Annotated in this window: 50 protein-coding genes and 3 pseudogenes; 24 read left to right on the forward strand and 29 right to left on the reverse strand. The window is 71.6% G+C overall.

Going from position 1 to position 52,178, the window contains the following annotated elements; all coding sequences use genetic code 11:
• Nucleotides 1-73 precede the first annotated feature (73 nt).
• The gene (locus CUT44_RS13035; RefSeq protein ID WP_100202136.1) at nucleotides 74-616 is read left to right on the forward strand and encodes a class I SAM-dependent DNA methyltransferase; all 543 of its coding nucleotides are present in this window, start codon (nucleotides 74-76) and stop codon (nucleotides 614-616) included.
• A 551-nt stretch (nucleotides 617-1,167) separates the two neighbouring features.
• Here the strand turns inward: CUT44_RS13035 and CUT44_RS13040 are convergent.
• The 3 genes from CUT44_RS13040 to CUT44_RS13050 all read right to left on the reverse strand — a co-directional run bounded on the left by CUT44_RS13040 (nucleotide 1,168) and on the right by CUT44_RS13050 (nucleotide 3,395).
• Nucleotides 1,168-2,205, reverse strand: coding sequence for a MerR family transcriptional regulator (locus tag CUT44_RS13040; protein WP_100202137.1), 1,038 nt, complete (start codon nucleotides 2,203-2,205; stop codon nucleotides 1,168-1,170).
• Nucleotides 2,199-2,915, reverse strand: coding sequence for a HEAT repeat domain-containing protein (locus tag CUT44_RS13045; RefSeq protein ID WP_233221383.1), 717 nt, complete (start codon nucleotides 2,913-2,915; stop codon nucleotides 2,199-2,201). The genes CUT44_RS13040 and CUT44_RS13045 overlap by 7 nt, the downstream gene beginning before the upstream one ends.
• A gap of 159 nt (nucleotides 2,916-3,074) precedes the next feature.
• The gene (locus CUT44_RS13050) at nucleotides 3,075-3,395 is read right to left on the reverse strand and encodes a hypothetical protein (protein WP_100202139.1); all 321 of its coding nucleotides are present in this window, start codon (nucleotides 3,393-3,395) and stop codon (nucleotides 3,075-3,077) included.
• Nucleotides 3,396-3,641: 246 nt separating this feature from the next.
• On the opposite strand from CUT44_RS13050, the gene CUT44_RS13055 reads away from it, so the two are divergent.
• Nucleotides 3,642-4,733 (forward strand): hypothetical protein, encoded by a 1,092-nt coding sequence (locus CUT44_RS13055; RefSeq protein WP_146252214.1) that lies wholly within the window; start codon nucleotides 3,642-3,644, stop codon nucleotides 4,731-4,733.
• A 184-nt stretch (nucleotides 4,734-4,917) separates the two neighbouring features.
• On the forward strand, nucleotides 4,918-5,502 hold the full coding sequence (locus CUT44_RS13060) for a CAAX protease (protein ID WP_100202141.1): 585 nt from the start codon (nucleotides 4,918-4,920) through the stop codon (nucleotides 5,500-5,502).
• A gap of 189 nt (nucleotides 5,503-5,691) precedes the next feature.
• Here the strand turns inward: CUT44_RS13060 and CUT44_RS13065 are convergent, their stop codons facing one another.
• Together CUT44_RS13065 and CUT44_RS33980 are read right to left on the reverse strand one after the other, a co-directional pair.
• Nucleotides 5,692-6,126, reverse strand: coding sequence for a hypothetical protein (locus tag CUT44_RS13065; protein WP_146252215.1), 435 nt, complete (start codon nucleotides 6,124-6,126; stop codon nucleotides 5,692-5,694).
• 97 nt (nucleotides 6,127-6,223) lie between these two features.
• On the reverse strand, nucleotides 6,224-6,559 hold the full coding sequence (locus CUT44_RS33980; RefSeq protein WP_100202143.1) for a hypothetical protein: 336 nt from the start codon (nucleotides 6,557-6,559) through the stop codon (nucleotides 6,224-6,226).
• An 81-nt stretch (nucleotides 6,560-6,640) separates the two neighbouring features.
• Between CUT44_RS33980 and CUT44_RS34700 the strand changes: the two genes are divergently transcribed.
• The 3 genes from CUT44_RS34700 to CUT44_RS13080 all read left to right on the forward strand — a co-directional run bounded on the left by CUT44_RS34700 (nucleotide 6,641) and on the right by CUT44_RS13080 (nucleotide 8,918).
• The gene (locus tag CUT44_RS34700) at nucleotides 6,641-6,790 is read left to right on the forward strand and encodes a hypothetical protein (protein ID WP_332888261.1); all 150 of its coding nucleotides are present in this window, start codon (nucleotides 6,641-6,643) and stop codon (nucleotides 6,788-6,790) included.
• 377 nt (nucleotides 6,791-7,167) lie between these two features.
• Complete coding sequence (locus CUT44_RS13075) at nucleotides 7,168-8,550, forward strand: PP2C family protein-serine/threonine phosphatase (protein ID WP_100202144.1); 1,383 nt, start codon at nucleotides 7,168-7,170, stop codon at nucleotides 8,548-8,550.
• Entirely contained in the window at nucleotides 8,547-8,918 is a 372-nt protein-coding gene (locus CUT44_RS13080; RefSeq protein ID WP_100202145.1) for an STAS domain-containing protein, read from the forward strand. The genes CUT44_RS13075 and CUT44_RS13080 overlap by 4 nt, the downstream gene beginning before the upstream one ends.
• A 55-nt stretch (nucleotides 8,919-8,973) precedes the next feature.
• Here CUT44_RS13080 and CUT44_RS13085 read toward each other — a convergent pair whose 3' ends face one another.
• The gene (locus tag CUT44_RS13085) at nucleotides 8,974-9,243 is read right to left on the reverse strand and encodes an STAS domain-containing protein (RefSeq protein ID WP_158239606.1); all 270 of its coding nucleotides are present in this window, start codon (nucleotides 9,241-9,243) and stop codon (nucleotides 8,974-8,976) included.
• Between the two features lie 216 nt (nucleotides 9,244-9,459).
• Here CUT44_RS13085 and CUT44_RS33100 point away from each other — a divergent pair, with 216 nt between their 5' ends.
• Together CUT44_RS33100 and CUT44_RS13090 are read left to right on the forward strand one after the other, a co-directional pair.
• Nucleotides 9,460-9,603: a hypothetical protein gene (locus CUT44_RS33100; RefSeq protein WP_158239607.1), complete on the forward strand. Its 144-nt coding sequence runs from the start codon at nucleotides 9,460-9,462 to the stop codon at nucleotides 9,601-9,603.
• 302 nt (nucleotides 9,604-9,905) lie between these two features.
• Nucleotides 9,906-10,652, forward strand: a complete 747-nt coding sequence (locus CUT44_RS13090) for a phosphotransferase family protein (RefSeq protein ID WP_100202147.1) — start codon at nucleotides 9,906-9,908, stop codon at nucleotides 10,650-10,652.
• Between the two features lie 81 nt (nucleotides 10,653-10,733).
• Here CUT44_RS13090 and CUT44_RS13095 read toward each other — a convergent pair whose 3' ends face one another.
• A complete protein-coding gene (locus CUT44_RS13095; RefSeq protein ID WP_100202172.1) occupies nucleotides 10,734-11,528 on the reverse strand; it encodes an IS5 family transposase in 795 nt (264 codons plus the stop codon).
• Between the two features lie 343 nt (nucleotides 11,529-11,871).
• A complete protein-coding gene (locus CUT44_RS13100) occupies nucleotides 11,872-13,014 on the reverse strand; it encodes an FAD-dependent monooxygenase (RefSeq protein WP_100202148.1) in 1,143 nt (380 codons plus the stop codon).
• Between the two features lie 170 nt (nucleotides 13,015-13,184).
• Here CUT44_RS13100 and CUT44_RS13105 point away from each other — a divergent pair, with 170 nt between their 5' ends.
• Nucleotides 13,185-13,520: an ArsR/SmtB family transcription factor gene (locus CUT44_RS13105; RefSeq protein ID WP_100202149.1), complete on the forward strand. Its 336-nt coding sequence runs from the start codon at nucleotides 13,185-13,187 to the stop codon at nucleotides 13,518-13,520.
• Between the two features lie 575 nt (nucleotides 13,521-14,095).
• On the opposite strand, the pseudogene CUT44_RS13110 reads toward CUT44_RS13105, so the two are convergent.
• Nucleotides 14,096-14,938 (reverse strand): annotated as a pseudogene (locus tag CUT44_RS13110) (IS5 family transposase); the annotation flags it as partial.
• 84 nt (nucleotides 14,939-15,022) lie between these two features.
• On the opposite strand from CUT44_RS13110, the gene CUT44_RS13115 reads away from it, so the two are divergent.
• The 4 genes from CUT44_RS13115 to CUT44_RS13125 all read left to right on the forward strand — a co-directional run bounded on the left by CUT44_RS13115 (nucleotide 15,023) and on the right by CUT44_RS13125 (nucleotide 17,043).
• The gene (locus tag CUT44_RS13115; RefSeq protein WP_233221384.1) at nucleotides 15,023-15,586 is read left to right on the forward strand and encodes an RNA polymerase sigma factor; all 564 of its coding nucleotides are present in this window, start codon (nucleotides 15,023-15,025) and stop codon (nucleotides 15,584-15,586) included.
• Complete coding sequence (locus CUT44_RS13120) at nucleotides 15,583-16,068, forward strand: transmembrane transport protein (protein WP_100202150.1); 486 nt, start codon at nucleotides 15,583-15,585, stop codon at nucleotides 16,066-16,068. Before CUT44_RS13115 ends, CUT44_RS13120 begins: the two co-directional genes overlap by 4 nt.
• A 63-nt stretch (nucleotides 16,069-16,131) precedes the next feature.
• Complete coding sequence (locus CUT44_RS33105) at nucleotides 16,132-16,269, forward strand: hypothetical protein (protein WP_158239608.1); 138 nt, start codon at nucleotides 16,132-16,134, stop codon at nucleotides 16,267-16,269.
• A gap of 204 nt (nucleotides 16,270-16,473) precedes the next feature.
• Nucleotides 16,474-17,043, forward strand: coding sequence for a suppressor of fused domain protein (locus tag CUT44_RS13125; RefSeq protein WP_100202174.1), 570 nt, complete (start codon nucleotides 16,474-16,476; stop codon nucleotides 17,041-17,043).
• 954 nt (nucleotides 17,044-17,997) lie between these two features.
• On the opposite strand, the gene CUT44_RS13135 is transcribed toward CUT44_RS13125, so the two are convergent.
• Nucleotides 17,998-19,188, reverse strand: a complete 1,191-nt coding sequence (locus CUT44_RS13135) for a fumarylacetoacetate hydrolase family protein (protein WP_100202151.1) — start codon at nucleotides 19,186-19,188, stop codon at nucleotides 17,998-18,000.
• A 49-nt stretch (nucleotides 19,189-19,237) separates the two neighbouring features.
• Entirely contained in the window at nucleotides 19,238-20,974 is a 1,737-nt protein-coding gene (locus tag CUT44_RS13140) for an IlvD/Edd family dehydratase (protein ID WP_100202152.1), read from the reverse strand.
• 147 nt (nucleotides 20,975-21,121) lie between these two features.
• Here CUT44_RS13140 and CUT44_RS13145 point away from each other — a divergent pair, with 147 nt between their 5' ends.
• Entirely contained in the window at nucleotides 21,122-21,820 is a 699-nt protein-coding gene (locus CUT44_RS13145; protein WP_100202175.1) for a FadR/GntR family transcriptional regulator, read from the forward strand.
• 391 nt (nucleotides 21,821-22,211) lie between these two features.
• Here the strand turns inward: CUT44_RS13145 and CUT44_RS13155 are convergent, their stop codons facing one another.
• Nucleotides 22,212-23,174, reverse strand: a complete 963-nt coding sequence (locus CUT44_RS13155; RefSeq protein ID WP_100202176.1) for a helix-turn-helix transcriptional regulator — start codon at nucleotides 23,172-23,174, stop codon at nucleotides 22,212-22,214.
• 63 nt (nucleotides 23,175-23,237) lie between these two features.
• Between CUT44_RS13155 and CUT44_RS13160 the strand changes: the two genes are divergently transcribed.
• On the forward strand, nucleotides 23,238-24,380 hold the full coding sequence (locus CUT44_RS13160; protein WP_100202177.1) for an epoxide hydrolase family protein: 1,143 nt from the start codon (nucleotides 23,238-23,240) through the stop codon (nucleotides 24,378-24,380).
• Nucleotides 24,381-24,415: 35 nt separating this feature from the next.
• Here CUT44_RS13160 and CUT44_RS13165 read toward each other — a convergent pair whose 3' ends face one another.
• The 5 genes from CUT44_RS13165 to CUT44_RS13185 form a co-directional block, all read right to left on the reverse strand.
• Nucleotides 24,416-24,694 carry a hypothetical protein gene (locus tag CUT44_RS13165; protein ID WP_199185699.1) on the reverse strand — a complete coding sequence of 93 codons (279 nt, stop codon included), beginning with the start codon at nucleotides 24,692-24,694 and terminating at the stop codon, nucleotides 24,416-24,418.
• A 59-nt stretch (nucleotides 24,695-24,753) separates the two neighbouring features.
• Complete coding sequence (locus CUT44_RS13170; protein WP_100202153.1) at nucleotides 24,754-27,126, reverse strand: beta-xylosidase/alpha-l-arabinosidase; 2,373 nt, start codon at nucleotides 27,124-27,126, stop codon at nucleotides 24,754-24,756.
• Between the two features lie 114 nt (nucleotides 27,127-27,240).
• Nucleotides 27,241-28,137, reverse strand: a complete 897-nt coding sequence (locus CUT44_RS13175) for a carbohydrate ABC transporter permease (RefSeq protein WP_100202154.1) — start codon at nucleotides 28,135-28,137, stop codon at nucleotides 27,241-27,243.
• A 1-nt stretch (nucleotide 28,138) separates the two neighbouring features.
• The gene (locus CUT44_RS13180) at nucleotides 28,139-29,041 is read right to left on the reverse strand and encodes a carbohydrate ABC transporter permease (RefSeq protein ID WP_100202155.1); all 903 of its coding nucleotides are present in this window, start codon (nucleotides 29,039-29,041) and stop codon (nucleotides 28,139-28,141) included.
• Complete coding sequence (locus tag CUT44_RS13185; RefSeq protein WP_100202156.1) at nucleotides 29,038-30,354, reverse strand: extracellular solute-binding protein; 1,317 nt, start codon at nucleotides 30,352-30,354, stop codon at nucleotides 29,038-29,040. Before CUT44_RS13185 ends, CUT44_RS13180 begins: the two co-directional genes overlap by 4 nt.
• Before the next feature lie 369 nt (nucleotides 30,355-30,723).
• Between CUT44_RS13185 and CUT44_RS13190 the strand changes: the two genes are divergently transcribed.
• From CUT44_RS13190 to CUT44_RS13200, 3 genes are all read left to right on the forward strand, one after another.
• The gene (locus tag CUT44_RS13190) at nucleotides 30,724-31,734 is read left to right on the forward strand and encodes a LacI family DNA-binding transcriptional regulator (protein WP_100202157.1); all 1,011 of its coding nucleotides are present in this window, start codon (nucleotides 30,724-30,726) and stop codon (nucleotides 31,732-31,734) included.
• Between the two features lie 128 nt (nucleotides 31,735-31,862).
• Complete coding sequence (locus CUT44_RS13195) at nucleotides 31,863-32,138, forward strand: hypothetical protein (RefSeq protein ID WP_100202158.1); 276 nt, start codon at nucleotides 31,863-31,865, stop codon at nucleotides 32,136-32,138.
• Nucleotides 32,138-32,536: a PIN domain-containing protein gene (locus tag CUT44_RS13200; protein ID WP_100202159.1), complete on the forward strand. Its 399-nt coding sequence runs from the start codon at nucleotides 32,138-32,140 to the stop codon at nucleotides 32,534-32,536. Before CUT44_RS13195 ends, CUT44_RS13200 begins: the two co-directional genes overlap by 1 nt.
• A gap of 229 nt (nucleotides 32,537-32,765) precedes the next feature.
• On the opposite strand, the gene CUT44_RS32535 is transcribed toward CUT44_RS13200, so the two are convergent.
• Complete coding sequence (locus CUT44_RS32535; protein WP_146252216.1) at nucleotides 32,766-33,086, reverse strand: hypothetical protein; 321 nt, start codon at nucleotides 33,084-33,086, stop codon at nucleotides 32,766-32,768.
• A 491-nt stretch (nucleotides 33,087-33,577) separates the two neighbouring features.
• Here CUT44_RS32535 and CUT44_RS13215 point away from each other — a divergent pair, with 491 nt between their 5' ends.
• From CUT44_RS13215 to CUT44_RS13225, 3 genes are all read left to right on the forward strand, one after another.
• Complete coding sequence (locus tag CUT44_RS13215; protein ID WP_100202160.1) at nucleotides 33,578-34,195, forward strand: dihydrofolate reductase family protein; 618 nt, start codon at nucleotides 33,578-33,580, stop codon at nucleotides 34,193-34,195.
• A 4-nt stretch (nucleotides 34,196-34,199) separates the two neighbouring features.
• The gene (locus CUT44_RS13220; RefSeq protein WP_100202161.1) at nucleotides 34,200-35,042 is read left to right on the forward strand and encodes an alpha/beta fold hydrolase; all 843 of its coding nucleotides are present in this window, start codon (nucleotides 34,200-34,202) and stop codon (nucleotides 35,040-35,042) included.
• A 605-nt stretch (nucleotides 35,043-35,647) separates the two neighbouring features.
• The gene (locus tag CUT44_RS13225) at nucleotides 35,648-37,306 is read left to right on the forward strand and encodes a DNA translocase FtsK (RefSeq protein WP_100202162.1); all 1,659 of its coding nucleotides are present in this window, start codon (nucleotides 35,648-35,650) and stop codon (nucleotides 37,304-37,306) included.
• A 115-nt stretch (nucleotides 37,307-37,421) separates the two neighbouring features.
• On the opposite strand, the pseudogene CUT44_RS33995 reads toward CUT44_RS13225, so the two are convergent.
• The 8 genes and pseudogenes from CUT44_RS33995 to CUT44_RS33535 all read right to left on the reverse strand — a co-directional run.
• Nucleotides 37,422-37,538 (reverse strand): annotated as a pseudogene (locus CUT44_RS33995) (thioesterase family protein); the annotation flags it as partial.
• A 256-nt stretch (nucleotides 37,539-37,794) separates the two neighbouring features.
• Nucleotides 37,795-38,796: a sugar phosphate isomerase/epimerase family protein gene (locus tag CUT44_RS13235; protein ID WP_100202163.1), complete on the reverse strand. Its 1,002-nt coding sequence runs from the start codon at nucleotides 38,794-38,796 to the stop codon at nucleotides 37,795-37,797.
• 20 nt (nucleotides 38,797-38,816) lie between these two features.
• Nucleotides 38,817-40,013 (reverse strand): Gfo/Idh/MocA family protein, encoded by a 1,197-nt coding sequence (locus tag CUT44_RS13240; protein ID WP_100202164.1) that lies wholly within the window; start codon nucleotides 40,011-40,013, stop codon nucleotides 38,817-38,819.
• A 77-nt stretch (nucleotides 40,014-40,090) separates the two neighbouring features.
• Nucleotides 40,091-41,140 carry a substrate-binding domain-containing protein gene (locus CUT44_RS13245; protein WP_100202165.1) on the reverse strand — a complete coding sequence of 350 codons (1,050 nt, stop codon included), beginning with the start codon at nucleotides 41,138-41,140 and terminating at the stop codon, nucleotides 40,091-40,093.
• A gap of 79 nt (nucleotides 41,141-41,219) precedes the next feature.
• Complete coding sequence (locus CUT44_RS13250) at nucleotides 41,220-42,242, reverse strand: ABC transporter permease (RefSeq protein ID WP_100202166.1); 1,023 nt, start codon at nucleotides 42,240-42,242, stop codon at nucleotides 41,220-41,222.
• Nucleotides 42,239-43,777, reverse strand: coding sequence for a sugar ABC transporter ATP-binding protein (locus CUT44_RS13255; protein WP_100202178.1), 1,539 nt, complete (start codon nucleotides 43,775-43,777; stop codon nucleotides 42,239-42,241). The genes CUT44_RS13250 and CUT44_RS13255 overlap by 4 nt, the downstream gene beginning before the upstream one ends.
• A 177-nt stretch (nucleotides 43,778-43,954) precedes the next feature.
• On the reverse strand, nucleotides 43,955-45,142 hold the full coding sequence (locus tag CUT44_RS13260; RefSeq protein ID WP_100202167.1) for an ROK family transcriptional regulator: 1,188 nt from the start codon (nucleotides 45,140-45,142) through the stop codon (nucleotides 43,955-43,957).
• Nucleotides 45,143-45,297: 155 nt separating this feature from the next.
• Nucleotides 45,298-45,699 carry a hypothetical protein gene (locus CUT44_RS33535; protein WP_199185700.1) on the reverse strand — a complete coding sequence of 134 codons (402 nt, stop codon included), beginning with the start codon at nucleotides 45,697-45,699 and terminating at the stop codon, nucleotides 45,298-45,300.
• Nucleotides 45,700-46,068: 369 nt separating this feature from the next.
• On the opposite strand from CUT44_RS33535, the gene CUT44_RS13270 reads away from it, so the two are divergent.
• On the forward strand, nucleotides 46,069-46,641 hold the full coding sequence (locus tag CUT44_RS13270; RefSeq protein WP_100202168.1) for a GNAT family N-acetyltransferase: 573 nt from the start codon (nucleotides 46,069-46,071) through the stop codon (nucleotides 46,639-46,641).
• Nucleotides 46,642-46,912: 271 nt separating this feature from the next.
• On the opposite strand, the gene CUT44_RS13275 is transcribed toward CUT44_RS13270, so the two are convergent.
• Nucleotides 46,913-47,533, reverse strand: coding sequence for a hypothetical protein (locus CUT44_RS13275; protein ID WP_100202169.1), 621 nt, complete (start codon nucleotides 47,531-47,533; stop codon nucleotides 46,913-46,915).
• Between the two features lie 228 nt (nucleotides 47,534-47,761).
• On the opposite strand from CUT44_RS13275, the gene CUT44_RS13280 reads away from it, so the two are divergent.
• Nucleotides 47,762-48,115 carry a hypothetical protein gene (locus CUT44_RS13280; protein ID WP_100202170.1) on the forward strand — a complete coding sequence of 118 codons (354 nt, stop codon included), beginning with the start codon at nucleotides 47,762-47,764 and terminating at the stop codon, nucleotides 48,113-48,115.
• A gap of 316 nt (nucleotides 48,116-48,431) precedes the next feature.
• Here the strand turns inward: CUT44_RS13280 and CUT44_RS34000 are convergent.
• Together CUT44_RS34000 and CUT44_RS13290 are read right to left on the reverse strand one after the other, a co-directional pair.
• Nucleotides 48,432-48,717, reverse strand: a pseudogene (locus tag CUT44_RS34000) (DNA-binding response regulator); the annotation flags it as partial.
• Nucleotides 48,718-48,928: 211 nt separating this feature from the next.
• Nucleotides 48,929-50,329 carry an endo-1,4-beta-xylanase gene (locus CUT44_RS13290; RefSeq protein ID WP_100202171.1) on the reverse strand — a complete coding sequence of 467 codons (1,401 nt, stop codon included), beginning with the start codon at nucleotides 50,327-50,329 and terminating at the stop codon, nucleotides 48,929-48,931.
• Between the two features lie 722 nt (nucleotides 50,330-51,051).
• On the opposite strand from CUT44_RS13290, the gene CUT44_RS13295 reads away from it, so the two are divergent.
• Nucleotides 51,052-52,178: MMPL family transporter (locus tag CUT44_RS13295; protein ID WP_158239609.1), on the forward strand; the 1,127-nt coding region annotated here is incomplete at its 3' end.

The raw sequence follows: 52,178 nt of genomic DNA on the forward strand, positions 1-52,178 counted from the left end.
CGCAGTGGCTGACGGAGGCACCGGGAAACGGTCTTCGGCAGGACCGGCGTGGCGGGTGTGTCATGGTGCTCGCATGACGTGGAACGGTGAGGAGTACCAGGCTCGGTTCGACCGCATCGCCGCCCAGGGGAAGGATGTCCACGGTGAGGCCGCGCTGGTCCGTTCCTTCGCGCCGGCCACGGTCCTCGACGCGGGCTGCGGCACCGGACGGGTGGCCGCCGAACTGGCCCGCCACGGAATCACCGTGGTGGGCGTGGATGTCGACGAGTCGATGCTCGCCACCGCCCGGCGCCGGGCGCCGGAGATCCGCTGGCACCGGCGCGACCTGGTGGGACTCGATCTCGGGCAGTCGTTCGACGTCGTGGTGATGGCAGGCAACGTCCCCCTGTTCACTCCGCCGGGCACGGAACCGGACCTGGTGGCCGGGGCCGCGGGCCACGTCCGGCCGACCGGGCGTCTCGTTGCCGGGTTCTGCCTGGACCGTAACTACACACTGGACGACTACGACGCCCACTGCCGGGCGGCAGGACTCGCCCTCGAAGCCAGATACGCGACCTGGTCCCAGGCCCCCTACACCGGCGGGCAGTACGCCGTCTCCGTGCACCGCAGGCCCTGACCACCCGCCGCCGGCACCGCGTCCGCGGCAGCGCGTGCCTGAGCACTCCGGCCGACTCCAGCCACATTCCGGCCGGTGCGGGCTGTTCAACCCACACTGCGGTGGTGACACCGACAGCACACGACAGCGGTGAGCGTCCGGGGTGAGAGTGGGCAGCTGCGGTGCAGAAGGTACGGCTGGTTGGATCCCGCCGGCGACGGGTTGCGTCACGGGGACCCCGGGCTGCCGGAGGACGGCGCCGGCGCGTAGCCCCGCAGGTCCGGAACGCGGCGGTGGAGGGTGCCCGGTCACACACCGGACCACTGCGGCTTCCTCATCGAGCCGGACGGCTCCTTGTTCGCCGCGGACACCGACCTGACGTCGTTCGGCCCCTGTTACGGCGATGCCGGCAGCGGCCTCGTGGGCTTCCGGTTGTCGACGCACCGATACCCGGCACGGCCGCAGGCGCACTCGTACGGCACCTCCCACCGGAAGGGCGTGATCGAAGGCGCGGCGGGGTTCCGGCGCCGGCTCGACGCCTTCGCCGGGGTGATTCGGTGGGGTGCCGCCGTTCAGGGATCCTCGTCGGCCCGGTCTTCAGAGGACCGCCTGTCGAGGACTCGGCCGAGGGCCGAGGCGACGAGGGCGACGGCGCGGTCGTCGTCGTGGGCCAGCCGGCGCAGGACCTCCCTCGCGGTGGGGCCCGTGAGTTCGACCAGTGCCTGGGCGATGCGGATCCGGGTGGCGGAGTCCGCGGTGGGTGCGGCGAGTTCACCGGCCAGGGCGGCCGTGATCCGGTGTGCGCGCACCGGATCCTGGGACAGCCTTCCCAGCGCCTCGGCCGCGTCCGCGTCGTTGGCGCCCCCGACCACCATATCGACGAGGACGGGCACGGCTGCGGCCACGCCGTGCCTGCCCAGAGCCAGCGCGGCATGTCCGCGCACTGTCACATCCGGGTCCCCGAGGGCGTCCGCGAGCACTGCGACAGCCCCCGGAGCCTCGGGCATCCGGGCGATCGCCAGCACCGCGCGCCGCCGGACGTCGACATCCCCCGCGTACGCACCCGCAGTCAGCGCCACCACACCGTCGCCGCCCGACCGGGCGAGCGCCCAGCGCAGGGCGCCCGCGACGTGCGGATCGGACTCGGCCAGGACCGCCCCGGCCAGCAGCCCGACGGCAGCCGGCGCGCCCTCCGGTCGGGCCAGGACGGCCTGCTGCCTGCGCGCGGCACTGGGCGAGTCGAGTTCCCTCATGAGTTCGACGATGCGCAGGACGTCCTGCCAGCCGGTGGGCGCCGACGCGTCGATCGCGCGGAGCCGCTCCAGCAGTTCCCGCTCCCGCTCCAGACGCTCCTCCGTCCACCGGACGAGGTCGCCGACCAGGGCGGCAGGGGTGAAGGACGGGTCCTGCAGCGCGCGGCCGATCTGCTTGAGCGAGAGCCCGAGCGACCGCAGGCTCTCCACGTGGAAGATCCTGCGGACGTCCTGGGCGGAGTACTCGCGGTAGCCGCCGGCGGTGCGGCCCGTCGGCCGCACCAGTCCCAGGGCGTCATAGTGCCGGAGCATCCGGGTGCTCACCCCGGAGCGGCGGGCCACCTCGCCGATCAGCAATCCGCGGCCTCCCCGTCCCCCGCGGTCTCCGCAGCCTCGGCGGTTCCCGGGGCCTCGGCACCCGCCGCCGCGGCAGCCGCGGCGGCTGCCCGCTCCGGGCCCAGCGCGACCGCGCGCTTGGCCTCCTCGATGGCCGCGTCGAAACCGGTCTCCGGATTGCGCCGGAGCAGTTCGGTGGCGCGGGCGTGCGCGGCCACCGCCGGGTCGAGGCTCTCAGCGGCCTTCTCCAGGACGGGCCCGATCACGGCACCGAGGTCGACCAGGGCCCGGCTCAGGCTCAGCTGCACGCCGCGGTCGCCGCGACCCAGTTGCAGGACCAGTTCGCCGGCCAGCTCCTTCTCCTCGCCCTCGGGCACCAGGGCGGCCGCGACGCGCCACGCGGTCCGCGCGACCTCGTCGTCCGGGTCGCGCAGCATGTCACGGGTGATCCAGGCCCATGTGCCCTTGTCGCCGATCTTGGAGAGCGTGTGCAGCGCCTGGCTGCGGGCCTGGTTGTGCTCGGAGTCCAGCTCCCGGCGGATCCGGGGCAGGGTGATCTGCGGCGGCAGACGGGTCAGCGCCCAGGACAGCATGTCCCGGACGAAGAAGTCCGGCTCGACGGCGCACCGTTCGACGAGCGTCTCCAGGAACGCGGGGTCGGCGCTCGAGCCGGCCGCCAGGGCCGCCTGGAGCCGGACCGACGAGTCCTCGGCGCTCAGGGCATTGGTCACACGGGTGTCCTGCGGGGTCGTGTTGATTGGGACCACCTCCCGGCCCCCCAGTGAAAACCTTGTCACCGTGTCAGGGTCAAGCCCATGACCAGCGAACCGGGAAACCCTCATCAGGTCAGGGGCGTCCGCCTGGGCGTACCGAAGTGGTGACCGTACCGGTCAGGAGGTCCGGCGTGCGAGCACCGGTAGGTGTTGGACAGGCCGCGACCGCCGCCGACAACGGCGCCTCCCCTGCGGGGTGGTCAGGCGCTGGGCTGACAGCTCGCCGTACTGGTCGATGTGGTCGATCACCAGCTGGTGGTCGGCGGCGGCGCGGTTGCGCCAGTCCAGGATCTTCTCCCGGGTGAGCTCCTCGAGGACCAGGTCTCCCGGTCGTCGTCGACGTCGGCGAGTTCCTGCTGCGGAGCGGGAACGGAGACGGCCGGGCGCGGCGCGGGCCTTGGCAGCGGCGGCCCGCTGCTGCCCTGTCTTCCTCGCCACGCCTCCTCCGGGCCCTGGCGTACGGCTGCGGAGTGGAGAACAGCGGCGCTGGACGCCACGGAGAGGGTGCTGTCGCCGGTGCAGGCCTCGCCGGTTCGACCGATGCCGATCGGCCCGCGTCGGGACGGATCAAGCCAAGTTCAGGAAGCCGCATACGTGCGGCTACCGCCCGGCAATACTACGCAGTGCAGTTATCTGGCTACACGTTTCAGGTGGAGGGCTTTCTTGCCGCGCAGGGACGACATCGTGACGATCGTGATCGACACGAAGAACGAGATGAAGAGGTCGATCGACGGCCTGGGCACCAGGGTCAACGACCTGGAGCGGGACCTTCGGGCCGCGTTCACCACCGAGGTCGCAGGGCTGCGCGAGACCGCCCTCGCCGACGTGAAATCGTCGCAGCACGAGACGCGGACCAGCGCCTACAACGCGGGCAAGCGGGCCAGCGAAGCCGTTGCTGCGGTGGCCGATCTGCGCCGGGACGTTGACCGGCTGCACCACGGGCTCGAAGGCTTGCGTGAGGACGTCGGCAAGATCCTCAAGGCTCTGCAGATCGCGGCACCGGCACGGGTGCCGGCGAGTGTCGGTTCGGCGGAAGACCCGTTCCCGGACCAGGCCGGGGCCAGCACCGGGTCCGGGCCGGATCCTGTCGTCGTGCCCGAGCAGAGGCAGGCACCGGACCAGGAGTCGGCACCGCAGGCGGAACCCGCTGCCCCGAAGCTCTCCGCGGACGACTCGCCCGAAGAAGACGAGCCGGGAGCCTCCACCGACCCCGATGCCCCCACGGCCGACGAGGACGAAGCCGATCAGTCGCCACCTGAAGCTGGGCAGTCCGCGCCGGAAGCCGATGGCCACGAAGAAGGGGACCACGATGTTGCCCGCGCGGCACTGGAGGCCAGCGAGCAAGGCCCCGGCGATCCGGTGAAGGAGCCGTCTCCACTCACCCGGGCGGGCAGGGTTTGGGCGATCATGAGGGCTGCGAGGGTCGCGTCGGCCACCCTGGTCTGCCACCGGGACACCTGGGAATTCGTGGCAGCGCAGGTGGGCAGCCATCCGCACTTTCGGACCCCGTCCCTCGAAGAACGCGAGGACGGCCGTGTGGCCGCGGTCCTTTCCGGCCGGTCGCTGGTCGCCATGCTCCTGGCCCTCTACCGCACGGCGGAAGCCTCCGTGCGCAAGCCGGACGGCGAGGAAGCCGAGGAGCTGATCACCTACGCCGACTGGTCCATGGCCTCCCAGGTCTACTACGCGACCGCCCAGGTCCTCAGCAACGCCTACTCCAAAGAAGGGGACCCCGTCGTGGTGACGATCGACAACCGGGTGCCCGCCCGGGCATGACGGTGCCGGGCAAGCGCTCCTGAACGGATGAGACGGAAGCCTCGCGGCTGACACACCGCGGGCGTACGGCAAAGAGCTGAGGGCCCTCACCATGGGTGAGGGCCCTCGAAAGTCTGACCCCGGTCGCGTGACGTAAGGCCAGAGGCTGAACCGGGGAATCTGTCGCCCACGGTACATCAGGGGGGTGCAGATACAACCGACGGCGGAGCAGCTCGCCGCCGCGTACGGGACGACCTGGTACGCGCGCGCCGAGCTGTTCGGCGACCGGGCCATGAGCGGCTTCAAGACCACGTGGCGCAACATCACCATGCCCGCCGACCCGGCGACCGGGAAGCCGGCGCAGAAGACCCTCCAGGCGGTCCCGGCCGGGAAGATCGTGGCGGAGTCCACCTTCGGCTGCTGGGTGAACCTGCTCGACAAGAGCGGCACCCGCGGCGACGGCCCGTACCGCAAGAACGTCGACTACGACTCCACCCTGTGGCGCAAGGCCCTCCACAAGGCGTTCCCGCACAGCGGCGGCAAGCGGACCACCGTGTTCACCACCGCCAGCCACGTCCGATCCCTGCGCAACCGCGCCGCCCACCACGAACCACTGATCGACGGCGTTCCCCTCCCGGGCCAGACCGACCGCCGCGGCAACACCCGCCGGCTCACCCTGCCCGACGCCCACACCGAGGTCCTGCGCCTGGTCGAGTACATCGACAAGGACGTCGCCATCTGGCTCGGACAGACCAGCGGCGTCCCCGAGCTGCTGCACACCCGGCCTTGACCAACCGGCGATGACCAGCGCCGGGGGCCTGCGGTCGACGAGCGGAGTGAGGGCCGCCCGGCAATCCGGCGGCCCTCACCTGAGTTCTGGAACCCCGGAGTACGGCCTGCCCGCCAAAACGGAGGGGTACCAGGGACGATACCGGGGTCTTCGCTACCCAGCGAACCTACGAGTGCCTCACCGTGCCCATCACTCGGGCCGCCACTCAATGACACCGTCACGGGTGACGCTGATGCTGTTGTCGCGGTGCCAGTCATGGAGCATCCCGATCACAGCCTGCTCACCAGGCAGGAGGTCGTACTCCTTCCCGGTGAGTTCCGCATCCGCTGCCATGTCCCTGTTCCAGTCGTCCATGTACTCGCCCAACGTCCACGCGTGCCCGTCCGGGTGGTCGGAGTCGGCCACCCGGAACCGTTCTTCACGCAGCAGCAGTTCGAGCTGCACATCGGCCTTCCTCAGCTCTCCCCCGTACTGAGCAAGGAGCTCGCTGACCCGCTCCGCGCCCAGAACATGCTCGGCCTCGCTGGGCGGACAGAACACGTAGCCCGGATAGAGAACATGCTCGCGGCGGACGAGAATCTGCTGACGCCGCTTGCTGGACTTCGTGGTCTTCTTCCTCGCCACGCGCGGGTCTCCCATCCTCATACGGGCGGCCTGCCCTGCTCGCACAGTCTCCCGTGTCCGGGACGCCCCGGCGGCGACTTCACGACAGCCGCTCCGATCACGCCGTAGTCCGCAGCTCTGCGGGCTGCGGCACGACGGACGCCGCCCCGGCCTGATGGGCAGCGCGTTCCGCGCGGGCCCGGCGCAATGCCAAGACGCGGGTGGCTTCGGACTCGCGACGGCGCTGAACGCGGGCCGCCTCGATCGGAGCCGGCTGGTCGTCCGAGACCACCTCCGCCTCCGGGAAAGCCCGCCGGCTCAGCTCGCGCATCGCCCTGGTCTGCCGCTCCACGGCCTCCGCGAGGCGCGGGGCTACCCACCGCTCGCCGACGACAGCCAAGTGCGCGGCCAGCACCTGCTGGAAACCGGGCGAGGCAGTGGCGCGGGTCTTCACCGGCGGCTGAGGTGCGGCCGCGATCTGGGGCTGGGCTCCGCCGCACGGGGCTCGGATGCGGCGCCGGCGGCCAGGACCCGGATGGTGCGGACGTTCGCACCCGGCGCCCGCTCGTTGGCCGCCGCGATCAGTGTCGGCGCGCTCCAGCGCAGCTTCGTGCCGTACGCGGGCGCGTCGGGGGCGGCGTCCAGGCGGCCGGTGTCCGCGTCGAAGCCCGCGGCCTGGACGTGACCGGCGAGCTCGGGCGCGGCCGCGGCGAGGATGCACCGAACTGGGCGAGGGTGCTGCCGCCGGCGGCCGGGGCGGTCATGCCGCGCTCGGTCATCATCATGCCGATCGGCCGACCGCCGTCTCTGGCTTGCGCGTCAGAGGGCTGGCATTCTGCGTGACGAGGGCGACCTGGATCTCCAGTCCTGGGGTACAGGGCCTCCTGCCGGCGTGATGCGCGGGTGATTGCCGTAGGGTCGGCTATCAAGACCGGCCGCATGGCGGGTCCGTCACGGAAAGACCAGGGGCGAGCAATGCCGATACGCATGCCCGCGGCTTTGCCTGATGACGGTGAGCCGCGTCTGAGACGCGTGCCGCCGGCCGTGGAAGAGGCGGCGAGGATGGCGGCGGTGCGCCGCTACGACATCCTCGATACCCCGCCTGATGGCGCGTTCGACCGGGTCGCGGCGATCGCCGCGCGGCTCTTCGACGTCCCCGTGGCGAGCGTGACGATCGTCGATGCCGACCGGATCTGGTTCAAGGCCGCCCACGGCCTGGATGGAGTGAGGGAGATCGGCCGGGATCCGGGGCTGTGCGCCTCGGCGATCCTGACCGATGATGCCTTGGTGATCCCCGATACCCTCACCGACCCGGTGGCCTGTTCCAATCCGCTGGTCACCGGCCCGATGGGAGTACGGTTCTACGCCGCGGCCCCGATCGTCACCGCTGATGGGCACCGGCTGGGCACGGTCAACATCCTCGACACCAAACCGCGGTCCATCACCGAGGCGGACACCGCGACCCTGACCGACCTGGCCATGATCGTGCTGGATGAGCTGGAGCTGCGTCTGTCGGCCCTGCACCGGCTGCGCGAGGAGCAGGAGCGGCGCAGGGAGCAGGAGGAGGCGCGGGAGCGGGCCGAGCAGGACAAGGCCGCGCTCGCCTCCTTCGCCTCCACCCTGCAGCGGACCCTGCTGCCGCCGGCGCTGCCGGCGGTGCCGGGGCTGGAGCTGGCCTGCCACTACCAGACGGCCTCCCCGCGCCAGGTGGGCGGGGACTTCTACGATGTCTTTCCTCTGGGCGGCGGCCGGTGGGCGTTCTTCCTGGGAGATGTGTGCGGCAAGGGCGCCGAAGCCGCCGCGATCACCTCCCTGACCCGCTACACGCTGCGCGAGGCCGCTCATCACCACGACGATCCCGCCGAGGTGCTCGCCGCGCTCAACAGCGCCCTGCTGCTCGATCCCTCGGTCGGCAGCCGGTACTGCACCTGCGTCTTCGGCACCCTCGATCCCGCTCTGGGCGGCGGCTTCACCACGGTGGTGGCCACCGGCGGCCACCCCCCGATCTTCCACCTCACCCGCGGCGGTGACGGCATGCTGCGGGCGGCGGCGGTGCGGCCCCCAGGCGGCATGCTGGTCGGCGCCTTCGAGGAGGCCCGCTTCGCCTCCCACACCTTGCACCTGGCGCCCGGCCACGGCCTGCTGCTGTACACCGACGGGCTCACCGAGGCCCGCCGGTCGGACGGTTCCATGCTGGGCGAGGACGGGGTGGCCGCCTTCCTGATCTCTCGCACCACCTCGGCCGCCACCGAACTGGTTGAGGATGCCGTCGCCCTGATCAGCGACCTGCCCGGCGGTGTCGATGATGACGTCGCCTTGCTGGCCCTGTCCGTCCCCCGCACGCCGGGCGAGCAGCCTGCCGCCACCGCGACCGCCCACACCGCCGCCGCACCCATGCCTTGCCCTGACGCTGCCCGACCAGCCGGGAGCGCTGATCCACTGTGACCGACGACTTCGCCCTCACCGTTCAGCGCACCGACGGCCCTCTGGCCCTGGTCGCCGTCGCCGGTGAGATCGACATGGAGACCGCACCCGCTCTGCGCACCAGGGCGCTGGAGGTCATCGCCCAAGGCCACCCACGTCTGATCCTGGACCTGGCAGCCGTGACCTTCTGCGACTCCTCCGGCCTCAACGTCCTGATCAACATTGTGCGCTGCGCGAAAGCCGCCGGCGGCTCCCTGGCCCTGGCCGCCGTCCCCGACCGCCTGGCCCGGATGCTCGACTTCACCGGCGTCAGCACCCTCATGCTCTCCTACCCCGGCATCGACGAAGCCGTGAGCGCCCACCACACCACCGCCCCCGAACCCGGCTGAGCCCCGCCTCCAACCAGGCACACGGGTGCGGCGTACCGGCGGCCGCCGGGAGGTGTCACCGGGAGGCGCCGGTGACAGGCGCGTCCACGGTGGTGGAGCCGCCCGCGTCAGCGGCGGCCATGGCTTCGATGGCGTCGACGGCGGTGGGGTAGGCCGGCAGGACCGTGTCCGTACCGGTGATGGCCAGCAGCCGGCCGAGACGCTCGGGAACGGCAGCCAGGGCCAGGCGGCCGCCCGCGGCCTGGGCGCGGTTGTACACGGTGATCAGAGCGTTCAGGGCCGAGGAGTCGGCCAAATCCACGACGGCCAGGTCCAGCACCAGCACGGTGTGGCTTTGGACGCTGCCATATCCCCTGGGAAGAACCCGGCGGCCGATGACACCCCCCGGTTATTGGCCGCCGGCCCCGACCCTGGCCGCACCGGTCCGCAGCCCGGAGCAGGCAGGCAGGGTAGATTCGCTGCTGTGCCACCGCAGCCCGCCGCCCGTCCTCTCCTTGACCGGGTCCGGCGTGTCCTGGTTGAGGCCAGGTTCCCCCTCCTCATGGACATCCCCGGTGACGCGGCGGCGGGCCTGTGGGTGGAGGCGGTCCCGGCCGGGGTGACGATCAGCTGGTGTCCCTTGGACGACTTCACCGCGCTGGCCGGGCAGGTCCCCGAGCCCGGAGCCCGAAGAACCGGCGGCTGAGGGCAGGCTGCCCGACGCAGTGAACGAAGCACTCCGCAACATCGCTCTGGACTGGCGGTTCCTCCACCCTGACATCTCGTGATCCTTGGGGGGTGAGACCCTGCAGGGTCTCACCCCCCAAGACGGTATGAAAACCACGTGAGGGAACTTACTTAAGACTCCTAACAAAAGTGGTGGCCTTGACCTGGTCAGAGGTCGGTGTCGTGCACGAGGCCGCCGGGTAGCAGGACGCGGTCAGCCGCGTAATCGCACCGCGATAAACCTGGCGACGTCGGCGATCATCCCCGGGATACTGGTCGTCCATGGATGAGGTCAAAGTCGTCGTCGCCCATTCCGAGCGCGCGACTCTGTGCGTCGGTGACGTGTTCTTGAAGGTGGACGCCGATCAGGCGCGCATCGACGTCGAGGTCGAGGCGATGTCCCTCGCGCCGGTCCCGACCCCGGAGGTCCTGTGGCGCAAGCCGCCCGTGCTCGCGATCGCCGCGCTCCCGGGGACGACGCTTGGGCACCTCGGCGGGCCGTCGACCGGGTCGCCGGCGGCGTGGGCCGCGGCGGGCGCCGCCATCCGGAAGCTGCACAAAGCGCCCCTGCCGCCCCAGCCGGGCCGGGCCGGGCGGAGCATCGCCGCGCTGGCGGCGGAACTCGACGCCGAGTGCGAGTTGCTCGTGACGAGGGGCCTGCTGCCCGCCGACCTGGTCGCCCGCAACCGCCAGGTCGCCGAGGCCGCGCTCCGGCCGTGGACTCCGGCGTTCACGCACGGCGACCTGCAGATCGCGCACGTCTTCGTCGACGGCGACGAGGTCACGGGCATCATCGACTGGTCCGAGGCGGGCCGGGGTGATGCCCTGTACGACCTCGCCACCTTCACGCTCGGACACGAGGAGCACCTCGGCGACGTCCTCGCTGGCTATGGCACCGACATCGACCTCGATGTGATCCACGCGTGGTGGTCGTTGCGAAGCCTGCTGGCAGTTCGCTGGCTGATCGAGCACGGCTTCGACCCCTTCGCGCCGGGCTGTGAAGTCGACGTGCTGAGATCCCGGATGTGAGGCTGCGCGGGCCTGACCGCTACGTATGCGTTCTGACGCATCGAGCAGGCCATCCCCTGGGGCGATCGCCCACCCTTACTCTCAACAAAGTGCGGTGCGCAGTCGTCGCCAGCAGATGACGGCGCAGCCAAGGGTGACGAACGCGTGGTGGATGTCGTCGCGGATCTCCCAGCGGATGCGCAGGCGGCGGAACCAGTGCAGCAGCGCGATCGCTCCTTCCACGACCCAGCGGTACACGCCCAGGCCGGAGCCGTGCCCGGTGCCGCGCCGGGCGAGGTGCGGGGTGATCTGGAACCGGCGGACCTTGTCCCGGTAGACCTCGTGGTCATAGCCGCGGTCGGCGTACAAGTGCTTGGGGCGGCGCAGTGGCTGGCCGCACTTGCCGCGGATCGGCGGGACGGCCTGGAGCAGCGGGATCAGTTGGGTGACGTCGTTGCGGTTGCCGCCGGTGGTGATCGCGGTGAGCGGGATGCCGTGCGCCTCGACGATCAGGTGGTGCTTGCTGCCGGCCTTGCCCCGGTCCACCGGGGACGGACCGGTGGCCGGCCCGCCCTTCATCGCGCGGATGTGGCTGGAGTCGACCGCGGCGCGGGAGAAGTCCAGCAGGTCTGCGGCCCGCAGCTCGGAGAGCAGCAGCTCGTGCAGGTGCTGCCAGACCCCGGCCTCGTTCCAGTCCCGCAGCCGTCGCCAGCAGGTCATCCCCGAGCCGAAGCCCAGCTCCTGGGGCAGATACTCCCAGCGGATCCCGGTGTACAGCACGAACAGGTTCCCGCACAGCACCTTGCGGCTATCCAGACGCTTACGACCTGGACGCCGCGGATTACGTGGGACGACCGGCAGCAGCGGCTCGATGCGCGCCCACAACTCGTCGTCGATCTCCCACGGTCTGGCAGCGGTCTTCCTCGTCTCGACTGGCTCGCACTCCCTTCGGCCAGCATCAACAAGAACTGACACTCCGTCATTCCCAGAGGTCCAGAAGCCTCTTTTTGTTAGGAGTCATAAGTCCGGAAAGGGCATCGGGACTCACCGAGCTCCTGGCCCGCGAACTACGCGCCCGCGGCCGCCGGGTCGACGTGGGTGAGGCCGACAGCAGCCGACCTGCCGCATCGGCGATGACCTGCCACGCCGAGCCGGGCTCGTCGGACATGGCGGCGCCGACCCGGCTGAGAGCTACCGCGGAACTGCGCACCGACCGGTGACCGGCCGGTGCGGACCCGGTCTACCAGTTCGCGGCTTCGCGAGAGGCGAGCCGGTTCGTGCGACCGACCGCGCGGCCCACCGCGTTACGCACCGCGAGGCCCTGCCGGGTGCGGGGCACCATGAGCCTGGAGAGCAGACCCACGCGTCGCTGCCGCGGACCCACCTCACGGCGGAGCCGCGACTCGTAGGCGGCGAAAGCGCGGGCGTGATCACCGGGATGGGCGGTGAGTTCTTCTGCGAGGGCGTACGCGCCCGCCATCGCCATGCTGGACCCGTCGCCCAGCAGGGCTGTCGCCGCCGCCGCGTCCCCGAGCAGTACGACCCGTCCGCGGGACCACGAGGGCACCCGGACGGTGGTCAGGGGGTCGAAGAACGGAGCCGGGTGGTCGAGGAACGCCGCCACGAGTTCCGGTGCCCGCCACGGCACGTCGGCGTAGGCGTCGGCCACGGTCTGCTTGTGAAGGGCGATGTTCTTGCGGTCGTGGGGCGCCGGCTGTTCGGCCCGGAAGGTAAAGATCGCGAGCGGGGTGGTCCGCGAGGGGTGGACGACCAGCATCCGGTTCGGCACGGTCAGCATCGTCATCTCACTCGGATCCTCGATGGCGTCGGGTTCCAGCGGCACGGTCGCGCCGTACAGACCCAGGTCGCTCGCGAACTGCTGCTCGGGGCCGAACACCAGGCGCCGTACGGTGGAGTGCATCCCATCGGCACCGACTACCAGGTCGAAGCGCCGTGGCGCGGACCGCCGGAAGGTGACGTCGACCCCACCTCCGTCCTGGTCGAGAGCAGTGACCGTGTCGTCGAACAAGAACTCGGCCTCGGTCTGCGCCGACCGGTGGAGTACCTCGGACAGGTCGGCTCGGGTCACCTCGACCGTCGGCGTCTTGTCAGAGGCGAGCGGGAGTTGCAGGATTCGCCTGCCTCTGGGGTCGAGCAGGGTCAGTGACCGATTGCGGGTGGCGAGTCCGCGGAGCTGCGGGAGGATGCCCATGCGGTCGGCGACCGGGATCGCGGGCCCCTTCACGACGATCGCGCTACCACCGGAGCGCAGCTGCCGGGCGTGTTCGACGACCGTCGGCCGGTGTCCATTCCGGGAGAGCCAGTACGCGAGTGCAGGCCCTGCAATTCCAGCACCGACTATCAGCACCTCGGGCTTCTTCATGACGATGACCTCTCGGAGTGTCGATGACCAGGTCCCGGCGAGCGCCGGGCCGGGTCTCAGGGAGCGGCGGCACGGGGCAGCGCAACCGGAACCAAGGTACGAAATACTTCGTACCTCAGTGGAGCACATCCTTCAGGTATGATTCAAGTCGTACCTGAAGGGGGTGCCGTGTGGCCGGGAGGAACCTGGTCGGCCCGGAGGCCGATGCGCTCGATCTGGGTGCGGTGTTTCGTGCCCTCGCCGACGAGCACCGTCGTTCGGTGATGACGCAGTTGGCCGCCGACCGCAGCGACAGCGAGCGGGGCTGCAACTCGTTCGGTCTTCCGATCTCGAAGCAGACCCAGACCCACCACTTCCGGGTCCTGCGCGAGGCAGGTCTCATTGACGAGATCGACTACGGCAACCGCAAGGGCATCCGACTACGACGCGCGGACATCGAGAAGAGGTTCCCCGGGCTGCTTGCGCTCCTGGGAGCAGAGCCTCCGGGCGGTACCGCTCCTCGCTGAGTGGCGGCGTCGTTTGAATGGTGGTTCCGGCTCACCTTCCGGGCTCTGTGGCCATGTTGGGGGCGGTGGCTTCTGGATCATGGTGGGAGCAGGATGCGGCGTCGTGGCAGGTCGAAGTTGGCGCGGCCGTACATCTGTCTGTTCAGCAGCTTGATCCTGGTGACGTTGCCCTCGACTGCTCCGGACGTGTACGTGGTGGTGAGGGGGACTGGATGGCCGCGCGGTCGCGTCGCATGCCGTTGGCCGGAGCTCGCAGTTCGCGTTGGCCGTCGAGGCGTACGTCGGCGATCCGGACATCGAGGGCCAGATGCTCGCTGCGGCGATCCCGGACCATGAGGGCCGGACGGCGGGCGTACTCGGCGGTCGTCGCCGGTGCGGGGGTGCGTTCGCACGGCGACTCGAGCCTCCACATCCGTCAGCACCAGCTGGCCGGCCTTCACTCCGACACCGGGCAGTAAAAGGTTCGCGACCTGGACCTCACCCATTACCACTGATAGCTGCCCAACAGCCCCCAAAACAGCGACAGAGCCCGGAAAGCGAGCCAGAGCCATTTCTGACTGACCGTTTCGGAATGATCTGCGGAGCCGGCGGAGGCAGACGATGGCGCAGGCCAGTTCCAGCAGGCTTTGATGGGGATCGACTCGGCGTTCGTAGCGGATACGCAGGCGTTTGAGAGGTGACGGAGCCAGGCGAAGGTGCGCTCGACGGCCCACCGGGTGCGGCCGGGGCCGGAGCCATGCGGGGCGATGGCCGGCTGGATACCGCGCTGCCACAGCAGGCGGCGGTACTTGAGGTAGTCGTGGCCGCGGTCGGCGTACAGCCTCTTGGGCCGGTGCCGCGGTCTGCCGCGCAGTCCGCGCAGGCGCGGTATCGCGTCGAGCAGGGGCAGCAGTTGGGTGACGTCGTGGCGGTTGCCGCCGGTCAGGGAGACGGCCAGCGGGGTGCCGCAGGCATCGACGATCAGGTGGTGCCTGGATCCGGGCCGGCCCCGGCCGACCGGGGAGGGGCCGGCATGGGCCCCCTTTGACCGCGCGAACGTGCGAACCGTCGACCGCGCAGCCGTCCATCTCCAGTCCTCCGGCCGTGCGGAGTTCGGCCAGCAGGATCTCGTGCAGGCGGGGCCACACACCGGCCTCGGTCCGGTCCCGCAGACGGCGCCAGACGGTCACCCCCGAGCAGCCGACCATCCGGGCAGGCACGTCGCGCCAGCTCACGCCCGTGCGCAGGACGTAGACGATGCCGGCCAACGCGGTCCGGTCCGGTACCGGTCGCCGCCCGGGACAGCGGTGCCGGCGCGGAAGCCGAGGCGGCAGCAGCGGAGCTGTGCGTTCCCACAGGTCATCGGGCACAAGATCGGCAGGCACCCGACCGGCCCTGCCAGAACCGTCGCAGATCACCAGGCGACACACCGATCTCATTTTGAAGCGATCGGTTACGGCCGGCGTTTCGACCGGATGCCCGGCCTTCCGTGAACCTTTCCGCCCGGAAGGCCGACTGTCTGTGTGACGGATGGTGCAGAGCAGGGGGGTGTGGTGGGCGACGACGCGTTGCTGGTGGTGCGCTGCCAGCTTGGGGAGCGGGAGGCGTTCCGCGAGCTGGTGGCCGTGTGGCACTCCCCGCTGTGGCGCTATGTCCGGGGCATGGTCGGCTCTGCGCACCTCGCGGACGATCTTGCTCAGGAGGTGTGGGTCACTGTGGTGCGCGGCCTGCCGCGGCTGCGTCAGCCGGAGCGGTTCGCCCCCTGGCTGTTCACCATCGCCCGGCGCGCGGTCACCGACCACCTGCGGCAGACGTACAAGGCTGCGGAGACGGCCATGGAGGAAGCCACGGCCGCCGCCGCCGACGACGAGCTCGGCGGTGTGCTCACCACGGTGCAGATCGAGGCAGGTCTTACCGCTCTGCCGCCCTTGGAGCGCGAGGTGCTGATCCTCTTCCACCTGGAGGACCTGCCACTGGCTTCCTGTGCGGAGGTGCTCGGTGTGCCGGCCGGCACGGTCAAGAGCAGGCTGCACCGCGCCCGGCGCATGCTGCGCGACCACCTTGCCGAGAAGGGATACCAGGCATGAGCGAGCAGAACCGCGCAGCGCAGCGGGCCGTGCCCGAGCGGCTGGAGCGCGCGCTGGCCGCGGAGGTGTCACTGCGGTCGCGGCTGCGCCACGTGGCGGTGGGCCTGGCCGGGGGGTGCGGCGCGGCCGTGATCGCGGTGTTGTGGGCCACCGAGCCGAACGCTCTGCCGGCGCCCACCCGGGCCGTCTTCGCCGGACTGATCGCCACCGGGCTGGCCTGGGCCGTCTTCGCCGGCTGGGTGCTGAGCAGGCGTCGGCCGCTGTTCGCCCGGGACCGGGTGCTGTCCGCCCGGATCGCACTGGCGGCGACCGCGGTGACCGCCCTGGCCGGGGTGGCGCTGGCCGCGGTCCGCGGCAGCACCGCCGACCTGGTGGCCACCGCCGCAGGCGGGGTCGTCTTCACCGCCGCCGCGGTGCTCGTCCTGGTACGGGCGCGGCGCCGGCGGCGCGAACTGCTGCGACTGCGGGATGCCTTGTGGTAGGACGCGCCCTGAACAGCCGAACCCGCCCAAGACAGGATCACCCGGATCATCAGGGAGACAGACATGGACAACAAGACTCCTCCGATCGGCCCGCTGGCCCTCGCGCTCCGCCTCCGCGGTGCGGGCAAGCACACCGTCCTGGTCATCGCGGCCCTGGCCGGTACCGCCCTGTTGATCGGTATCGGCCTGCTCCTGACCTGAGCCTGCGGCCCGGAGCCGGGGTTCCACCGCCGGTGCGTCGTTCCCCGGATCGGCAAGTACACCGATCCGGGGAGCTGGGCACCGCCCCGTCTGGCTTCATTCACGAGTCGTGGTTCTGGCACAACTTTGTGGACCTGTTGCGGAGTGTTACTGGTGGCCGCCCCCGGTGGCATGCACCGGTGAGCGATCGTGCAGGCTGGGCACATGGCCAGCCGCGTCGAGAAGTACCTCGCCCATCTTGATCAGCTCTCCGGGGGGAGAGAGCCCCGCTTCTTCCCTGTCGAGTCGACGAAGCAGGGGCTGCGGGGCGTGACGGAGATCGTGTACGACAACCTGCCGGACGGGCTTCTCACGGCGCTCACCTACGGCTTGTCGCTGGCAGAACATCCGGACTGGCAGCACGGCTCGCCGGAACTCTGCCTCAGCGTGAACTCGACCAACGTGACCTGGGCCCACGCGGTGGGCTTCCTCGCCGAGCAGCTCCGTGGAACCTGCCCATTCGGTTACGGCAGCACGATCGACTTCGGTGAGCGCATCGTGCCCGAGTCAGAGATGACGGCATTCTGTGTGTTTGCGCCGCTGGTCCTCGGCAGAGGCGACTACCTGGGGATCGACGTCGGCGTTCAGGGACACGAGGGCCACGACGTGATCAACATCCAAGGGATGTACCCCATCCACGAGGCCGAACGACAGTTCATCAACGAGCACGGGCCTGAAGCCTTCTGGAAGAGCGACTGGGAACCCGCCGACGTGCTCCGGCGCCCCGCGATCTGATCCGGGGAGGACAGCAGCCTCAGTCCGGACGGCCCATCGGCGGGCAGCGTCAGATGAGCAGGACTCACCTGCGCAGGGGCCCGGAGCCGACTCGGCCGACATCTGGCGCTTGGGCGTTTTGATCCGGTTGATCTGCCCTTCGACCGCGCCCGAGCTCCGGGGCAGGGTGAGTCCGGCGGTGACGGCGTCGAGACCGCGGTCGATGCCGTCAGCGAGAGTACGGAGGCTGGGCAGGTCGTCCTGCCGGACAGCGTCGAGCCAGGTTGGTAGGTGTCCTCCTTGGCGTTGGGTGAGCATGACCGCGGGCGTCCGCCGACAGCGCCGCGACGTCCGCGGTCGATGGGAACAACAACTCCTTCAGCCGGAGCGCGACCTCTTCCACGGCCCCGAGCCGTCAGCCCGACCGCCCTGCCCACGGACCATTCTCGGGCGCCTTCACGTACGGCTCGAAGGGTCTCGGATGTCACTCGGAGTGGCCGCGCCACAGAAGCTGTGCCAGAGCCTTTTCCCGTGAACACGAACAAACTCGCAGATCACCGGCTGACGCCGCAGCCAGTGAACAAACGCCGCTGCTGAACGCGGACGAAGCCACTGCGCAGGGCAGGCCGACTACCGTCCACTGACCGCGGGACGGCCCGTACGGAGCCGTCCCGGCGAGGACCTGACGGTGATCTGCCCTCCCCGCCGACGCGGGGGCGTTCCGGCCAAGGGCCTGGGCGATGCGGAAACCACGGCGTCCTCCCCCGCCTCTGCCTTCCAGGAGGCACCCGGCCCCCAGGGCGACGGCACCGGTCTCGGGCCTGTACCGGTCACCGCCCTCACCGAGCCCGATGAGTTCCCGAAAGAAACCGCCCCCTACGCCGCGATCCGGGCGCGGGCGGCCACCGCGACCGGGACGTGCGGGCCGGGGCGCGGCCGCCGCGGTGCTCGGGGCCGTCGAGCGCCCGGAGGGGGTCACAGCATGCCGCGCCGGGCCAGGTTGTGCATCAGGGCCCGCACGCCGAAGGACCACGGCGCGGCCTGCTCGCTGGTGACGACGGTGTTGACCAGGGCGCCCAGCGGCGGGCTGGAGATCCGCACGACGTCGCCGTGCTCGTGGGTGAAGCCCGCGCCGGGGGTGTGCCGGTCCTCGGTGGGGGCGAACAGGGTGCCGGTGAACAGCACGAAGCCGTCCGGGTACTGGTGGTGCGCACCGTGCGTCGCGGCCACCAGATCCAGCACGTCGCGGCTGATCTCGCGCATCGAGCTGCTGCCCTGGAGCACGTAGCCGTCGGCGCCGTCGATCCGCAGGCCGATGTCGAGCCCGCGTACGGCGTCGAGGTCGAAGCCGTCGTCGAGCAGACGCACGAACGGCCCGATCGCACAGGAGGCGTTGTTGTCCTTGGCGCGGCCAAGCAGCAGGGCGCTGCGTCCCTCGACGTCCCGGAGGTTGACGTCGTTGCCGAGAGTGGCACCGCGTACCCGGCCGCCCGAGTCGACGACGAGGACCGCCTCGGGCTCGGGGTTGTTCCACTTCGAGGCGGCGAGCACTCCGATGTCGGCTCCGGTACCGACCGCGGACAGGACCGGGGCCTTGGTGAACACCTCCGCATCCGGCCCGATCCCGACTTCCAGGTACTGCGACCACAGCCCCTCGGAGACCAGCAGCTCCTTGGCCCTGGCGGCCTGTGGCGACCCGGGCCGGAGGCCGTCGAGCGCGCCTCCCACCGCCTGCCGGACGCGCTCGCGCACCTGGGCGGCCCGCGCCGGATCGCCGCCCGCGCGCTCCTCGATGACGCGTTCCAGCAGGCTCCGGGCGAAGGTGACGCCCGCCGCCTTGATCACCTGGAGGTCGACGGGGGCGAGCAGGTGCGGGAGGTCGCGGCGGCCGGTCGCGGTCGCCTCCAGCAGCTCGGCCAGGGGCCAGACCCGGCCACCGCCGGCCTCGCGGACCACCGTGCCCGCATCATCGCGTTCCAGCAGGCCGGAGACGGTGGGCACGATGGCGGTCAGGTCGACCACCTGCTCGCCGCGCACCGCGGCCACACACGGCCCGTCCCACTGCGGGTCGTGGACGCGTGCGACGAGGGCGGCCCGGTCGGCGTCGTCCGGCAGAACCGAACCGGGCGTGAGGGCGGGGCGGGGGCGAACTGGTGCCGGTTCCACGCTGTGATCTCCCGGGGTCGCGGGCGGGGACGGGGTGTCGGGGACGGGGTCAGTGGGAGTCGCGGGGGACCTCGTGGCCGCGGCTGCCGCGCAGGAAGCCGAAGTCGGCTCCCTCGTCGGCCTGTCCGACGTGCTGGGTGTAGAGCCAGGTGTAACCGCTGGTGTACCGCGGCGCGGGCGCCTGCCACAGCTCCCGGCGCCGCCGAAGTTCGGCGTCGGTCACGTCCAGGCGCAGGGTGCGGTTCGGGACGTCGAGGACGATCGGGTCGCCGTCACGCACCAGGGCGAGGGGGCCGCCGACGGCCGCCTCGGGGGCCACGTGCAGCACCACGGTCCCGTACCCGGTGCCGCTCATCCGGCCGTCGCAGACACGCACCATGTCCGTCACGCCCGCCTTGAGCAGCTTGGCGGGCAGCGGCACGTTGGCGACCTCGGGCATGCCGGGGTAGCCCTTGGGACCGGCGTTGCGGATGACGATGACGGTGTCCTCGTCGACGTCGAGTTCCGGGTCGTCGGCGACCGCGTGGTACGCCTCGGGAGAGTCGAAGACCCGTGCGGGGCCGCGGTGGGTGAGCAGGTGCGGTGACGCGGCCGACTGCTTGATCACCGCTCCGTCGGGGCACAGGTTGCCGCGCAGCACTGCGGTACCGGTCCCGGCCGGCTGGAAGGGGGCGTCCAGGCCGGTGATGACGTCCGGGTTGACGCACTCGGCGTCCGCGACGTTCTCGGCGACGCCGGATCCGGTGACGGTGATCTGGTCGCCGTGGAGCAGCCGGCCCCGGAGCAGCTCGGCCATGACGGCGGGCAGCCCGCCCGCGTAGCAGAAGTCCTCCATCAGGTACCTGCCGCTGGGCATCAGATTGACCAGGGTCGGCACCGCGCGGGCCAGTTCGTCGAAGTCCTCCGGGCCCAGGCCGACGCCGACGCGTCCGGCGAGCGCGGTGAGATGGATGATCGCGTTGGTGGAGCCGCCGATCGCCGCGTTGACCCGGATGGCGTTCTCGAAGGCCTCCCGGGTCAGGATCCGCGAGGGGCGCAACTCCTCCTCCACCATCCGCACGATGCGCTGCCCCGCCGCCTGCGCGGTCTCCATCCGCCGGGCGTCGACGGCGGGCCAGGCCGCCGAGCCGGGGAGCTGCATGCCCAGTGCCTCGGCCATGCACGCCATGGTCGAGGCGGTGCCCATCGTCATGCAGTGGCCGTTGGAACGGGCCATGCAGCCTTCGGCGAAGAAGCACTCCTCCTGCGTCATCCGCCCGGTCTTGAGGTCTTCCTCGAACTTCCACACGTGGGTGCCGGATCCCACGTCCTGGCCGCGGTACTTGCCGTTGAGCATCGGCCCGCCGGTGACCATGACCGCGGGCAGGTCGACGCTGGCGGCGCCCATGAGCATGGCGGGCGTCGTCTTGTCGCAACCGGAGAGCAGGACGACGCCGTCGAGTGGATTGGCCCGGATCAGCTCCTCGACCTCCATGGCCATGAGGTTGCGGTAGAGCATGGCGGTGGGGCGCATCAGCGTCTCGCCGGTGGCCATGGTCGGGAACTGGAGCGGGAAGCCGCCCGCCTGCCACACACCGCGCTTGACGGCTTCGGCGACACGGGTCAGATGGGCGTTGCACGGGGCGAGTTCGGAAGCGCTGGTCGCGATGCCGATGACGGGACGCCCGTCGAACACCTCGTGGCCGAAGCCCTGATTGCGCATCCAGGAGCGGTACAGCATCCCGCTGCGGCCTTCCGCGCCGAACCACGCCTGGCTGCGGCGGCCCGTCGTCTCAGCGTCCGTCATGGTGTCCGCTCCTGTGGCTCGTGATGTCGCCTGCTTTGGTGGCATGTGTGCCGACCGGTGCGCCGTCCCGTAGCGTGGGACAATCATTAAATGATTCAATGAATGGCGTCCAGGGGGTGAACGAAGATCGTGGTGGCTTTCCGGACCATGCACCAGCGCGTGGTCGACGAACTGGGGCGGCGGATCGCCGGCGGTGCCTGGGAGCCGGGGCAGCCGCTGCCGGTCGAGGACGCGCTCGCCACCGAGCTGGGCGTCAGCCGCGGCGCGCTGCGGGAGGCGGTCAAGGCTCTGGTGGCCAAGGGGATGCTGGAGGTGCGCCCGCGTACGGGTACGCGCGTGCCGGCCCCGGAGCACTGGAACCACCTGGACCGCGACGTGCTGCGCTGGCAACAGGCCGGAGATCCCACGGTCTTGCTGCGCGATACGGGTGAACTGCGCCGGATCGTCGAGCCGGAGGCCGCCCGGCTCGCCGCCGGCCGGGCCCGGCCCGATGACGTGCGCGCCCTGTACGACGCCCTGGCGGCCATGGAGGCCGCGGCGGTGAGGCCCGGGCGCGGCGGCTACGTCGAGGCCGACATCGCCTTCCACCGCGCTCTGCTGGACGCGAGCGGCAACCGCCTGCTCGGCTCCCTGGGCCGCGCGGTCGACATCGCGCTGGAGCACAGCTTCCACGTCAGCACCCAGACCCCCGGCGCCGTCGAGGCATCACTGCCGGCGCACCGCGCCGTCGTGGAGGCCGTCGCGGCCGGTGATCCCGCGGCGGCGGCGTCGGCCGTGCTGTCGGTCATCGAAGCGGCCGAACGGGAGATCGCCGAGTCGCCGGGGCTGCCGCGGGCCCCCGGCTGAGCGGTCACCGCCCTCGTCCCCGGAGCGTTTGGGCCTGCCCACGCCGCTGCGGGATCCGGGCGACGATCCCCGAGCCCGCGGACCAGATCCGCAACCGCAAGCGGCGCGGGACCGCGGGCGGGCGCCCGCCACGACAAGCCCGCCGTGCGGTTCACCGCGACCGTGCGGATCGCCGTGAACGACGGCCGACGTCCCCCTACGTCACGCACGGCGCCGCGGACCCGCCGGGGATCGGCCTGCCGGCCGTCTTCGCCGAGGTCCATCGGTCCGACATGAGCAAGCGGTGCGGGGACGACCGGGTCCTGCGCCGAGCCGACGGCAAGGTGCTCAAGGGCCCCGGACACCGGCCGCCGGCCCTCGACGACATCGTCGAATGACCGCCGGCCGGGATTCACGTCGTGGACGCGCCACCCGCCGCGCGGCGGAACCTCGTCGCGAGGCGATCGAACGCCACCGCGAGCCCGTCTCCGTCGATCACCTCGATGTCGACGTCGAGCTGTGCCATCCACAGCGCGAGCCGGTCCGGGGCGTCGGAACCCAGCTCGACATGGCACGTGGACTCGTCGACCACCTCGATATCGACCGGGATGGGGATCTTCGCGGCGACCTCGGCGGCGGGAGCGTGCACGAGTACCCGGGCGCGGTACTTCCAGGCCGCCTTGCTGACGCGCCCGACGACGTACTCGACGACGTTGTCCTCCGGGATCGCGCGCGGCTGGAACCGCGCACCCGTCGGTGCGGGGGGAGCCATGCGGTCGACACGGAAGACCCGCCAGTCGTCACGGTCGAGATCCCACGCGAGCAGGTACCACAGCGGCCCCCAGCTCACCAGCCGTTGCGGTTCGGCGTGGCGGGCCCCTTCGCTGCCCCCGGGCTTCGTGTATCCGAACCGGAGCCGTTCGTGGCCGCGGATCGCGGCAGCGACCGCGCCGAGAACCGAGAGGTCGAGCGGCGGTTCAGCCCCTGGAACGACACTCGTCGCCTCACGTACCGCCTCGACGCGCCGGCGCAGGCGCGAGGGCAGCACCTGCTCCAGTTTCGCGAGCGCGGTGAGCGCTGTCTCTTCGACGCCGAGCCTCTGGGTCGCGACCGCACCCAGTCCGACCGCGACGGCGACGGCCTCGTCGTCGTCGAGCAGCAGTGGGGGCATCGCCGTCCCGGCGGCCAGCCGATACCCGCCCGCGACGCCGGGGCGCGCGTCCACGGGATAGCCGAGCGACCGCAGCTTGCCGATGTCGGCGCGCACAGTCCTCGTGCTCACATCGAGCCGCCCGGCGAGCTCGGAGCTCGTCCAGTCGCGCTTGAGCTGGAGCAATGACAGCAGTTCGAGCAGGCGGGCCGAGGTCTCCAACATGTCCTCCACCATTTCAGCAATTGCGGAAGCCAACCTGCCGCATTGCCTGTGAACGTCGGTGTCATGAACGAGAACAACGCACTCACACCGTTCCGCATCGACATCCCCCAGGCCGACATCGACGACCTGCGTAACCGGCTGGCACACACGCGCTGGCCGGTCCCCGTCCCGGGCCGGGACGATCGCACCGACTTCAGCCGCGGCATCCCGCTGGTGTACCTGAAGGAGCTCGCCGAGTACTGGCGCGACGGGTTCGACTGGCGCGCGCAGGAGGAGAAGCTCAACGAGTACGAACAGTTCACGACGGTCGTCAACGGCCAGACGTTCCACGTCGTCCACGCGCGATCGGCGAACCCGGAGGCCACCCCGCTGATCCTGAACCACGGCTGGCCGGGCTCTTTCGTCGAGTACCAGCGACTCGTCCCGCTGCTGACCGATGAGTTCCACGTGGTCATCCCGTCGCTGCCCGGCTTCGGGTTCTCCACCCCGCTGTCAGGGACCGGCTGGGAGCTGGCGCGGACGACGGAGGCATACGCCGAGATCATGACGCGTCTCGGCTACCAGAGGTTCGCGGCCCACGGCACCGACATCGGTGCGGGCACCACCGGCCGCCTCGCGGCGCTCCACCCGGAGCGCGTCATCGGCACGCACATCGGCAGCGACCCCCGGTGGCTCGGGTTGGTCGGCGACAAGTTCCCTTACCCCGACGGTCTGTCCGATGACGAGATCGCCCAGATCGAGGCAGTGCGCACCGAGGACGCGGCCGAGCGCGGATATCTCGAGATGCAGAACCACCGTCCCGACACGATCGGCGCGGCGCTCACCGACTCGCCGGTCGGTCAGCTCGCGTGGATCGCCGAGAAGTTCAGGACCAGGACCAGCGGCGCCTACCGGACGCCGGACGAGTCGGTCGACCGCGACCAGCTCCTCACGAACATCAGCCTGTACTGGTTCACCCGCAGTGGCGCGTCGAGCGCGCAGTTCTACTACGAGTCCGAGCACTCCGGACTCGACTTGGTCATGGCCTCCGGCGTGCCGTCCGGATGGGCCGTGTTCGACACCCACCCGCTCATACGGCGCGCGATGGACCCGTGGAAGGCGATCGACCACTGGAGCGAGTTCACCGAGGGCGGTCACTTCCCCGCAATGGAGGAGACGGAGCTGCTCGCGGACGACATCCGCGCCTTCTTCCGCGGCATTTCCTGACTCTCCGTCAGGGTCCGCGGGTCACGAAGACCCCTTCAGGGCCCGGCCGGTCCGGCACGCCCCCGGACCTCGTCGACCTCGAACCCGGCGGCGTTCAGTGGCACCTCGATCCCGTCCCGCTCGTGAAACCGCAGGGCCGAGACCGAGGTGACCACCTCGCCGTCGGGCGGAATGCCGGGCGGGAAGCGGCAGGACCGCTGGAAGGTGACCAGCGGGAGCGCTCCCGCCGTGCTCGTGCTGTGGTGCCGGGCGCTGGAGCTTCTGCCGGGTCCTCTCGGCGTCCGGATGGCCGGACCGTTCGACTTGAACACCACACGAGTCCGGCTCCACCGCTGACGTGACGGGGCCGGAACCCAGGATCTTCACCAGCCTTCTAGCCGGCGTCCTGCTCGAACGTGGCGTGCAGGCGCCGCGTGTGGTCCACGTGGCGCTCGGCCCCGGTCAGCGTGACCCTGGCCATCAGGCGCGGATCCGCGCTGGAGGCGGCCAACCGCACTTCCAGCTCGCCCGGTTCGACGACGCGCCGGCCGTCGCGTCCGGTGAAGCACGCGAGGTCGGCCGGGACCGTGACACGGACGCGGCGGGCCTCGCCCGGCTCCAGGTCGATCCGGGTGTAGCCGACGAGGCGCTGCACCGGCTGGACGACGGAGGCGACGGGGTCGTGCAGGTAGAGCTGGACGACCTCGGCCCCGGGCCGTTCGCCGGTGTTGCGGACGGTGAAGGCGAGGGTGAACTCGCCGTCCGTCGGAGCCTCCTGAACGGCCACGGTCAGGTCGGTCCAGTCGAAGCGCGTGTAGGACAGGCCGTGGCCGAAGGCGAACGCCGGCGTCGGGTCGATGTTGGACACCTCGCTGGCGTGCGCGAGCCGCGCGCCGAGGTACGTGGCCGGCTGGGAGCCCGGCGAGCGCGGCACGCTGACCGGGAGGCGTCCGGAGGGATTGACACGGCCGCTGAGCACCCCGGCGATCGCGTGCGTGCCCTCCTCGCCCGGGAAGAAGGACTGCACGATCGCGGCGGACTCGTCCGCGGCCCGGCCCAGGGCGTAGGGCCGTCCCGCGAGCAGCACGGTGATCACCGGGGTGCCCGTGTCGAGCAGGGTGTCGAGCAGGTGCTGCTGCGCGCCGGGCAGGACCAGCGTCTCGGCGTCGCATCCCTCGCCGCTGGTGCCCTGTCCGAAGAGCCCGGCGCGGTCGCCGAGCGCCACCACGGCGATGTCGGCCTCGCTCGCCGCCAAGGCGGCCTCGCCGATGTCCGAGAGGTCTCCGTCGTCGATTCCGGTGCCGCGGGCGACCGTGATCTCGGCGTCGGGGAACTCGGCGGCGAGGGTGTCGCGCAGCGTGGGCAGCTCGATGCCGAGCGGGGTCCCGGGGTGGCGGACGCCGATGTGCTGGGGGAAGGAGTAGCAGCCCAGTACCGCGGTCGGCTCGGTCGCGTTGGGGCCGAGCAGGGCGATGCGGCGCGGCCGGACGAGGGGCAGGGTGCCGTCGTTGGTGAGCAGGATGACCGCCTTCTCGGCGATCTCGCGCGCCAGTCGGCGGTTTTCGGGCGGATCCAGGTCGATCCTGCCGCGCAGGGCGTCCGGGTCGTCGGGGTCGGCGCCGTCGAGCGCGGCCGGTACGGCGCTCCAGTCGGGGTCGAGCAGGCCGAGCATCGCTTTCTGGAGCAGGACGCGGCGCAGGGCGCGGTCGATGAGCTCCTCCGGTACGCGGCCCTCGGTGACGGCCCGCACGAGAGGGGCGCCGAAGGTCTTGACGTTGGGCAGTTCGACGTCGACGCCCGCCGCGAGTGCGGTGCCGGCGGCACCGGCCCAGTCGGCCGCGACGCCGTGCAGGGTCTTCAGGAAGGCGATGCCGAAGTAGTCGGCGACGACGGTGCCCTCGAAACCCCAGGTGTCGCGGAGCAGCCCGGTCAGCAGGTGCCCGTCGGCGGCGGCGGGGATGCCGTCGGTGTCGGTGTAGGCGTGCATCACGGAGTGGGCGCCGCCCTCGCGGACGGCCATCTCGAACGGGGGTAGCAGGACATCGGCCCGCTCGCGGGCCCCCATGGGGGCGGGGGCGAGGTTGCGTCCGGCGCGGGAGGCGGAGTAGCCGGCGAAGTGCTTGAGGGTGGCGACGACGCCGGCGGACTGGAGACCCTGCACGTAGGCGGTGCCGATGGTGCCGACGAGGTACGGGTCCTCGCCGATGGTCTCCTCCACACGGCCCCACCGGGCGTCGCGGACGACGTCGAGGACGGGCGCGAGGCCCTGGTGGACGCCGACGGAGCGCATGTCGCGTCCGATGGCGGCGGCCATGCGGCGCACCGCGTCCGGGTCGAAGGCGGCGCCCCAGGACAGCGGGACGGGGTAGGCGGTGGCGCCCCAGGCGGCGAAGCCGGCCAGGCACTCGTCGTGTGCGAGGGCGGGGATGCCGAAGCGGTTCGCCGCGGCGATGCGGGCCTGGGTGCGCGCCAGGGACAGTGCGCCCACGGCGGGGTCGACGGGGACGGTGCCGAAGGGGCGGGTCAGCTGCCCAAGTCCGCTGGGCAGCAGCGCCCCGAGATCGACGGCCTCCTCCATGTCGTGCTGGTGCGGGGCTACTTCGCCGCCCTCGTCGGAGGCGCCCACCCACACTCCGTACAGCTGGGCGGTCTTCTCCTGAAGGGTCATCGCGTCGATCAGGGCGTCGACTCTCGTGGTGACGGGAAGGGCGCGGTCGTTCCAGAGGGGGATTTCGGGGGTGGGCTCTACGGCCACGTTGGCGGTCACTTTCCTCCCACGCCCATGGCCCCCGGGCCAGGCCGGGGCGATGGGTGAACAGGTAGACGAGCGGGGACAGGGAGCCGTTTCAGTCCTGGGGTCCGCGCGGCCCGGGGGCGGCGGTCACCGGCTGAATCCGGCGGTCAGGCCGCTGAGCAGCTGACGGCGGCCGAACGCGTACAGGACCAGGATGGGCAGGGTGGTGAGGACGACGGCGGCGAGAATGGCGGGGACGTTGACTCCGTACTGGCCCTGGAAGGTCCACAGCGCAAGAGGCAGAGTCCGGCGCTCGGGGCTCTGGGTGAGGACCAGCGGCAGCAGGAATCCGTTCCAGATGGTCAGTGCGTTGAAGATGGTCACGGTGAGGATGGCCGGCCGGGTCAGCGGTGCCGCCAGCCGCCACAGTGTCGCCCATTCGGTGGCGCCGTCGACCCGCATCGAGTCGAACAGCTCCTTGGGCACGTCGCGGATGAAGTTGGCCAGCACCAGCACGGACAGCGGGATCGCGAAGGCGATCGACGGGAGGATCAGCGCCAGCAGGCTGTCGTACAGGTGCAGCTTGATGACGATCAGGTTGAGCGGGATCACCGTCGCCTGCAGCGGGATGGCCAGGCCCATGAGGAACAGCCCGTTCATCCTGCGCAGGGCCCGTACGCGCCAGCCGCGTACGATCGCGTAGGCGGCCATGAAGGAGAACACGACCGCCGGTATCACGGCGCCGGCGGTGACCACGACGGTGTTCACGAAGTAGCGGGTGAAGTCGGACTCGATGACCAGCTGGTAGTTGTCCAGCGTGGGGTTGCCCGGAGGCACCAGTGGGTTGCTCGCGTAGTAGCGGCTCTGGGCCTTGAGGCTGGTGATGAGGGTCCAGTACAGGGGTACGGCGACGACGACGAGCCAGAGCCATCCGGCCAGTCCGCCGGCCCAGTTGCGCCGGCGGGTCGCCGGACGGGAGTGGTGCTGCCGCTCGTGGTGGGTGGCCTTCCCGGGCTGTTGCGGTTTGGTCAGCGTGGTGGTCATGTCAGGCCCCCTCGAGTTGGCTGTCACCGGCGTCCCGTCCCCCGAGCCGGCGCAGCAGCAGGGCGAGGCCGAGACCGACCAGGACGAGGATGACGGCGATGGCGCTGGCCGGTCCCATCAGGTTGGCCTGGAAGCCCCGTTTGTACATGTCCAGCGCGAGGACCCGGGTGGCGTCCCCGGGGCCGCCCTCGGTCAGGACGAAGATGAGGTCGAAGAAGGTCAGCGACCCGACCACCATCAGCGTGGACGAGGTGATGACGGTGTACTTCAGCTGCGGCAGCGTGATGCTGAAGAACTGCCGGATCTTTCCGGCGCCGTCCAGCTGCGCGGCTTCGTACAGGGACTTCGGGATCTGCTGGACGCCGCCTTGGTAGATGAGTGAGTGGAACGGGACGAACTGCCAGGAGACGACGAAGATGACGACCCCGAACGCCAGCCACGGCCGCCCCAGCCAGTCCTGGCGGAGCACCTCGATGTCCAGTCCGGCACCGAGCCCGAAGTTGGGGTCCAGCAGGGCCTTGTACGCGATCGCGATCGCCGCGGAGCTGAGCAGCAGCGGGACGAAGTACACCACGCCCAGCACCGCGCGGTAGCGCTGGCGGCCGGCCAGGAACGTGCCGAGCAGAATGCTCAGCGGGGTCTGGACGGCCCAGGACACGGCCATCACGAGGAACGTGATCCACAGGGCGTGCGGCAGCCCGGGATCGGTGAGCACCGCACGCCAACTGGTCAGCCCCGACGCGTGGATGCTGCCGATCCCGTTCCACGTGGTGAAGCTCAGCACGAAGACACCGATGAGCGGGATCACGGCGAAGCAGACGAAGACCACCAGCGCCGGCATCGCCAGCCACGGCAGGATGCTGCGCGGTTCGCGGCGCGGCGGATGGCTGGTGAGCGCGCTCATCTGCCGATGACCGCGTTGAGGTTGGCGGCGAACTGCTTCGGCGAGATGGACAGCTGGAACAGCTTGGCGATGTTGTCCAGCAGTGTCTCGGCGGCCGTTGGGCTGAGCGCCTGGTCCCAGGACTGCACGAACGTCTCGGCGTTGCTGGCGATGCCGTAGGTGAGCTGGAGGAATTCGGCGCTGTCGGAGGCGGCCAGCAGCTTCTCCGTGCCCAGCCGGACGGGAACCGACCCGTTGTCGATCCACTTCTTCACCTCGTCGTCCTGGAGGACGCCGGTCGCGAGGAAGTCCTTGGCGATCCTCTTCTCCTCGGCACTGGCCTTGGAGGAGATGGACAGGTACTGCGCGGGGTTGCCGACGCCGTTGGCCGGATCGCCCTTGCCGCCCTCGACGGGCGGGAAGTTCATGAAGCCCAGCTTGTCGCTGGAGACGAAGTCGCCGCCCTCGGCCTTCTGGATGCCGTACGACCAGGCGCCGTGCAGCATCATGGCGGCCTTGCCGGTGTACAGCAGTGCCTGGTCGGCGTTGGAGTCCGCGGTGACCGAGGAGAAGCCCTTGATGAAGCCTTCGGCCCTGACCAGGTCCTGCACCCTGGTCAGCGCGGTGATGGCGTCCGGGTGGGACCAGGCGTCCTTCTCTCCCTCGATGACGGCCTGGAACACCTCGGGGCCGCCGATGCGGTCGAACAGGAACTCCAGCCACATCATGTTCGTCCACCGGGACTGCCCGCCGAGGGAGAACGGCGCTATGCCCTCCGCGTTGAACCTGGGCACCAGCGCCATGATGTCGTCCCAGGACTCCGGCGGTCTCACGCCGACACGGTCGAAGACCTCCTTGTTGTAGAAGAGGACGATCGGCTGCACGTTCTCGCACGGCATCGCGTAGATCCTGCCGTCGACGGTCGCCGCGCCGAACGAGGCCGGCAGCAGCCGGTCCTTGACCTCGGAGTGCTCGTCGAACCACGGGGTGAGGTCCTCGACCTGGTCCGCCTCCACGTAGGAGCGCAGCGTCCCGCCGCCCCAGCCCCAGATGATGGTGGGCGCCTGACCGGCGCCGAGGGCGGTCTTGATCTTCGTCTTGTACGCGTCGTTCTGGAAGGTGGTGTCCTCGATCTGCGTCTTGGGGTTGGCCTTGTTGAACGCGTCCACCGCGCCGGCCCTGACACCTTCCTGCGGCTGGCCGCTGAGGTACCAGTACGTGGCTCCACCGCCGCCCTGGCCGGGACTGGACGAGCCGCAGGCCGACAGCGCCGCGGAGAGCGGCACGGCGGCGGCCATGCCGAGGAGGGTACGTCGAGAAAGGGATGTCTCCATGTTCGTTCTCCGCACTCGAGAGCCTCGGGCTACTCGTGAGCCGTGACGAAAGCATTTCGAAATGTTTCGACACTCGGCCCGTTCGGGCTTGCCCATGGAACGTGTGCGAGCACGCTAGGTTTCGGGTCTGCGCGCTGTCAAGACATGTGCACGCACGTAGTTACAAGGCGACTACCTGCGTAATCCCGGGCGATCACGGGTATCGAAACTTCTTGGCAGGGACCGAAACTTTTCGGGTTCCGGACCAAGGGCAGAAGAACGCGGAGGTGGCGCGGGCCAGGGTTGTCGTAGGGTTGGCCGGTTCCACCTGCGTTGGCGGCCATGACCGGTGGCTCACCACACCGGTGGACGTACTGCGGGGAGGAACCGATGCCACCGAACGGCAGGCGCACCACTTTGGCGGACATCGCCCAGGCCGCCGGGGTCTCCGTGGCGACCGTTTCCAAAGTGGTCAACGGTCGCGGCGAGGTGGCGCCGCACACCCGCGCCCGGGTGCAGGAACTGCTGCACCAGCACGACTACCTCGCGCCCGTGTTCCGCCACACCGAGGCGGTGGGGAGCCCGACGATCGAGGTGCAGTTCCAGGGCGGCCTCAAGTCGTACGTGGCCGAGACACTGGAAGGCATCATGGACTCCGCCGCCGAAGCCGGGGCCTCGGTGGTGATCAGCAAGGTCTGCCGCGCCCCGCACTGGGCCCGGGACCTGGCCTCAGCCGGGCGCCGCGCCGTCATCGCGGTCACCAGCGTGTACACCGCCACACACCTGAGGGAACTGGCCCGGGCCGGGCTGCCGCTGGTCGTGCTGGACCCGCTGCACCTGCCGGACAGCCGGGTCAACAGCGTCGGGGCGACCAACTTCGCCGGCGGCCTGGCCGCGACCCGGCACCTGCTCTCCCTGGGCCACCGCCGGATCGCCTACCTCGGCGGACCGGGCATGGCCGTGTGCAACCAGGCACGCATGCACGGCTACCGCGCCGCCATGGAGGCGGAAGGAGCGCCGGTGCCCGACGCCTGCGTCCGGCCCGGAGAGTTCACCTACGAGGCCGGCTTGCTCGGCACCGCGGCGCTGCTGGACCTGGAAGAGCCGCCGACGGCGGTCTTCACGGGCAACGACGAGATCGCCCTCGGCGTCATCGAGGCCGCCCGCGTCCGGGGCCTGCGCGTCCCCGAAGACCTGAGCGTGGTCGGCTTCGACGACACGCACCTCGCTCAGATGGCCTCACCACCACTGACCACTGTGCGCCAGCCACTGCGGGAGATGGGCGCGGCCGCCCTGCGCACCGCCCTGCGACTGGCCAACGGCGAGAAGGCCGAGTCCCACCACATCGAACTCGCCACCGAACTCGTGGTGCGCGCCTCAACGGCGCCACCGGGAGGGTGAGCGGCCGTTGGCGGGGCCGCCCGGCGCGGAGCCGGGTCGGCGGCGCCCGGTCCCGCACCGGCAGAGGGGCGGCGGGACACCGCACCCTTTCTCTACCGGCAGTAGAGGATCGCGGTAGAGTCAGGGATATGGCAGCAGACGAGACGAGCATCAAGGTGAGCGCGGCCGCACGGGATCGGCTGGCCCAGCTGGCGGCCGAGCACGGCACCACCATCCGAGCCCTGGTCGAGGACCTGGCGCAGGCAACTCCGACTCGGGCCGAGTACGCCGAGCGTGCCGAGCTGGCCCGCGCCGAGCTCGCCTCCGCCCTGGGCGGCGCGCCGGGCCCGGAGGCCGAGGCGAGGGCGAGGGCCTTGCTGGAGCGTCTGGGCGCTTCTCAGCACGGGCCGCGGGCGGCCGCTTAGTGGCGGCGATCGCGGTCGTTCTGGACCACACCGCCGCCGCGGCCCTGTACGACCCGAAGGACCCTTTCAACGAGGCGGTCGCCGCGTTCTACGTGCAGGCGTCCGGCGGTCTCGGCGCTCTGTACGCGCCGGTGCTGTCGCTGACGGCCGGCGACGCCGAGCGGCCGGGTCTGCTCAGCTACATCAAGGGGTTGCGGTTCATCCGGATCGAGGCGTTCGACACCGACGCCGCGGTCACCGCCACCGAGCTGCTGCGCTTCGGGCACTCCTGGGCCGCCGTCCACGCCATCCATGCCGCTCGTCCCTCCGCCGCCCACCCCACCGGCCGGTTCCTGCTCACCCTGACCCCCAAGGCGTACGCGGGCACCGGCGTCCAGGCCGTCCACCCCGGCCAGTGACCACCGGGGCCTGGACACCCGGTCAAGCCCGCCCCCGCCGGCCGGGAGGACAAGGCACGGCGGAGCGGACCGGAGACCGGGCCGCCGTCCGTGCTGGTTCGCTGCGGGGCATGCCACCGGTCAAGGCAGCGCGGTGCTGCCGGCGCGTACGCGGTTCTCGATACGCCGACGGTGTGTCCTTGGCCGGCACCTTGCCGGGCCGATCCCCTCCCCCGGCCCCGCGCGGTGCTCACCTGCCGATGCCGGCCGCCACCGGCAGCAGCCACGAACTCCTCGGTTCCACGCCGCGGACCAGGATCCGGCAGACCCGCACCACCGGGAACTCCGCCGGCCGGCTGAAGCCGAAGCCGTCCCCGGCCGCGTCCTGGACCGACCGCAGCCGCGAACCGTGGTGCGCAGCGCCCGGTTGCAGGTCGTTTTGATCCTGGCCGTTGCGGATCACCCGGCGTACGCCCCCGCGCCGGGTACCGGAGCCGGCGCCCTGGCGGCCGGCACCGGCGGGACTCGGCGCGGGGGCGTACGCCGGGCTGTACTGTCCGGTTCCCGCCATGTCCGCCCGCGTCATCGTCCGGCCTCGCTCACTGCTGCATCCTCGGGTCCTGGGTGGGGTCGGCACACATCCGCGGGCAGCCACGGTCGATCGCCCCGGCGCGCGATTCGCAGCGCCAGGGTTCGTTCCGGTAGATCCGGCACAGCCCGTACTCGGCACCGTGCCCGGGCAGCCACGCCGTCGCGGCGGAGGGCCCTGAGCAGAGCCGGGTCGAGGCCGGCCACGGCCGGAAGCGCGTCATCGAAGACCGTCACACCGCCGGGGACGACACCGTCGGCCTCGCCGGGGGCGCCGCGGTGCCCACCGCGAGGCGTCTTCGAGGGCGCCGCGGCCGGAGGACTCGAGGACGAAGGCGGCGGCGAGGGCGCGGAGGGCTCCGGAGAAGGCGGGGAAGGCGAGCGGGGCGAACAGGACAACGAGGACGGCGGGGGCGAGGACCACGCTTCACTCATGAGCGATGAGTTCGGGCGGCGGAACGGGTCTGCCCCGGTATGACACGCACCATCGCCGACATCTCGGTCTCCCTGGACGGCTTCGTCACCGGGCCCGGCCCCGGCCCGGACAACGGTCTGGGCACCGGCGGGCAGGCCCTGCACACCTGGGCGTTCTCCGACGACCCCGAGGAGCGCCGGATCCTGCGCGAGGCGACCGCCCGCTCGGGCGCCGTCGTCCTGGGCCGCCGTCTGTTCGACATCGTCGACGGGCCGAACGGCTGGGACGACACCCGCGGCTACGGCGCCGGCGAAGTCGGCAAGCCCGCCTTCGTCGTCGTGACGAGCTCGCCGCCGAAGGCGGTGCGGCTCACCGGCCTGGACTGGACGTTCGTCACCACCGGCCTGCCCGACGCCCTCACCGCCGCGCGCGAACGCGCCGAAGCGGCCGCCTCCGGCAGCGGCAAGGACCTCGACGTCGTCCTCATGGGCGGCGGCACCACGATCGGCTCGGCTCTCGAGGCCGGGCTGGTCGATGTGCTGACACTGCACCTCGCACCCGTCGTGCTGGGTACCGGGACACCGCTGTTCACCGGCAAAGCGCCGCGCACGCTGGTGCGGCGGAGCGTGACCTCGACACCGGCCGCGACGCACCTGACCTACGACATCCTGAGGTGATCCGATGACCACCATCAGCGCCAACGGTGTCGCCTTGGGCGTCGAGTCCTTCGGTGACCAGGACGCACCACTCGTCCTGCTCGCGGGCGGAACGACGCTGCTGTCCTGGCCCGACGCACTGTGCGAGCACCTCGCCGCCGGCGGGCGCCGCGTGGTGCGCTACGACCTGCGCGACAGCGGGGAGTCGACCACGGCGGACCCGCAGGCGCCCGCCTACACACTGCGCGACCTCGCCGCCGACGCGGCGGCCCTTGCCGGCACGCTCGGCGAGGGGCCCGCGCACCTCGCGGGGATCGGTGTCGGCGGGATGGTCGCCCAGGTGGCCGCGCTCGACCATCCGGACACGTTCTCGGCGCTCACGCTGGTCGGCACCCGCCCGGTCGCGCCCGGACCGCCCGACGACGACCTACCCGACCACGACCAGGCGGCGATGAACCGGCTGTTCGCGCGTCCGATGCCCGACTGGACCGACCGCGAGGCGGTTGCGGAGTTCGCCGCCGCCAGCGCGGAGATCCTCGGCGACGACCCTGTCGCCGCGCGCGCGACCGCCGCGCGCATATGGGACCGCACGCCTGGCACCGCGCCCCCCATCCAACTGGCCAACCACGTCGGCATGGTGTTCTCCCGGCTCGACTGCGCGCCCCGCTGGCGCGAGCGCCTGCCCGGAATCGGGGTGCCCACGCTCGTCGTCCACGGCCGCCGCGACCGGTTCTTCCCCGTCGGCAACGGCGAGGCGCTCGCGCGCGAGATCCCCGGGGCGCGGCTGCTCGTCCTCAAGGAGGCCGCCACCGCTGTCCCCGACACGGCGGCCTGCGAGGTCGCCGAGGCGATGCTCACGCTCGGGTAGAGGATGCCGTGTGCCGCGCGGGTACGGCACCCGCGCGGCAGCGGGCCCTCGGAAGGCCCGACCCGGCCACGCACCCACGATCGACGTCCGCGGAACCCCCGAAAACGGCTCTGGAGGCCATCGGCCGAGCCGGTTGCACCCGGCCCCGGTTCCACGGCGCCGGTGTCTGCCGCCGGCCGCCGACAGCACCGCGCACCGAGGCCGCCGCGCGTGACACGGGCTACGCCGGGTGACCGCGGAACACCCCGGCTTTGGTACGGTGCCTCCGGCGGCGGCCGGGTGCCACGAGCGCGCCCGCCCCGGTGGGTCCGCCGGGCCCCGGCTCCCGGACCGGGTCAAAACCCCGTTGGAAAAGCGGAGTCGATGAGCTACAGGCGGTTTCGCAGGTCAGCAGGTTTCTCCCTGTGGATACGGACTGTCGCACCGGGGCCACGAACATCTCCCGCCGTCCGCTACAGTCCGTCCACCTGAACGTGGCACAAGGGGGGGCGCAGATGCGTCGCGGCACATGCCCGATCTGCGAGCACCGGGCACCGGTGGCAGACGGGGTCATCAGTTACCACGAGAGCGGTGGCCAAAGCTGCCGTGGAGAGGGACGTACAGCCGTGGAAGAGCGGTTCTCACGTGAAAACGCCCCGAGCGACGCCCGGACGAAGGCGGTCATACGCCTGGCCGCGCTCCTGACGGTAGTCGGCCTGCTCGTCCTCATTCTCGGAGCGGTCCTCGGCTCCCTGCCTCTCCTGGTGGGCGGAGGCGTCGTCTTCGCCGCCGCGGGCCTCGGCGTCCTCGCGGTCCGCCGCACCCCGGCGGGCCTGCGGGGCACCACCCGGGAGCGAGCCGAGGAGCGGGGGACGGCCGCTGCGGAGACGTCGAACACCGTATCCGCCGAGCAGGAGCGGGAAGAGGAGCCGGACGAGGAGAAGGAGAAGAAGAAGAAAGAGAAGGCGGAGGAACGCCGCGAGCCCGAGCCCGAGCCGGAGGCCGCGGACGCCGCTCCCGCCCGGCAGGAGACGGAACCCGAGGCACCGCGTGAGGGGGAGCACCCCGAGGCGGAGGCGGCGAACGCCCTGCGGAACGCGGTCCGCGAGCTGCTGAGCAGTCTGCCCGAGCGGGAGGCCCCGCTGGAGAAGGCGATCGCGTACTGCCTGTCCAGGACGGATTCCGCTGACGACCCCCGGGTCCGGGACGAGGCCGAGAAGCTGGCGCGTGAACACGTCACCGCGGACGAGCGCATCCTGTGTGTGGCTCTCTCAGGGAGCCGCGAGGACGAGGGGCGCCCTGCCCTGCTGGTCCTCACCGACCACGGCGCGGCCGTGTCGGACAACGGGATGTCGCACCGGTTCGTTCCCGGATCCGAGGACGTGTTCGACCCCGTGGGGGACGCGGCGTGGGGGTGGCTGTCGGTCGGAGAGCTGACCTTCTTCTTCCGCGACAACCCCGACCTGCGCGCCGCCCTGGCAGTTCGGGAGGAGACCTCGGCCGCCATGCCGACCGTCGACGAGCCCACCGCGTCCGCCGACGGACCCGGTGGCGACGAGACCCGGGAGCCGGAGTCGGTCGCCGACAGGCCCACCGACGTACCCGAGCCGGTCGCCGTTGGACCCGCCGCCGAACCCGCCGCCGTCGAACCCACCCCGGCCGCCGACGGGGCCTCAAAGGCGTCGGCCGGCGAACCCGAGTCGTCTGCCGTGGAGCCCACCGTTGCCGAGGAGTCCGCCGACGACGAGAGTCCGGAGCCGGAAGCCCTTGTGGCCGAGGCCGAAGTCGAGGCACCCCGGACTCCGGAACATCCCCAGGTCGCATCCGACAACGACTCTCCTGCCGGCGCACACGCCGCGTCCGCCGAAGAGTCCGACGGCGGGAGGCTGGAGGCGAAGGCCCCCGCCGACGCACCGGAGCCGGTTGCCGACAGGCCCGTCCCGGTTGTCGAAGAGCCCGCCGCGTCCGCCGTCGAGCCGGAGCCGGCCGCCGACGAGCCCACCGCTGCCGAGCCCGTCACCTCCACCCACGAGCCGCTCGTCCAGCAGGCGGAGGCCGCCGGAATGGAGGCCGCGGCCCTCCGCGAGATCGCGCAGGCGGTCGTCACCGACCAGAACGCCAGCATCGTCTACGTTCAGGAGCGCTTCTCCCTCTCCCGCACGGCCGCACGGCGTGCCCTCGACGCGCTTGAGGCACTTGGGCTGGTCTCGGCTCCGGCCAAGAACGGGCGGCGCAAGACCATGGTCACCTCCCTCGACCACCTCACCGCGCCGGACGGACGCTGAGCCGTGTGCGGTGCCGGGGCGGAACCCGCAGGCCAGTGGTGTGCGCCGGCGTCCGTTCACGGTGCGTGGGTGAGTACCGGGCCGGAGGGCGCCCCTGGGGCGCCCTCCGGCCGCTTCACTCGTCGCTTTCCGCCGGCGGAGGCCGGCCCGTGAGGATCTGCTGGGCGTGACCGACCGGGCCGTCGGCGTCGTGCAGGACCGTGCGGGTGAGGCCCTGCCCGGAGGGACCGAAGCCTGACGAGAACGTCGTGACCGACCCGGGAGAGAAGCGGACCGTTGCCCGGGCCGGCCCGGCGACGGTCGATGGCGTGGACGATGAGTCCGCCCAGCGGGCTGGAGTGCTGTTTTTTCGGTTTCCAGGCCCCCTCGCGCGCGCCGTCGCTCGTAGCGGTGGTCGTCGATGGCTTCGGCCGGCCCGCCCACCCGGGCCCGGCGCGGCCGTTCCCAGGGCCCGGGTGGGCGGGCCGGTCAACGCCGTGGTCCGGCCGTCAGTCGCTTCCGAAGGCCGCGTCGAAGGAAGCCGTGGGCGGGTCGAAGTCGTACGCCCTCAGCCGGGTGAGGGCCTCGGGCGCCCCTTGGAGGCGGTCCATTCCGGCGTCCTCCCACTCCACCGAGACGGGCCCGTCATAGCCGGTCGAGCGCAGCATCCGGAACACGTCCTCCCAGACCACGTCGCCGTGCCCGGCCGAGACGAAGTCCCAGCCGCGCCGGGGATCCCCCCACGGCAGGTGGGAGCCGAGGCGGCCGTTGCGGCCGTCCAGCCTGCGCCGTGCCTCCTTGCAGTCGACGTGGTAGATCCTGGTGCGGAAGTCGTACAGGAAGCCGACCGGGTCCAGGTCCTGCCAGACGAAGTGGCTGGGGTCGAAGTTCAGTCCGAAGGCCGGTCGGTGGCCGATGGCCTCCAGCGTCCGGTGGGTGGTCCAGTAGTCGTAGGCGATCTCGCCGGGGTGGACCTCGTGGGCGAAGCGGACGCCTTCGGTGTCGAAGACGTCCAGGACGGGGTTCCAGCGGTCGGCGAAGTCGGTGTAGCCGCGCTCGATCATCGCCTCGGGCACCGGCGGGAACATCGCGACCAGGTGCCAGATGGCCGAGCCGGTGAAGCCGATGACCGTGTTCACCCCGAAGGCGGCGGCGGCGCGTGCGGTGTCGGCCATCTCGGCGGCGGCCCGCCGGCGCACTCCCTCCGGCTCGCCGTCGCCCCACAGGCGGTCGGGCAGGATCGCCCGGTGCCGTTCGTCGATGATCGCGTCACACACGGCCTGGCCGACCAGGTGGTTGGAGACCGCCCAGCACTTCAGGCCGTACCTCTCCAGCAGCGCGTGGCGCCCGTCGAGGTAGCCGGGCTCGGTCAGGGCCCGGTCGACCTCGAAGTGGTCGCCCCAGCAGGCGAGTTCCAGTCCGTCGTAGCCGAAGTCCCGGGCCAGGCGGCAGACCTCCTCCAGCGGCAGGTCCGCCCACTGCCCGGTGAACAGGGTGAAGGGTCGGGGCACGGTGCCTCCTGTGTGGTGTGTCAGGCGGGGACGGGAACGTAGACGGAGTTCCCCGCGGCGCTCTCCTCGACGGCCGCCAGGACCCGCTGGACCTGGAGCCCGTCGTCGAAGGACGGCCGGGGTTGTTCTCCGGCGGCGACGGCACACAGCAGGTCCCGCGCCTGGTGGACGAAGGTGTGTTCGTAGCCCAGGCCGTGGCCGGGGGGCCACCAGCCCTCCAGATAGGGGTGCTCGGGCTCGGTGACCAGGATCCGGCGGAAGCCCGCGGAGACGGCGGGCCCGGTGTGGTCGTGGAAGGCCAGTTCGTTGAGCCGCTCCAGGTCGAAGGCGAGCGAGCCGCGCTCACCGTTGAGTTCGACGGTCAGCGCGTTCTTGCGTCCCGTCGCGAAACGGGTGGCCTCGAAGGAGGCCAGCGCCCCGGAGGCGAACCGCCCGGTGAACAGCGCCGCGTCGTCCACGGTGACCTCGCCCCGTCCCGCGCCGCCGGTGCCCGACAGTCCCGCGGCGTCCCTGGCGGGCAGCGGCCGCTCCCGTACGAAGGTCTCGGTCAGCGCGGAGACTCCGGCCAGCGGCTCACCGGCCAGGTACTGGGCGATGTCGACGGCATGGGATCCGAGGTCGCCCAGCGCGCCCGAGCCGGCCTCCTCCCGGCGCAGCCGCCAGGTCAGCGGGAAGCCGGGGTCGGTGAGCCAGTCCTGGAGGTAGGCCACCCGTACGTGGCGCAGCGCTCCCAGGCCACCGTCCTGGACCATGCGGCGGGCCAGTGCCAGGGCCGGGACACGGCGGTAGTTGAAGCCGACCATGGCCAGCCGGCCGTGTGCTCTCGCCCGCCGGGCCGCCTGTGCCATCGCCTCGGCCTCCTCGACGGTGTTGGCCAGCGGCTTCTCGCACAGCACGTGCTTGCCCGCCTCCAGAGCGGCGACGGCGATCTCGGCATGGCTGCCGCCGGGGGTGCAGATGTCGACGAGCTGTACGTCCTCGCGTGCGATCAGCGCGCGCCAGTCGGTCTCGGCGGCGGCCCAGCCGAGCCTGCGCGCCGCGGCGCGCACCGCGTCCGGGTCACGGCCGCAGACGGCCGTCATGACCGGGTCGAGCGGCAGGTCGAAGACCCGGCCGGCGGTGCGCCAGCCCTGGGAGTGGGCGGCGCCCATGAAGGCGTAGCCCACCATGCCCACGCCGAGGGTGGGCCGTTCGCTCTCACTGCCGGAGGTGTTCATGGAAACTCCACATCGTCGTCCGCGCCGTCGGGTCCTTCCGGGAGGGACCCCGGTTGTGGGGGCACCGCCGGGGTGCGTCAGACGAAGCCGGTCGGCAGGTACTCCTCGACGTTGTCCTTGGTGACGATGGCGGAGTAGAGGGTGAGGGAGGCGGGGATCTCGAACTCGGCGAGTCCGCCGACGCCCTTGCCCTGGCCGAGGGCGCGGGCCAGGTCGACGGCGGAGGCCGCCATGGTGGGCGGATACAGGACGGTGGCCTCCAGTACGCCGTCGCCCGCCTCGATGGCCTCCATGGCGTGCCGCGAGCCGGCGCCGCCGACCATGAAGAACTCGTCGCGTCCGGCCTGCCTGATGGCGCGCTCGGCGCCGACCCCCTGGTCGTCGTCGTGGTTCCACAGGGCGTCGAAGGACGGCTGGGCCTGGAGGAGCTGGGCCGTCTTGGCCTGGCCGGACTCGACGGTGAACTCGGCGGCCTGGCGGGCGACCTTCTCGATGTTGGGGTAGTTCTTCAGTGCGTCGTCGAAGCCCTGGGTGCGCTGCCGGGTCAGCTCCAGGTTGTCCAGTCCGGCCAGCTCGACGACCTTGGCGTTCTTCTTGTCCCTGAGCCGTTCTCCGATGTACCGGCCGGCATTGAGTCCCATGCCGTAGTTGTCGCCGCCGATCCAGCAGCGGTACGCCTGCGGGGAGGCGAAGATCCGGTCGAGGTTGACCACGGGGATGCCCGCGCGCATGGCCTTGAGACCGACCTGGGTCAGCGCCTTGCCGTCGGCCGGGAGGACGACCAGGACGTCGACCTCCTTGTTGATGAGGGTCTCGATCTGGCCGATCTGCTGGGCGGTGTCGTTGGAGCCCTCGGTGATCTCCAGGGTGACGTCGGAGTACTCCGCGGCTCTTTTCCTGGCGTTGTCGTTGATGGCGTTGAGCCAGCCGTGATCGGCCTGCGGCCCGGCGAAGCCGATGGTCACCGGCTTGCCCGGCTTGTCCTGCGCGGTGTCGGCCCGCCGGGTGCCGCCTTCGTCGCCGTTGTTGTTCTCGTTGCTGGTGCAGCCGGTCAGGAGGACGCCGGCCGAGGCGGCGGCGGTGCCGAACAGCAGGCCTCTGCGGCTGGGGAGGGGAGGTGTGGGCATGGCTGGACCCTTCGGTTCGGGGGTGCGGGACCACGCGGCGGTGTCCGGCGGGGCTCGGGGCACACCGGCCGGGCGGGACTCACGAGGTCTGGGAACGCGCGGTGCGGTGCTGGATCAGGACGGCGGCGACGATGATCGCGCCCTTGGCGATCTGCTGGACGTCGCTCTGGAGGTTGTTGAGCGCGAACAGGTTGGTGATGGTGGTGAAGACCAGGACACCCAGGACGGAGCCGGTGATGGTGCCTCTTCCGCCGCTGAGCAGGGTGCCGCCGATGATCGCGGCGGCGATGGCGTCGAGTTCGTAGAGGTTGCCGTTGGTGTTCTGGCCGGAGCCGGTGAGGACGACCAGCATGAACGCCGCGATACCGCAGCACAGCCCGGACAGCAGGTACAGCATCAGCCGCTGCCGTCTGACGTCGATGCCCGCCAGCCGGGCCGCCTCGGCGTTCCCCCCGACGGCGACCGAGCGGCGGCCGAAGGTGGTGCGGTTCAGCAGCAGCCAGCCGACCGCGGTGACGGCCGCGAAGACCAGCACCAGCGGCGGGATGCCGAGGACGTACGCCTGGGGCAGCCCGAGGTCCAGGACGGTGTCCACCCGGACGACCTGGGTCCTGCCGTCGCTGATCTGCAGGGCCAGGCCCCGGGCGGAGGCGAGCATGGCGAGGGTGGCGATGAAGGGCACCATCCCGCCGTAGGCGATGAGCACCCCGTTGACGAGGCCGCAGCCGAGGCCGACCGACACCGCGCACAGCAGCATGCCGCCGAGGCCGAAGTCCTGGGTGGCGACCGTGGTGGCCCACACCGAGGCCAGGGCGACGATCGCGCCGACGGACAGGTCGATGCCCCCGCTGATGATCACGAAGGTGACGCCGACGGTGACGACACCGATGACGGACGCCTGGGTGAGGACGAGCTGGAGGTTGCCGGTGGACAGGAACTCCTCGGGCCTGGTGAGGCCGCCGACGGCCACCAGCACGGCGAGCACCCCGAGCAGTGCGAGATTGCGCAGGTCGGCACGGCCGAGCAGGGCGCGCAGCGGGCTCCCGCCCGGTGGTGCGGTGGTCTTGGCGGGGACATCGGACACGGTGCCTGGCGAGCTCATCTCGACGGGCTCCCTTCCAGGACGAGGTCGAGGACCCGGTGCTCGTCGAGCTCCCGGGCGGGTGCGGTGTGGACGACCCGGCCCTCACGCAGCACCAGCACCCGGTCGGCCAGGCCGAGTACCTCCGGCACCTCGCTGGAGACCAGCAGGACGGCCACTCCGTCGTCGGCGAGGCGGCGGATGACGGCGTAGAGCTCGGCCCGGGCACCGACGTCGACGCCGCGGGTGGGTTCGTCCAGCAGCAGCACCCGGCAGCCGCGCAGCAGCCAGCGGGCGAGGACGACCTTCTGCTGGTTGCCGCCGGAGAGGGTGCGCACCGGGCGGTCGGGGTCGTCGGGGCGCAGGGAGAGGTCGCGGGTGTGGCGGTGGGCCGCGGCGCGTTCTTGTCGGCGGTCCAGCCAGCCGCCGCGGGCGAAGCGTGGCAGGCAGGACAGGGACACGTTGCGGGTGACCGAGTCGAGCATCAGCAGCCCCTGGGCCTTGCGTTCCTCGGGGGCCAGCCCCAGTCCGGCGCGGACGGCGGCGGTGACGCTGCCGGGGCGCAGGGGACGGCCGTCGACCAGGACCCGGCCGGCGGTGGGAGGGCGGGCCCCGTAGACCGTCTCCAGGATCTCCGAGCGGCCGGAGCCGACCAGGCCCGCCAGACCGACGATCTCGCCGGGGCGCACCTCCAGGTCGACCGGCTCGAACTCCCCGTCCCGGGCGAGTCCTTCGACCTTCAGCACCGGCCGCGCGGAGGGGTGGGGGAGGTCCGCGGAACGCCCGGGGAAGACGTACTCGACGGTGCGGCCCGTCATGAGGGAGACGACGTCGCCGGTGGGAACGGACCGGGCGGGCAGTCCGCGGGCGACGACGCGCCCGTCCTTCAGTACGGTGACGCGGTCGCCGATCCGGCGGATCTCCTCCAGACGGTGGGAGATGTAGACCACCGCGACGCCGTCGGCGGTGAGGTCGGTGACGATGCGGAAGAGGTTGCCGACCTCGTCGGGGTCCAGGGCAGCGGACGGCTCGTCCATGACGATGAGGCGGACGTCGTGGGAGAGGGCGCGGGCCATGCTGACGATCTGACGGGCCGCGGCGGACAGCCGGCGGACGAGGGTGTCCGGGGCGATCTCGGGATGGCCCAGGCGTGCGAGAAGGCGCGCGGTGGTCTCACGGGCGGCGCGGGGCCGTACGAAGCCGGCGGTGGCGGCCTCGTGGCCGAGGTGGATGTTCTCGGTGACGGACAGGTCCTCGACCAGGTCGAGTTCCTGGTGGATGGTGGCGATACCGAGGGCCATGGCGGCGGTCGGCGTCCTCAGCCGGACGGCTCCGCCCCGCCAGGTGATCTCGCCCTCGTCCGGCTGGTGGACCCCGGCGAGGATCTTGATGAGGGTCGACTTCCCGGCGCCGTTCTGGCCGAGGAGACAGTGCACCTCCCCGGCTCGCACGTCGAGGTCGACACCGTCGAGTGCGCGCACGCCGGGGAAGGACTTGGTGATGCCGGACATGGTGAGAAGGGGAAGGGGGTCCCGCTGGTGTTGCTCTGGTGCCATGACGAGCTCCAGGGAGTGCCCCATGCGTTCGGGCCATGGGGAGGAGGCGGCCGGTGGAGGTGGGTGGGGCCGTACGGAACGGGGCAGGACGGGGTGGAGCGTGCGGGTGTGCGTCCTGTTGGTGCGGCTCGGGATACCGGTGGTGTGGTTGTCGGTGGTGGTGCGGAGCCCGGCCGCTCAGGCCGGGGCGAACAGGTGGTCGCTGATGAGCCGGGCCGCACCGGTGACCCCGGCGACGGGTCCCAGCTCGCCCAGCACGATGGGAAGGTTGCCGGTGGCCAGCGGCAGCGACTGGCGGTAGACCTGGGTGCGGATGCTGGCGAGCAGGGTGTGGCCGAGCCCGGTCACACCACCTGCGATCACCACCAGAGCGGGGTTGAAGAAACTGACGAGGCCGGCGATGACCTGGCCGGTGCGGTTGCCGCCGGCGCGGATGAGTTCCAGACAGGCGGTGTCCCCGGCCGCGGCCGCGGCCGCCACGTCGGCGGCCGACAGCCGTCCGGCGGACTCCAGACGGGCGGCGAGCTCCGGCGACCGGCCGCACCGGGCGGCCTCCTCGGCGTCGCGGGCGAGCGCCGCGCCGCCGAAGTGCGCCTCCAGACAGCCCCGGTTGCCGCAGGCGCACTGCCGCTTCTGCGGGCCGGACTCCACCTGGATGTGCCCGATGTCGCCGGCACTGCCCGTCGTACCGCGGTAGACCTCGCCTCCCACGACGATGCCGCAGCCGATGCCGGTGCCGATCTTGACGCAGAGGAAGTCCTGGACGGACCGGGCCACGCCCGCGTGCTGCTCCCCCATCGCCATCAGGTTCACGTCGTTGTCGACCATGACGGGGCAGCCCAGTTCCTGGCTGAGCGCCTCCCGGACGGGGAAGCCGTCCCAGCCCGGCATGATCGGAGGTGCCACCGGGACCCCCTCGGGGAAGCGGACCGGCCCCGGAACGCCGATGCCGGCACCGTCGAAGCCCTCGGCCACTCCCGTGGCACGGAGCTTGGCCGCCATGGCGAGCACCTGTTCGAAGACCGCGACCGGGCCTTCCCGCACGTCCATGGGCTGGTTGAGGTGGCCGAGGATCTCCAGTTCGGCACTGGTGACGGCCACGTCGATCGAGGTGGCGCCGACGTCGACGCCGAGGAAGCGCAGTCCGGGCGCCAGCCGGATGTTGTGGGAGCGGCGGCCGCCGCGGGAGGCGGCGAGGCCGTCGGCCACCACGAGGCCGGTCTCCAGCAAGCGGTCCGTCTCCACGGCCAGCCTGGAGCGGGAGAGGTCCATCCGGTCCCCCAGCCGGGCCCTGGAGGTGGGGCCGCCGTCGCGCAGCAGACGGAGCAGTCGTGCCTGGTGCGCGTTCGCGGGCCGAGCCGTCATACGTCTCATGCCGCCCTCCTCTCCGGTCCCGGGTATCGGCAGGGGCCGCTCCGGCCCCGGTGAGCGTTGTGCCTCGCCGGACTTTCCCGAGGAACATAGCAGCGCCTGCCCGGGCCGGGAACAAGTTCTGCAAGAAGTATCGATACTTTTTCCTGCTACAGGACAAAGACGGTCGACAGTGCGCGGCAGTGCGGCTCGCCGCGTTCTCCCCTCACACGGTCGTGCACGTGCCGCTCAGGCGGAGCCTGCCCGGACAGGTCGCGCCCGGTGTCCCCGTCGACCTGGTCCTCGTCCACCGGTCGCCGGGCCTGCGCCCGTGCCTCTGGCCGCGGTCGCGCCGCAGACCGAGGCGCGGCACCCCGCTGAGCGTGCGCACCGACGAGCGGCGCACGCGGCCCACGCGGACGCCTGGCGGCGCCGGTGGGTCGGCGCAGGTCGTCGGACACCGAGGTGGCGAGCAGCCGGCTGACGGGCTCGGCGGACAGGGCGGCCACCCCGCGCAGTGCCCTGAGCGCGCGCAGCCAGGTCACCGGGTTCTTCCGGCCCGGCCCGGCCATCAGCTGTCCGAGCGTGGTGAGCTGATCGAAGCAGGCCCGTCCGCAGGCCGGGTTCCCCCTGGTCGGACGGGAAGCAGGCGGTCATGCGGATACGGAAACGGCCCTGAGCCGACGGAATCGGGCCCAGGGGTCCCCGGTGGGTCCCCGCGGACCAGAACTCGGCGATCACCGAGTCGGCGCTGTGGCGCAACTCGATGGTCTCGTGGTTCCGGTCGGGAAGGCCGCCCGGGTGTCGTGGTGGTAGCCGCCGACCTCGCCCTCTCCCCGTCGTGGACGGCCTCGTCGTGGAAGTGGCCGAGCACCAGGACGAGGCGCTGACGCGCGGCGAGGGCCTCGCGGCGCGGTGTGCCGAAATGCCATCGTGGTGGCATGACCGTAGAAGTTCGTCCGGCCTCGGTCTTCGAGGACGTCCGTACCCTGCTCGGCCCGAAGTCGCCCGGCGCCAACGTCTGCTGGTGCCTGAGCTACCGGCTCCCGTCCAAACTCAACCACGAACTCCGCGGACCGGCCCGCGGCGAGTACGTCGCCGACCTGTGCCACAGGCAACCTCCTCCCGGGGTACTCGCCTACGAGGGTGGGGAGCCGGTCGGCTGGGCCGCCGTGGCACCGCGTTCGGACACCTCCTTCGCCCGCAGCCGCAGGATTCCGTATGTCGACGACCTGCCGGTCTGGTCACTGTGGTGCGTTCGCGTACGCCCCGGCCACCGCAGGAAGGGGCTCTCGCACGCCCTCATCTCCGGCGCGGTCGAGTTCGCCCGCGCCCACGGTGCGCCGGCGATCGAGGCGTATCCCCTGGACAGTGGTGACGCCAAGGTCGACATGACGATGGCGTACGCCGGGCTGCGGAAGAACTTCGAGCGTGCCGGATTCGCCCATGCCGCCGACACCACCTCGGTGCTGGCCGGTCATCCCCGGGTCCTGATGCGGCTCGACCTGCGCTGACAGACCGTCCCCGGCCCCCGGCCGGGGTACTCCGGCGGTGTTCCCGAACCGGTCCGACACCTCGTGCGGCTCGACGGTTCCGGTGCCTTCACACCGCTTACGGCGGCGAGCCGGCCGGCGGCCGTGTCACCGCGCGCCGTAGTACAGCCGGAGGAACTCCTCCGTCGCCGCGCCGACACCTCCCTCGCCACCGGCGCCACCCGCGGCGGTTCCGTGCGCTCCGCCTCCGTCCCGGTGTTCCCCTGCCGCCGCCCGGTGAGGTGGCACAGCCTTACCGCCCGTGCCGCCCTCCCGGTGTGTCCACCGTGGTGATCACCCGCACCAGGGCGGGCGTACGGGGGGCGGAGCCGAAACCGAACCGCACCGGCGGGTCGACCGGCGCGAGCGCGCCCAGGTCCCGGCCCTCGAAGGAGGCCGCGAGCGAGATGACGGGCAGCAGGTCCAGGGCCCCGTACCACTCCCGGTACCCGCCGCCCGCGCTGCCCCGGGTACGTACCCCGGGCAGCAGGCGGGCGGGGACGTCGGTCAGCGCGGCCCAGGCGGGCCGGGCGGCCAGCGGGGCTGGCACGCACCGCAGCAGCCGGCCGAGTCCGCCCCGTCGTCCGGTGGTGAGGCGGAGATCCAGCGGTCCGGCCGCCACCTGCCACAACGGCCCGGACACGTCCACCGCCACCGGCACGACCCGCACCCGGTCGAAGCGGTAGACGGCGGAGACGAAGTCCGCGATCCGCTCGTCGGGGGCCAGCAGCAGCCGCTGTCCGCCGGCCCTCTCCAGCATCACGTCGCCGAACGGGCCGAACGGCGACTCCGGCCAGTGCCCCAGGACCACCCTCGTCCCGGAGGAGGTCCCGACCGCGCCGATCCACCCCCGAAACCGCAGGGCACTCCTCATCACACGCGCACCTTTCCGGGCGGACCGGGGCGTTCCTCCCCGGCCCCGTCCGGAACGCCCCGGTTCTCCAGGATGCCCGGTGTTCCGGGCCGGGGCGCCCACGGACACCGCCGCCGGCCGACTCGCGAGAGATTTCATTGAAACGTTGAACTGAAGCCGGTTGATGGTTGAAGATTCACTCAAAGCTCCGTCCCACCGGAGCTCTGATCGGGAAGGAACCGCAGCACTATGAAGAGCCGACCCAAGAAACTGGCACTGGGTGCCATGACGGCCGTCGCGGTGAGCGTCGCGCTCCCGGCAACCCCCGCCTTCGCCACCGACGAGATCGACTGCGGCGCCGGCACGGATTCCGTGCGGGTGACGTATCTGGAGAACGGCACGGAGCACGCCCGGTGCTGGACCGGCCCCGGCAACGTCCCGCTCGGACAGGGCGGCGTCACTTCCTTCACCTCGGGCGCCCACGAGGTGGTCGTCTTCTGGAGGACGAACCTGGGATGGGACGTCGAGGTGCTCCCGCCCCACACGTCGGCCCCCTTCACCGGCGCCGATACCTACCACGTCTACGGTTTCCACGTCAGGTAACCGCTGACCGCGGCCGGCCCGCTCCGTCCGGGCCGGGCCGGCCGTTCGCGGCGCACACGGTGACGAGGGGTGCTCGCCACCCGGCGGCCGGCGGAACTTCTCGTCCGAGAAAGTCCGGAACAACAGTCCGGGATCGTCCGGCGCGGGGGCGGTACGCGCCCGGGGACGGTCACCGGAGGCGACCGGACGACCGGGTGACCGGTGCGGTGCCGCGTCGGAGCGCGCGTCCATCGGCCGCGTCTGCCGGTTGTTCGGACAAGCCGGCACCGCCAGGGCCTGGCGATGACCGCTGTCGCTCCGCGGCAGGCCGAGTTGGCAGACAGCCGGTCCCGGTGGCACCGCCGCCCAGCAGTTCGGCGGCGCGGGCCCCCTCCGCGTACTGCGAGAGCACCAGCACCGGCAGTCCGGGGATCTCGGCCCTGGCCCGCGGGGCGGCCCGCAGCCCCTTCGTCGCGGAAGCCCGGCGGCATCCGCACGTCGAGCACGGCCACGCCCGGGCGGTGTTCCAGCCGCATCGGCAGGATCTCCGGTCCGGCGCCGGCGACGGCCGCCACCTCGTGCCCGGCCGAGGCCGGCAACGGCACCAGCCCTTCCCGGAACAGGGCTGGTGCCGTTGCCGGTCTCCGCGATCACCGTCGTCCCGGGCGGGAAGTACGGTCGGAACTCCGAGGCGGGAGACCACCCGGACGCGGACGGCCGGTCCGAAGGGGCGGAGGAGCCCTCTGCACCACCGCCGGGGAGCGGGCTCCACCGCGGGAGTCCGCCCGCCCCACCGGATCCTTCCGGCACTGCGAGGCTGCCGGCGAACGGGCGTCAGCCGATCACGCCGGAGCTCTGGGTGGCCGGCGAGGGGGTACAGGTCATATCCGCCGGGGTGTCGGCCGTGCCCTCGCCCTGGAAGCCGAAGGTGGTGCTTCCGCTCCTGCTGAGGGTCCCGTTGTAGGCCGCGTTGCGGACGGTGACCTCCTGTCCGCCGACGGTGAGGTCTCCGTTCCAGGCGCTGCTGACGGACTGGCCGCCGGGCAGCGTCCAGGTGACGGTCCAGCCGGTGATCGGCGCGGTGTGGCCGTTCCCGACGGTGACCTCCGCGGTGAAGCCGCCCTGCCACTGGCTGGTGACGCGGTAGGTGGCGGTGCACTCGCCGCGGGGGGCGGGGCTGCCGCCAGTGAGCGCGGCGGCGATGGCGTGGTAGGCGGGCTTCTTGGCGAAGTTCTCGTCCCACGGCAGGGCGGCGCCCTCGCCGGGGAAGACGGAGGGCACCCAGGAGTACTTGTCGGTGTAGTCCCAGAGGGTGATGCCGACGCACCGGGAGACCGCCAGGCACGCCTCGGCCACGGCTCCGTAGTCGGTGGCCTGCCGGGCGTCCTTGGCGGCGGTGCGCGGCAGGGTCATGCGGATGTCGAGTTCAGTGAGGGCGACGTCGACGCCCAGGTCGGCGAAGCGCTGGATGTTCTGCTGGAGGCTTGCCGGGACCTGGCCGGCGATCAGGTGTGCCTGCATGCCGACGCCGTCGATGGGGATGCCCCGGGCCTTGAAGGACTTCACCATCTCGTAGACGGCGTCGCTCTTGGGGCCGATTCCTTCGATGTTGTAGTCGTTGTAGTAGAGCTTGACGTCCGGGTCGGCGGCGCGGGCCGCCTTGAAGGCCTCGGCGATGTAGCTGTCGCCGATCTTCTGCTGGAAGACCGACTGCCGGCGGCTGCCGTCCTCCTCGAACGCCTCGTTGACCACGTCCCAGTGGATCAGCCGGCCCTCGAAGTGGTCGACTTCATGGGTGATGTGGTCGCGCATGACCTCCAGGAGCTCGCCGGCCGGCACGTCGCCGACCCAGTCGGGCAGCTGGTTGTGCCACACCAGGGTGTGTCCGCGCACCGACTGGCCGTTGGACTCGGCCAGGTCGACTATCTCCTCGGCCGCGGTGTAGTCGAACCGGCCCCGGGACGGCTCGGTGTACTGCCACTTCATGGTGTTGCCGACGGTGATCTGGCTGAACTCGCTGCCCAGGATCTGCGTGTACCGGGTGTCGGGCAGCTCGGGGTTGTCCGTGGCGGAGCCGAAGTAGCGGCCCTTGGCCTCGGCCAGTTCGCCCAGGGTGGTGTCGGCGTGGGCCGCAGCGGTGGGCGCGGCCGCGGTCAGCCCGGCCGACAGGGCCACTAACGCTGTGGCGAGGAAGCCGGCCGTACGGCGGCCTCGGGGCGGGTGGTGGCGGAACATGGTTCTCCTTCGGTTCGGGATCGTCCGAGGGCGTCATGTGGTGCGTGGTGCCGTGACGGTGGGACAGCGGCTCGGTCCGGCCCTGTCCCGACTCCTCCCCGTAGAGAAGTACCACCTGTCGGCGCCGGGGGCGAGATGGGCTTCGACCAGTTCCTCCCGCGGCGGCCGGCCCGCTGCGGGCGCGCCGTACAGACCGCGGCGGAGCGGGACAGCACAGCACGGCAGGAGCGTCTCGCCCCGCCACAGGCCGGTCTCGCGGCAGACCGGACCGGACGTCCTGACCGCCCGGCCCGGTCGGCGACGCGGTCCCGGTACGGCCGTGGCACCGGACCAGTACGTCCCACCCCTGGGACGGCGCCTCCCCACCCCCCGGCCGGTCACCTGGTCGTGGAGGCGGCTCCGACTGATGAACGACGGCGCGAAGCGTCCCTCACCCCTGCGGGCCGGTCCTTGCTGGGACAGGCTCCGCCGTTGGTCGTCGGGGACGTCGGGGAAGAGGGGCCCGGGTCGTGGCGCGGGCACGGACCCTCGGATCCGTGTCGTGGAGGAGGACTTGCATCGCCGTCGCCTGAGCGGGTTCGCCGTACAGGTCGTGGAGCCGCTCGGCAGGTCTCTACTACGTTTTCAGTAGCGGCAACTGTCAGCAGGCGTACGACGACAGGGCGGCCCGCATCCGGAGAGGCTGGGCGGACAACCAGCACCAGATGGGGAGACCTCCTGCCGTGGCCATTTTTCTTCACCGAGTGGGCCGTCTGGCCTTTCGGCAACGTTGGTACGTCGTTCTGATCTGGGTGGCCGTTCTGGCCTTCACCGGACTCAGTGCTCTCAAGGCCCCGGAGGCGTCCGACAAGGGGTTCTCCATGCCGGGCATCGAGTCCCAGAAGGCGTTCGACCTGATGGAACAGCGCTTTCCCGGAACCGCTGCCGATGGTGCGACCGCCCGGATCGTGTTCGTCGCGCCGAGCGGGGAGCGGATCACCGCCCCTGGGAACAGGCAGGCCGTGGAGAAGGCCGTGGCCTCTCTGGCCGACGGCGGACAGGTCGTGAGCGCGTCCGACCCGTTCCGGTCGAAGACCCTGAGCAGGGACGGCCGGACGGCGTACGCGACCGTCACCTACGAGGTCGGTGCCAAGGACCTCACCGACGCCAGCAAGAGCCGGCTGGAGGAGGCTGTCCACAGCGCTCAGGATGCCGGGCTGACCGTCGAGGCGGGCGGAAGCGCCCTGAACGCGGGTGGCGGGCCGGGCGGTACGGCCGAGCTGATCGGTGTCGCGGTGGCCGCCGTCGTCCTGCTGGTCACCTTCGGTTCGCTGGCCGCGGCCGGGCTGCCGCTGCTGACCGCCCTGATCGGCGTCGGGGTCAGCATGGCCGGCATTCTGGCACTGGCCCATGCGCTGGACTTGTCCGCGACGACGAGCATCCTGGCGATGATGCTGGGACTCGCGGTCGGCATCGACTACGCGCTGTTCGTCGTCTCCCGCTACCGCGAGGAGCGGGCCAGGGGCCGTGCGCCGCAGGAGGCGGTCGGGCTGGCGGTCGGCACGGCCGGTTCCGCGGTGGTGTTCGCCGGGCTCACCGTCGTCATCGCGCTGGCCGGACTCGCGGTGGTCGGCGTCCCGATGCTCACCAAGATGGGGCTGGCCGCGGCGGGCGCGGTCGTCGTCGCCGTGCTGATCGCGCTGACGCTGGTCCCGGCGTTCCTCGGTTTCTGGCCGAACGCCGTGCTCACGCGGCGGGCCCGCAAGGGCGGACAGGCCGAGGAACAGGACACCCGGAACAACGGGGGCACCCGCTGGGCGCGGTTCGTCCTGCGGCGCCCGCTGCCCGTGCTGCTGCTCGGCGTGGCGGG

It is taken from the genome of Streptomyces carminius, from assembly GCF_002794255.1.
Classification (GTDB): domain Bacteria; phylum Actinomycetota; class Actinomycetes; order Streptomycetales; family Streptomycetaceae; genus Streptomyces; species Streptomyces carminius.

Coding starts and splice junctions, on each gene's coding strand:
- CUT44_RS13035 (WP_100202136.1), top strand. CDS start 74: ATGACGTGGAACGGTGAGGAGTACCAGGCTCGGTTCGACCGCATCGCC.
- CUT44_RS34700 (WP_332888261.1), top strand. CDS start 6,641: ATGGTGCGGACGTTCGCACCCGGCGCCCGCTCGTTGGCCGCCGCGATC.
- CUT44_RS13075 (WP_100202144.1), top strand. CDS start 7,168: ATGGCGGCGGTGCGCCGCTACGACATCCTCGATACCCCGCCTGATGGC.
- CUT44_RS33100 (WP_158239607.1), top strand. CDS start 9,460: ATGGACATCCCCGGTGACGCGGCGGCGGGCCTGTGGGTGGAGGCGGTC.
- CUT44_RS13090 (WP_100202147.1), top strand. CDS start 9,906: ATGGATGAGGTCAAAGTCGTCGTCGCCCATTCCGAGCGCGCGACTCTG.
- CUT44_RS13100 (WP_100202148.1), bottom strand. CDS start 13,014: ATGAAGAAGCCCGAGGTGCTGATAGTCGGTGCTGGAATTGCAGGGCCT.
- CUT44_RS13120 (WP_100202150.1), top strand. CDS start 15,583: ATGAGCGAGCAGAACCGCGCAGCGCAGCGGGCCGTGCCCGAGCGGCTG.
- CUT44_RS33105 (WP_158239608.1), top strand. CDS start 16,132: ATGGACAACAAGACTCCTCCGATCGGCCCGCTGGCCCTCGCGCTCCGC.
- CUT44_RS13125 (WP_100202174.1), top strand. CDS start 16,474: ATGGCCAGCCGCGTCGAGAAGTACCTCGCCCATCTTGATCAGCTCTCC.
- CUT44_RS13140 (WP_100202152.1), bottom strand. CDS start 20,974: ATGACGGACGCTGAGACGACGGGCCGCCGCAGCCAGGCGTGGTTCGGC.
- CUT44_RS13145 (WP_100202175.1), top strand. CDS start 21,122: ATGCACCAGCGCGTGGTCGACGAACTGGGGCGGCGGATCGCCGGCGGT.
- CUT44_RS13155 (WP_100202176.1), bottom strand. CDS start 23,174: ATGTTGGAGACCTCGGCCCGCCTGCTCGAACTGCTGTCATTGCTCCAG.
- CUT44_RS13160 (WP_100202177.1), top strand. CDS start 23,238: ATGAACGAGAACAACGCACTCACACCGTTCCGCATCGACATCCCCCAG.
- CUT44_RS13175 (WP_100202154.1), bottom strand. CDS start 28,137: ATGACCACCACGCTGACCAAACCGCAACAGCCCGGGAAGGCCACCCAC.
- CUT44_RS13180 (WP_100202155.1), bottom strand. CDS start 29,041: ATGAGCGCGCTCACCAGCCATCCGCCGCGCCGCGAACCGCGCAGCATC.
- CUT44_RS13185 (WP_100202156.1), bottom strand. CDS start 30,354: ATGGAGACATCCCTTTCTCGACGTACCCTCCTCGGCATGGCCGCCGCC.
- CUT44_RS13190 (WP_100202157.1), top strand. CDS start 30,724: ATGCCACCGAACGGCAGGCGCACCACTTTGGCGGACATCGCCCAGGCC.
- CUT44_RS13195 (WP_100202158.1), top strand. CDS start 31,863: ATGGCAGCAGACGAGACGAGCATCAAGGTGAGCGCGGCCGCACGGGAT.
- CUT44_RS32535 (WP_146252216.1), bottom strand. CDS start 33,086: ATGGCGGGAACCGGACAGTACAGCCCGGCGTACGCCCCCGCGCCGAGT.
- CUT44_RS13215 (WP_100202160.1), top strand. CDS start 33,578: ATGACACGCACCATCGCCGACATCTCGGTCTCCCTGGACGGCTTCGTC.
- CUT44_RS13220 (WP_100202161.1), top strand. CDS start 34,200: ATGACCACCATCAGCGCCAACGGTGTCGCCTTGGGCGTCGAGTCCTTC.
- CUT44_RS13240 (WP_100202164.1), bottom strand. CDS start 40,013: ATGAACACCTCCGGCAGTGAGAGCGAACGGCCCACCCTCGGCGTGGGC.
- CUT44_RS13245 (WP_100202165.1), bottom strand. CDS start 41,140: ATGCCCACACCTCCCCTCCCCAGCCGCAGAGGCCTGCTGTTCGGCACC.
- CUT44_RS13250 (WP_100202166.1), bottom strand. CDS start 42,242: ATGAGCTCGCCAGGCACCGTGTCCGATGTCCCCGCCAAGACCACCGCA.
- CUT44_RS13255 (WP_100202178.1), bottom strand. CDS start 43,777: ATGGCACCAGAGCAACACCAGCGGGACCCCCTTCCCCTTCTCACCATG.
- CUT44_RS13260 (WP_100202167.1), bottom strand. CDS start 45,142: ATGACGGCTCGGCCCGCGAACGCGCACCAGGCACGACTGCTCCGTCTG.
- CUT44_RS33535 (WP_199185700.1), bottom strand. CDS start 45,699: ATGGCCGGGCCGGGCCGGAAGAACCCGGTGACCTGGCTGCGCGCGCTC.
- CUT44_RS13270 (WP_100202168.1), top strand. CDS start 46,069: ATGACCGTAGAAGTTCGTCCGGCCTCGGTCTTCGAGGACGTCCGTACC.
- CUT44_RS13275 (WP_100202169.1), bottom strand. CDS start 47,533: ATGAGGAGTGCCCTGCGGTTTCGGGGGTGGATCGGCGCGGTCGGGACC.
- CUT44_RS13280 (WP_100202170.1), top strand. CDS start 47,762: ATGAAGAGCCGACCCAAGAAACTGGCACTGGGTGCCATGACGGCCGTC.
- CUT44_RS13290 (WP_100202171.1), bottom strand. CDS start 50,329: ATGTTCCGCCACCACCCGCCCCGAGGCCGCCGTACGGCCGGCTTCCTC.